The following is a 57,671-nucleotide window of genomic DNA, read 5'->3' as shown; positions in this document are numbered from 1 at the left end:
GTAGATTTTTCAGCTTCTTGGGCACTGTTCCTGGTGTTCGCCCTGAACACCACAGGAACTCATCTTGGATTAGCCTTAACGCATTAATAAAGCTTATTCTTAATGGTTCCATTTTATGAAAATCGGCCATTCTTTTCATTTCTAGACGAACGAGGTTATAAGAAATCAAAATCCCCCATAACTCTTGATATATTCCTTCTATTTTCAAGCTTCTAAGCACTGCTTGATTGTTAAGTTGACCTTGTTTTAATTCACCATAACCTTGTTCTATTTCCCATCGTTCCCAGTAAATTTCAACAATATCTTTCAATGGATAAGTCACAGGACACTCTAATGAAGTAATAAACCCTTTGATCTCTCCTTTCGGCTCAGGTATTAAAACTAAACGAGCTTGCCAGCTATCTCCGAGGTGAGGATATTTCTGTTTTGCATCAGGCGAAACTGGCATTTTAATCAGTTTATCGTAGTCTGAAAACTCTTCTAAAACGTCGTACCTAAATTTACTTTTTATTGGAGTTAACCAATGAGTATTTTTTCCTGCATTACGCCATGATTCAAAAAGTTCAGCGGACATAAAACCACGGTCAAAAAGAGTTAATGAATTATTTGGAGCGGAGCCAACTAATTGTTGTGCATAAGATATTTCACTATTGGTTATTGGTCCAAAAGCAGCATCTGAAATAAGGTGGGTGCGTGTAGACATGAGGGTAACAGCAAGAACTGAAGGAAATGTAGCCTTACCTGTCGCGTAGCCTAGCTTTTGGTTATCCTTAGTTTCAGGGGTTTTAAATTGAGTCCCGTCAACGCTCATGAGTTTAAGTCCACAAACTAAATCAGGCGATTCTTCTGTCTCCCATTTACTCGCAGTGGTATGAAATAGGTAACGTAATGGTTCATAACCAATACGCTGTCTAGCTTTTACGATACTACTTGTGGCCAAGGGAGGGAGCTCCCCTTTAGCATCAGGGAAGGCTAATTCTAATTTATCACAAACATCGCTAATGGAGCGGTTACGCATTAAGCCAATTCCAAGCACTAACCAAACAGCTTGTTCAGCAGGAAATCTGCGCTTTCTGATAGCGGCGCGACCAGTTTGGTTAACGGCTTCTGAAATCCACTCAATAGGAATATTTTTCCGAAATGAATCCATAGATTCAGGAAGGTGAAATTCTGCAGTTAATTGTAATTCACGAGAAAACTCAGACATAAAAAATCGGCCTTAAAATAAATTTAAGACCGATTATGAAGGCTGCAAAGGATCGTTCAAGTCCCTTAAACGATCGGCATTAGCCGATGGAGGCTGGTTTTTTTACACTACGATAGTTATCTACCGTATGTTTTTTTAATATAAGCTTCAAAATCATCACACATTTTTTGGTTGGACTCAGCATTGCTTGCTAATGTTGTAGGTCCATCAATAATCGTGATGTTGGCATGTAAAGGTGCAACGTCTGCTTGGGTTCGAGAGTTTAACTCTGCGATTTTATCTTGCTCTACTTTCCATGCATCTTGTGCCGATAAATTACATTCATCAGCTAAGTATTTCGCGTTAAATCCTTCCCCTGTTAATGCAATGATTGAATCATTGTGACTAACACTGTTGCCAGCATTCCAATAATGCTTAGTAAGCAATGGGCCGATCTCTGGGTTATCAGTTAAGTAGCCAAATTTCTTAGTGAAATAAGCGCGAGTTTGATATACCGCCATGTGTGCAAGTAAGTAACCATGATAAGCACAGGCCGCTTCATCTGACACTAAATGTGGTATTGCCATTAGTGGACGAGGGCTGCACGCTAGCCCTAAGATTTTCTTCTCTGAAGCACGAGCTAGTGCAGTGATGTTTTCTGGCGTGAGTTCTTCGTCACTTAATCGATATAACGCACGCTCAAAGTAAGGTACAACCAAAATACTGCGCTCTTGGTATGCTTTAAACGGTTGTTTGGAATCAATGATAGCCTTAATAATCTCATCAGGAACAGGAGTACCATTATCATCTAATGCGTATTGTTTTAACCAGTCAGCATCGGTTAATAAGCTGTCACAAAACATCGATTGAGTTTCAGCGTATGCCATTGATGTTGGAGCAAACTCTTGAGAAAAACACGGTGCGTTCATTTTTACATTTGAGAAGTGAGCCGCATGACCACCTTCGTGGAATAAGGTATTCATACCGTCATAACCACTACCAATTTGATCTGGCTTAGCGTTACTGGTGAAGTTAACTTTTGCTGCAATCCATTGGTTTTGATCGTAGAACGAAGGAATTGGACCATGACAGAATCCATTTGGATATTTACCTTTACGATCTAATAAATCCAATGTTAATTCTGCGCCTGAAAACTCAATATTCAAGCGGCCAAATGATTCAACCCAACGACGTAATGATTTAGAGAAAGGCACATATGGATCTAAGTCTCGCATAGCATCGCCAGCAAATGAGAAAACGAAGTTATGTGCAAGTAGTGCGTCTTTCCCTTTATCAGCAGCTAGTTGGTTTAAGCTTTGTTGATGACATTCATGGGTACGCTTTTCAAAGTCATCCAAAATGGTAAATAACTCATCAGCGCTCATTTTCTCTTTTTTCGTTACTGAATAATCAAAGAAAGTCTCAAATCCTTGAGAGCGAGCAAATTGGTTACGAAGTTTGATCAGTTCAATAAAACCATTTTGTAGTAGCCATTGTTCTAAATCGAGAAAGGCTTGGTGAGCAGAGTGACGTGTCGCTTGATTAGAGCTGGTACGAACAACAGATGCAAGAACAGGAAGAGAACCTTCAATGGTATCACCCGCTTCATTCACATAAGTCATGGCATGGTTTTGTTTTTTCTCAAACAAACCCGCTTCAAATTTTATCAGTTCTGATTTTAGCTTCTGTGCGGTTTCAGACTCGATAGCATGTGATTTAAATGTGGCTAACCAGCCTTGCAATCCAATCAGAGTTTGCTCTTTTTCCTCTGTATTTGTAATGGATTCAGCTTGTTTGATTTGTTGCTTTATGGCTGGAATTTGTGTGGCGTCACTTAAGAATTGCGTCCAAGCCGTTTCAGCTTCTGTTGAGCCGTTATGATCATCACTCAGCCCCATATAGGTATCCCAAAAGAAGTTTTCTTTGGTGCGATGAATAGATAAATAACGTTGGTTTAAGTCATTAAGATAAGCGGTAGCAGTCATTTTCTTCCCTTTAATGCAGACTTGTGAACTGTGATTATGGCATAAATTAAGTAAGGAGAAAGTCGGATAAATAAAAAGCTCAATTTGTAGTTAAAAAGACGCAGATTTAAAGACGAAAGCCCTAAGATGAATCATATCGGGCTTTGTCTTTATTGGATGTTTATACGTTTCGGAATTGAGCGACCAGAGATCCTTGAGAATCAATTGTCTCTGAGAGCGTATTGCACTCTTTCATGGTTTCATTTGCAATGTTGTGCGTATGTTCACAGACATTATTAATTGATTGAATGTTTGTATTCATGTCTTCGGATACTTTGACAATTTGCTCAATTGCAACGGATATTTGAGTGTTTTTTTCAGCAATAGCACTCACTTGCTCAAAGGATTCTTGTAACGTATGGCCTGATTTATTTGCTGAACCTACGCATACACTAGATAGTGATTTACCTTGTTCCATTGCTTCAACGGCATCTTGTGTACTTTGTTGTATCTGTTTGATCATATCTTGAATTTCTTTTGCTGAATCTTGACTTCGTTGAGCTAACGCTCTGACTTCATCAGCAACAACAGCAAACCCTCTGCCTTGTTCTCCGGCTCGTGCTGCTTCTATTGCGGCATTTAACGCTAATAGATTTGTTTGTTCTGCAATCGCTTGTATTACAGTTAACACTGAACCAATTTCGTTTCCGCGTGCTTCAAGCGTTGCAATAATATTGGAAGCATTGGTGAGCTGTGTTGAAAGCATCTGGATTGAATTTACAGTTTCTGTAACCGTTGTCATTCCCTCTGAAGTGACTTGATATGCTTCTTCTGTTGCTTGAGCTGTACTTAGAACATTTGCCGCAATATCGTTAACGGAAGCTGACATTTCTTGGATAGCATTAGCGACTTGATTGGTTTCTTGAGTTTGTTCGTTCAGGTTATTAACGGTATCTAGACAGTTAGAAGTTGATGATTTAGCTAGTGTTTCAATCTGCTCGTTAGAGTCTTGAATGCGCCCAATAATGGCATTAATTTCAGATTGACGCATTTTTAACGCAAGTTCTATTTCTGAAATATCATCCACATGATTCGTGTAAATTAACTCCATTAGTGGATTATCAAAGACCGCTTTTGCTTTAGTTGATAATTGCTCTAAACGACGAGTTAAAGAATAGACACTCAATAGCGAAAGTGTACTCAAAAGACTTAAGCCAAATAAAGGGGACCATTGATATGAAATAAGCGCCGCAACAATAAAACTAGGTATTAATGTTAAAGCGAAGCGTTGCCATAAACGAGTTCTTGGCAATGTTAATTTTAATGGTTTCTTACCTGATTTTAATGAAGCATATACTTTTTCAGCGTTAGAAATATGCTCTCGAGAAGGACTTAGTCTAACGGATTGATACTCTTTTATTTCACCATTTTGAAGAATCGGGGAGGCGAAAGCATCAACCCAATAGTAGTTTCCGTCTTTACATTTATTTTTAACTAGCCCCATCCATGATTTTTTGTTTTTTAGGTGAGACCACATATCTTTAAATGCCTCACTCGGCATATCTGGATGACGCACGATGTTATGGGGTTGTGAATTCAATTCATCTAACGTAAATCCAGCTACTTCACAAAACTCTTTACTTGCATAAGTAATATGACTTGATGGGGAGGTAATTGATAGCAAGTTATATTCTTTGGGAAATAGAACTTCTTTATAATTAGACGAATCTGTTTTCATGTCTTTGTCTCTTGTTGTCTCGATAAATTTCAGCAGTGAAATGTAAGCAAATATTACACCATACTGTATTTTTATTGAGGTTTTGTGACTGTTTTTTCTTGATACCTTCTATAACCTTGTCTTATTTATTATTTATGTTGTGAAATCAAATCTGATTCATTTCCGTTATGTGATGCTTTAGTGGTCTTATTTAAGGCGAGTTTTATTTTTTTGTTAAATAAAAGCTAGGTGAATCTGGTGGGTCATATTTTTGACAAGGAAAAATCAATAATTATTAAAAAAATATGTGAACGTATTAGTTGATATTTTTCTTTTAAAAATCAATAAATCACTTCATTTCTCATTAGACTTTTATTCACTATAACCTCTTGAACTCTCACTACGGTAACGATTGCTTATTTATATTTCGCTCAGTTTATGTGAAAATGCGCGCAAATTATGACTGCAACTTAACGCACTTTAGTAAGGATAGTTCCATGTCTCAGGACAATGCTCAACAAGTTGAAACAACATCAAATTTTGAAAAGAAATTGGATGGATTTTTTAAGATTTCACAACGTGGTAGTTCAGTTCGAACAGAAATGATCGCGGGTTTAACTACTTTTTTAGCGATGGTTTATTCGGTTATTGTTGTACCAAGCATGTTAGGAGCGGCAGGCTTTGATACTGGTGCAGTATTTGTTGCTACCTGTTTAGTTGCTGCATTTGGTTCACTATTAATGGGTTTATGGGTTAACTTACCAATGGCAATTGGTTGTGCTATCTCACTAACCGCGTTTACTGCATTCAGTTTAGTATTAGGTCAAGGTGTAAGTATTCCAGTTGCCCTTGGTGCTGTATTTATTATGGGTGCTTTGTTTACACTTATTACGGTAACAGGCGTGCGTCAGTGGATTTTAAATAACTTACCATCAGGTATTGCTCATGGTACTGGTATTGGTATCGGCCTTTTCTTACTGTTAATTGCAGCAGATGGCACGGGACTTATCGTAAAAAATGCACATGCGGGTCTGCCTATTATGCTAGGTGACATTACTTCGTTTTCTGTGATCATGTCAGTGCTTGGTCTTGCGGCTATCTTTGGTTTAGAAAAGAAACGTGTTCCTGGTGGCATTTTATTAGTGATTGTTGCTATCTCAATCATCGGTTTAATTTTTGATCCAAGCGTAACTTACAATGGGTTCTTTGCTTTGCCGAGTCTGGAAACTGCTGACGGTAGTTCATTGATCGGTTCTATGGATATCATGGGTGCTTTAACACCTGCGATTCTTCCTGTTGTGGTTGCTTTAGTTATGACGGCAGTGTTTGATGCGACAGGTACTATTCGAGCGTTAGCAGGCCAAGCTAATTTATTAGATAAAGACGGTAAAATCATTGATGGTGGTAAGGCATTAACAGCGGATTCTGCAAGCTCAATGGTTGCTGGTTTTGTTGGTGGTGCACCGGCTGCTGTTTATATTGAATCGGCGGCAGGTACTGCTGCTGGTGGTAAAACAGGCCTTACAGCAACTGTGGTTGGCGTATTATTTTTAGTTATGATTTTCTTATCGCCAGTAAGCTACTTAGTACCTACCTATGCAACGGCTCCTGCACTTATGTACGTTGGTTTATTAATGCTAAGTAATGTATCTAAACTGGATTTTGAAGATTCAGTTGATGCGTTATCTGGCCTTGTGTGTGCGGTATTCATTATTCTTTCTGCAAACATCGTAACAGGTATCATGATCGGCTTTACTACACTTGTTGTTGGCCGTGTTTTTGCTGGTGAGATTAAGAAACTGAATGTTGGTATTGTTTCTATCACGATTGCATTGATTATTTTCTATGTTGGCGGCTGGGCTATTTAAGTTGTCATAATCGATTGTTCAAAATTAAAAACGGATGGCATAGGCCATCCGTTTTTTTATGCGTGGAGTTGATTAAACTTACGGTTTTAGAGTATGGAATCCAGAGTAAATGCGAGTAAAGGTGGTAAACCAACAAGCGGCACCAAAAACATAGGCGATAATGGCAAAATGGGTTGGAAACAGACAAAATGCGATAAAACATGCAATGGTTTCTGTTCCTTCGGTTAAGCCGCTCATGTAATAAAGGGATTTGTGTTTATAAACTGGATTATCAATTCCTTGCTTACTTGCCATGATGGCAAAAGCTAAAAAACTGCTTCCTGTCCCAACAAACGAGAAAATTAAAAACGCACCCGCAATGGCATTTTGATCAGGATTAGCAAGAACAAATCCAAAAGGGATCAGAGAATAAAACAGAAAATCTAAACTGATATCAAGAAAGCCGCCCGCATCGGTGATGCCTTGTATTCGAGCTAATGCCCCATCTAATCCATCACAAATGCGATTCAAAGCAATAAATACTAGAGCCAACAAATATTGCTCTGCAATAAGAGCAGGGAAAGCTAAGCAACCTAAAACAAAGCCAAATAGCGTCGTTTGGTTGGCTGTAATTCCCAGTTTATTAATGAGCTTGGCACTTTGCGCTAAAGGCCAGCGAATCACTTTAATACTGAAACTATCAAGCATGAGTTACCTCCCAAGGCCAAGTAAGTACTCGACTTCCTTGTGGTACATCTTCTTTATCGTGTGTCACCATTAAAGCCGGAATATTGGCTTCTTTTAGCTGTTCAACCACCCAATCTCTAAATTGAATACGAAGGTCTTTATCTAATTTACTAAATGGTTCATCCAGAAGGGCCACTTTGGGTTTTGCAAGTAGCATACGAGTTAAACTGATGCGCGCTCGTTGACCACCAGAAATCTGAGCAGGAAAAGAGTTGGCAAGCTTGGTTAGCGAGATATGTTCTAATGCTTGCATTGCTTGTGTTTTACGATCATTGCCTTTGATTGCATTAGGCAGTGCAAACGCTAAGTTTTCCCAAACGGTGAGGTGAGGAAATAACAAGTCGTCTTGAAATAAGATCCCGACATTACGTTTGTGAGCAGGGAGCTTGGTTAAATCAGTACTGTCTAGAGTTAGATTTCCAGAATAAGAAAATTCATCAGACAGATGGCCAGCAATGACATCTAGCAAAGTTGATTTTCCACAGCCACTAGGCCCCATTAAGGTTAGGATTTCTCCTTTTTTTACTCTCATATTCAGAGAGGTAAATAGAGCTTCACCACCAGTTTTATGAATAGCGAGGTTTTCGAGATAAAGACACATTTGGTAATTAACCTTAAATAGAAAGACGGCGACATTTCATCGGCAAACGGCTGATCATAATCGCAAAGGTAAAGAAAAATAACGGTAGTAAAGCCTGCCAAATTGCGTATATCGCAGTCACTCTACGATCAAAACCGCTTGAAAGCGCAACCGCTTCAGTTGTAATCGTGCTAATTCGACCCGCGCCGAGCATTAATGTCGGAAGGTATTGCGCTAAACTCACGCTGATCCCAACCGCCCACGCAAAAACAATAGCAGGAAGTAAGATCGGCATTTTTACCTTCCACCACGCTTGAAATGGTGATTTTCCTAAGCTTAGAGCAACACGAGTAAGACCCGTATCAAAACTCTTCCAAGGACCATCGAGAGCTAAGTAAACAAATGGGAAAGCAAAGAAAACATGTGCCCAACACACCCAGAAGAAATAGGAATCGCTACTTAGATAAAGTGTCACCACTTGCAAGCCAAATAATATAGAAAGTTGAGGGATAAGCATTGGAATCGCAATGATATAGCCCGGAACTTGCCATTTGTATTTAATGCGGTATTCATGAGCTAACACCGCAAGCACTAGCGCAATAGAAGCGGTAATGATAGCAATGGAAAGACTCTGATTTATGGTGCTTAAAATGCTGTCCCATTCTAGTTGCCAAAATCGTTCACTATAACGACTTGGTAATAAATCTGGGAAGCGCCAACGTTGTGCAAAACTCCAGATAAGCATTAATGGCACCATTAACACTGTGAGTGAAATGATGAGTAAGAAAAGTGATTTACCAGGAAGAGAAATACCGCTACGGCCTGAATATTGCCAGCATCTAATGCCTTTTGTTATCGTCCATTCAACCAAGCGAGCAAAAGCGATTAATAGAGAAGCAATAGCGAAAAGTACAACAGCTCCAGCCGCTGCACGAGGCAGTAAACTCAAGTCAGGCTCGGTAAACCATTGCCAAACTAAAACCGCAAAAGTCGGTGGGTTGGTTGGCCCAATAATTAATGCGACATCAACAACAGATAAACTGTACGCAATAACCGCAAGCATAGGGAAACGCAATTTTGTTAACCATTGTGGAAACACGCATTTCCACCACATTTGTGCTTTGCTATAACCCAAAGAGGCACTGACTTTCTCAATTTGATCAATTTTGAGTTGAGTAAGAATTGAGATGCTCATTAGCAGTAAGAACGGCACTTCTTTTAATGCCAGCATCACAATTAAACCAAGTGCATGAGGGTCTTTGATTAAGAACGCGAGATCATTAATGTCTTGAGGTGAAGCATCGTAACCAAATAGGCTATGAAGAGCGCGAACTCCCATCCCTGTTGGTGCAAACAAAAAAGCAAAACCAATAGCAAAAGCGACATGGGGTGTAGCTAATAAAGGCGATAGTGATAACTCCACTTTTCGCCAAAATTTACTTCCCCATGTGGCTTGTAAAACAGCGAAGGTGATCAAACACGCTAAGTAGCTGCTTGCAATGGCTGAATATATTGTGAGCCCGATTGAGCGCCATACTCCCTCCCAAGAAAAGACCAATGCAAAACCATCCAAAGAGAAGTGATGCATACCAAGAGGTGGAATATAGCCCAGAGCAGACACTGCAACTCCCAGTAAACCGGGAAGTGTAGGCAGAATACAGACTGCAATAATAATAAGATATAGAGCTCGTAACATACTAATTTTACTTAAACTTAACTACCGAAGCGTTTTAACCATTCTTTTTCGATAGCCGCTTGCCAACTTGGGTGCGGTTCAGAAACAGATTTAAATTGTTGTGTATTCTTTGCGCTACCCGTTAGGTATTTGCTACTTAATACAGAGGGATCACCCCAGACATTCAAATCCCCTTTACGAGATTGTGCCTCTGGGCTTAATAAGAAATTAATGGCAACTTGTGCACCTGCACTTGCTTTTGCATTCCATGGAATGGCTAAAAAGTGAATGTTAGATAGTGCACCAGAATCCATGGCATAAGCTTTAGTCGTATTAGCTAAGTTACCATTGGCTTGTGCAGAATATACAGCGTTTGGATTGAAAGTAACGGCTAAATCAAGCTGTCCATCATCAAGTAGTTGAATGGTTTCTGATGTACCTGCAGGGAACTGCTTACCGCCACGCCAGGCCACTTTATGGAATTTTTCTAGGTAATCCCACAGTGGTGCGGTTACGGCATTAAAATCCGATTCAGAAACGGGTTTTTGCAGCGCAGGATTATTATCGGTTAGCTCAATCAACATAGATTTTAAGACGCTCGTCCCATGAAACTCTGGTGGGCGAGGGTAACTTAAGCTGTTTGGTTTTTTCTGTGCATAACTTAGCATTTCAGCAAATGAATGTGGTGGGTTCGTTAGGTTCTCAGAGTCATGAATAAATACCAGTTGACCCACTCCCCAAGGCGCTTCTAAACCATCGGTTGGCTCTGAAAAGTCTACATCGACTGGTAGCATTTTATCGACGTATTTCCAACTTGGTAAATCTTGAGTAAACGGACCAAACAATAATTGATTGTCCTTCATGGATTTGAAGTTTTCACCGTTAATCCAAACCATATCAACACTGCCATTGGTGTTTTTATCCGCTGCTTTTTCAGCGATAAGGCGTGGAATAGTTTCAGATATATCACTGACTTTTACGTGTTTTAAAGTCACTTGGTATTTTGATTGCAGTTCTTTATTTGCCCATTGAAGGTAATGGTTAATCTCTTGGCTACCGCCCCAAGCATGAAAATAAACCGTTTGTCCTTGAGCTTCTTTTTCAATTTGTGTCCAATCGGTGGCAAAAGAGGAGGTTGCAAAAAGTGAAGCCATGATCCCGATGGTGGTAAGTTGCTTATTCATAAAGTCATCCGTTGAGTATTTTATTGGTTATAGCAAGCGTACTGTTTATTACTCTTATTTATTATAAAAAGTGTGATAGCGGTAAGAGTTTTTTGTTGTATTGGTAGTAACAACAAAAGGACAGTAATATGTTCTTAACTATTATACCTCTGGTATTAATAATAGTTTCAAACAATTACCATCCTTTTTAATAACGTTTAGCAATACGTTGGATACCAATGTTCTAAGGTTATCGCTTTATTATTTTGCTAACTCTTCCATATTGATGCCTTTTTTCTTCGCAATGTATTTTGGAATAAGAGACATACCAAATAGGATCAGACCAGCAACTGCAAATTTAACTAATAACATTGCTGATACGCCGTTTGTTGCAATATCACCTGCCATGTAAGCAAAGATGAATGCGCCCGGTGCCATTGTTATTAAAGAAACTAAAGCGTAAGTACCTAAGTTTAAGCTCGTTAAACCATAAGCGTAGTTTTGTAAGCTAAATGGGAACACAGGAACTAAGCGAGTTAAGATTAAGAAGCTTGTACCGTTCTTTGCTACGCCATCATCAATTTTCTTAAAGATTGGGTTATCGCCAAACTTTTTCATGATGGTATTACGAAGTAAGAAACGAGCAACGATAAATGCTACAACTGCGCCTAATGTCGCTGAAAATAGCGCTAAAACGCCACCTTTGATAGGACCAAATACGATGCCTGCTACAATGGTGAATGCACTGCCTGGCAGTAAAAATACACAAGCAAACACAAATGCTGCGACAAATACTATGTAACCCCAAGCACCAAAGCCTGCGATCCACTCTTGAAGACTCTTGATATCGGTAATGATCTCAAGAATACCGGTTTGTTTTGCTGCAAATAATGCTACTGCAATCACCGCAATGATAAGTGCAATTTTTACGAATTTCATTTTACATCCCTTTAATTAGTCAACAGACATACATTTGATTAAGCCAGCTTTTGATTTATAGCGGTTGAACCATGATTTCACAGGACTTGCTAATACGTTGACTGGTGGTTCATCACCATTCATGATCACGGGACCGAACATTAAATCAAGGATATGCCAGGCTTTAGTACCTACGCCCATCATAGAGGCACGACATGCAGAGCAATACACTACAACGTGACCCGTTTTAAACTCTTCAACACGACGCTCAATAACACGTCTAGCAACATCAGGGTTTGCAGGAACCACCATGCCACCAAAGCCACAACAACGTGTGTTCTCTTTTGTGTATTCTGGTTCTGCAATTTGGTAACCAAGTTCAGTTAAGATCCAACGAATGCCTGCTTGAAGCTCACTTTCATAACGTGTAGAACAAGAGTCATGAATGGTGAATACCACATCGCTGTTTTTTGCTTTACCAATTAACTCAGCAGGAAGGCCGATTTGAGGTAGCAATTTCCATAGTGATACCGGTTTTTGATTACCACCCGATTTTTTAATGACGGCATAGCAGCTTTGACAAGCCACAATCACTTCTTGTGCATCAAGCTTATTGAAATCCGCTTGCAGTTGGCCGTAACGCTCTTTAAATAGCTCCGTTTGACCAATAGCCGACGTTGGTTTACCACAACACTTTTGTACTGCCCCCATATCTGGATACACTTCTTTTAGATATTTTGCGATGCTCGCAACGCCTTCTGGCGAGTAGGATGGCAGACTGCATCCTGGCATAAATACTTTATTACTCATTTTGAAGCCACCGTACGTTTAGCCATAGTGAAGAATTTAGAGAAGCCAAGCTTCTGGTGCATATTGATTGCTTTGTGTCCCGGAGTTACCGCCATTGGCATTAACAAAATCCACACGAGCACTTAGGAACATCTCTTTCATTGGATAGTCTTTAGGGCAAACAATCGTACATTGGTCACAGGCATTACATGAATAAGCCAATAGAGGGTCCATGGCTTTGTTATTGATGAAGTCACTAAATAAGGTTTTAGGGCAATCGCCAAAGTCATTCATCATCACACATTCATTCATGCACAACTTACATGTACATTGCAGACAGCGAGACGCTTCTTGCTTGATTTGTTCTTCAGAAAAACCAAGATCCACTTGTTTGAAATCCTGTTTACGTTCTTCTGCATCACGTAATTGACCGTGTAGGCGAGGCGTGTCAGTTGTACCTTTTGGAAGTGGAATATCAAGGCGAGAAGGGTAGTTATACTCTTTCTCAAAATCACGATTCTCAGTAAGAGGGCGTTTAGCGAATTGACGTTCAATACTAAGTGCCGCTTTATGACCGAGTGCCATTGCCTCAACAACAATGTTACCGCCACAGGCATCACCAGCAACGTAAACACCGTCAACAGAAGACGCTAAAGTGTGCTTATCAACCACGTAACGGCCGCCACGAGTTTGTTCCAGTGCACCATCAGTAATGTCTGCGACTACTTGCCCTGTGGCAAAAATAACGGTATCTACAGCAATCGTGCGGGTTTCATCCGAGTAACTTGGTGCAAAGTTGCCATTTTCATCAAAAATAGAAATGACTTTTTTAAGTACGATTCCAGTTACTTTTCCGTCTGTTTCTTCAATTGAAATCGGTCCCCAGCCAGCATTAAATAACACGCCTTCTTCTAGAGATTCATCAATTTCAATTTGGCTTGCAGGAAGTTTCGCCATTTCTTCTAATGAACATTGGTGTACTTCATCGGCACCGATGCGCCATGATGAGCGAGCACAGTCCATTGCAACGTCGCCGCCGCCAATGACCATGATTCGCTTACCTGCACGAGGGAAATCACGAGTTTCTGATACTTCTTTTAGATACTCAACTGCAGAAAATACACCTTGTGCTTTGTGACCTGGAAGCGGAATGATTGAACCAACATGAGCACCGTGAGCTAAAACAATAGCGTCATGAGAAAGACGAAGTTCATTGAAAGAGATGTCTTTACCTATCTCTACACCGAATTTCGTTTCAATGCCCAGCATATCTAAATAACCGTATTCAAAATCGATAACATCGCGTGGTAAACGGTATTCAGGAATACCTACACGCATCATGCCACCGTAAACATTCAGCTTTTCATAGATTGTCACTTGGTGACCACTGCGGCGAAGTTCAATTGCCGCTTGTGCACCAGCAGGACCTGCGCCAACGATAGCGATTTTTTTACCGCTGTCATTGGCAACAGTGAGATCCCAATTGCTTTGTTTATCCATTTTTTCGGCAACAAAGCGTTTGATCCCTGCAACACTGATTGGTTGGTTATACTCTGTATTACGACGACACGCTGCTTCACATGGATGAGCACAAATACGGCCAAGAGTTTGAGGTAAGAAAAGTTTTCCGCGGATCAGATCTAAGGCTTCTTGGTAGTTACCTTCACCCGCTAAGCGTACATATTGTTTCACATCCGTGTGCATTGGACATGCAGTTTGACATGCTGGGTCGGCATCACCCATGCAGCCATCTACGACCATTTGAGCGGTATCGTAGAGTTTTTGACTAAAAATTACATTGCTCATTTTTATTATGATTCCAATTTAAGATTGAATTAGATTTGGCCGTTGATAACGGTAACGTTCGGCTGTTTTTCTTCATAGTGAGCGTGGCTGTACTCAATCCATGAGCCGTCATAGTTGTAAACTTCCTCTGCACCAAGCACGTTTTGTAGAATCATGGTTGTATGTGCAGAGCGAACACCTGATTGACAGTAGGCAATGACTTTTTTGCCTTTAATAACGTCGCCGTATAGCGCTTGTAATTCTTCTGCTGATTTCAGTGTGGTGTCTTCGTTTACCGCTTTAGTCCAGTTAATGTGTACGCTCTTTGGAATCGTTCCTGGTCCAAATGCGCCACCAACTGTTGTTGTGCCATTAAATTCGTCGTTACCACGCGTATCAATGATTACCCACTCATCATTGTTTTGAGCTTCAATCACCATATCTAACGTAGCAAGAGCTGTGTGTTTATGTGCAGGTTGTGATGCTTGATAATCACTTTGAGCAATCGATGGATTTGCATTGCCCGTTGGTAAATCAGCACCAACCCAAGCATTTAAGCCGCCATCTAGGTAGCGAATATCGCTGTGGCCTAGTGCTTCAATTTGCCAAAATAGACGAGCTGCATCGTGGTGTGATGTTGCTGCATAAACAACGATAGTTGATTCAGGCGTTGCACCGTAAGAGCTTAGAATTTTTTCCATCTCTTCGGTTGTGTTACTCATACCATCGAACTCATAAGTGCCTTCTTTTGCCGAGTAACCATCACGCCACATGGTAAAAGAACCTTCGATAGGAGCGTCAGGTTTCATTGGATTTAATGCACCAATAACCACAACATTATCACCGTTATCCATCATCTCTTTTAGATCTTGAGCGGCGATAAAGTGCTCTGGATGAGCGTAGTGAGAGAATTTTTCAGTTAGGTGTTGTTCACTGATCTCAAAAGCGGGAGCAGAAAACATGGATTTATAAGTTGGGTACCCTATTGCGACCGCAGCGGCTAAAACGCCGATGGCAATTGTTGATTTTTTCATTGTGTATTTTCCAGTAAGTTTAAAGTTTTTATGTTTTGTTCATCGGTATAAACAAAACAGATTGAATTTTTGAACCTAAAACTGGAGGAAGTGGCCGCTAACTTTTTTATTTTAATTTGGTGTTAGAAGTGACACAAAAGGGTGTTATCCCACTTACCTCTAAGGTAGTAGTGAGATTTTGAGTTATTCATTAAATTGTCACTATTGTGGTAAACCACAATAATGCTAAGGACTTGATCTAAAGCAATAAAATTATTGTGAAAATCGATGATAACTGCATTCCTAAATGTGATGTATAAGGCCCTTTTCATTGACTGATAACTATTACCAAAAACGACTTTCATTTCTTCTATGTTGTTGTTTATTTGTCCTGCTTATTTGCCCTACGATTTGCTACGCAAATTCAGTAAAAATGAAGCAATATGATGTTGGTGTTTTGGCATTAAGAGGGCACTACCACTGTAATATTGCGTGGGAACCAACGATGAGGTGGCTGGAATCACAAATCCCAAACAGTAAGTTTGTATTGCACTCCTATAACTTTGATGGGTTAGAAAGTGCATTTCAAAATGGCGAATTGGATTTCTTATTAACCAGTCCAGGGCAAGCCACCACATTTGCAAGACGGTTGCCTATTAACTGGCTAGCGACTCAGAAGAAAGGGCATGAACTTCCTTTTAGTAAAGCCATTGCCTCTTCTGTGATTGTTAGGGCAGATTCGCCATATCATTCTTTACAAGATATAGAGCACGCCAAAATAGCTGCCGTATCAGAAAAAGCTTTCGGTGGTTTTATCGCTTTTCATTTTGAGATGGATAAATTGGGTTATTTTAATTCGTCTTTTTTTGATCGTATTCAATTCACTGGCCCACCAACGGACAATCTGATCCGTTCGGTAGAGAATGGAGAGTTAGATGTCGCGATAGCCCCGGCTTGTACACTGGAAGAAATGGTCGAAGAAGGATTTATTGATCGTTCTGATTTTCGTGTCTTAGGTCAGCAAGAGCACGATGGATTCACCTGTGCAGTCAGTACACCATTGTACCCAAATTGGACGTTTGCAAAGACGGATCGTGCTTCTAATGAAATTGGTAAGAAAGTCACGCAAGCCTTGTTGGCTATGCCTGCTAATGCCTTTGCCGCCGAATCGGCAAACAACGTAGGTTGGACGCTTCCTGAAAGCAGTTTAAATGTAGATAAGGTATATCAACATTTTGATATGCACCCATTGCAGAAGCCATGGACACAGCAAATGGAAGATTGGCTACATCGTAATCCCTATTTAGCGTTAATGTTGATTGCAGGCTTATTTGGTCTAAACATTTACCATGTGCTGCTTGAGTTGCGTTTTAAACGCAGTAAAAAGGTGTTACGTAAAACACTAGAAGATTTGCGAGAAAAAAGCACCATGCTTGAACATGCACAACGAATTTTGATTGTGGGGGAATTAGGGAGCAGTTTGGCGCATGAGATCAATCAGCCATTGTCGGCGATCAAAAACTATAGCCAAGGGGTAAAGCTACGTATTGAAAAAGGTAATAAGTCTGAAGATCTCCTGCCTGTTATGGAAAAGATCCAACAACAAGTGACGGTTGCCAGTGATATCATTCAGCGTTTAAGAGATCTTATCCATAAAAAACCGATAGAGAAGCGACGTTTTTGGTTAGGAACCCTAGTAAATGACACTTATCGCTTGATTGAACCTGATTTTCACAGAAGTAATATAACGATAGAGATTAACAGTAATGGTGAGCCTAATATGGTGTCCGCAGATTATACTGGGTTGCAGCAATTACTGCTCAATCTGTTAAATAACGCTAAAGACGCTTGCATTAAAATGGGTAAAATAACAGACCCTCTTGTTGTGAGAATTGAGTTAATTTATTTGCCTGATCAAGTGCGTATTATGATCATAGATAACGGAATTGGTATTGAAGACGAAACAACGCCGTTAGAACAAGCATTTTATACCACTAAAAAAGACGGTTTGGGATTGGGTTTAGCGATTTGTCGAGATGTGATTGAAAACCATGATGGAATGATGAAATACAGCTCAGTTAAACCAAGAGGTTGCTGTGTTGAAGTGATTTTGCCTTATCAAAAGGGATAAAAAAGGAAATGGATAAAGGATATACCGATTTAAGTGTTCCAAAAGTGTATGTGGTTGATGACGAACACTCAGTACGAGAATCATTGGTTTTCATGCTTGAAGGCTACGGCTTTTCTGTGTCTGAATTTAATAGTGGTCGAGCGTTTTTAGATTCTGTCGATGTGTCGGCTCCTGGTTGTGCGATTTTAGACAGTCGAATGCCTGATTTAAGAGGCCAAGACGTACATGAATTACTGAATCAGCAAAGTAGCCCTTTAAGTGTTATTTTCCTTACTGGACATGGTGATATACCCATGGCGGTGGATGCACTAAAGGCTGGAGCTGTGGATTTTTTTCAAAAACCAGTGGATGGTGAAGTGCTATTTACTGCTATTCAGAATGGATTAACGGCATCAGAAAAACGTTATAAAAGCCAAGATGTACATCGAGCTTATTTTACGTTAACAGCCAGAGAGCAAGAAGTACTAAAGTTGATTGTTCAAGGAATGAAGAATCAACAAATGGCTGATTCAATGTGTGTTTCTTTACGCACCATTGAGGTCCATCGTTCTAATCTAATGAAAAAACTGGGCGTAAATAGTGTGGTGGATTTGATCATGCGTTATGGAAATAGCATCAGTAATTAGCTAAACCAATAACAATGAATAACCAATTTTTGTTTCCGTTTATGTAATTAAGCTAAAATTATAATGATAAGTGCAAATACTCAGGAGTAAATTATGTTTGATTCAGCATCGATCATAATCGCAGGTTCGACAGGATTGATAGGCCACCATTTATTGAATTTCTCATTAAAAAATGAATCCGTTGATCGAGTTTATAGTTTATCTCGTCGACCACTTGATGAAACGAGTTCAAAACTAGTTCAAATGGTGAGCGATGATTTATCTATAGATAAGCAGCAGATAGAAGAAAGTGCTCCTGAAATTGGTTTTATTGCTTTAGGTACAACCATCAAAAAAGCAGGCAGTAAAGCTGCATTAAAAGCGATAGATACGGATCTTGTTATTTCTGTTGCTCAATCAATGCGAGAGGTTGGGGTTAAGCATATTTATGTTGTCTCTTGCATTGGCGCATCGTCTTCTGCTTTTTCGCATTATTTAAAGTGCAAAGGAGAGATGGAAGACAGCGTATCGCTGTTAGGATTCTCTAGTGTGACTTTTATGCAACCTGGACCATTGTCTGGTGATCGAAGTGAAACCCGAAAAGATGAAGTATTATTGCAAGGGATCATGAGTGCCATTAATCCAATAATGAAAGGCTTTTTATTAAATTATAAGCCGATAGAAGGTGAAATAGTTGCTCAATGTATGCTTGATTTAGCGTTAAGTATTCATCAGGTATCTGGTGTTCATCGTTATACTTCAAAAGCGATGTTTGAACGAAAAACATGACGTAAATTTTACAATGCAAAATACGTAGTCATGATACTAATCAAGAATAATAATATGTATTTATTGAGTGAGGGGTTGTGTTGCAGTTTGATTATAATTTATTGAATACGCTTGAGGTCCTGTTAGAAGAGCAAAGTGTTACCTCAGCAGCATCAAGACTACATTTAAGTCAGTCAGCAGTGAGTAAGCAATTAGCAAAGTTGCGTGAAGTGTTTGATGACCCACTGTTTGAACGTACGCCTTATGGATTACGAGCAACACCAAGAGCGAAGCAATTAGCCCCTGAACTGCGCCAAGTATTGCAACAGCTTGAGTTATTTACACGACCAAATAATTTTGAGCCAGAGAAGAGTAATCGAACGTTTGATATCCATATGGTAGAGCCTGCGTATTCTCTGACTTACCCTCATTTTATGCCAGCGTTGTTAAAGCAAGCGCCACAAGTTAATGTTCATGCGAAAACATGGCGACGTGATAGCTTAGATCAGCTTCTACGTTGTGAGATTGATTTAGCGATCAGTTGCTGGGAGTGGGACACTCGTTCAAAATGGCACGTGAACAATATACCTTCAGAGTTGAATTATATTGAGTTAGCGAGAGACCACTCAGTGTGTTTAGTTCGTGAAGACCATCCTCTATTTGATGAAGAATGGGGACTCGAAACCTTCTTAAAATACCGTCACTTACAAGTGGTTTTTGGTGGGATTGAGCAATGGCTTTTGGACGATATCTTAAACTTGCAGCATTTAAAAAGAGATATCGCAGTGAATTTAACGGATTTCCATTCAGCGATGGAGTTATGTGAGAACAGTGATTTGATTTTGTGTGCTCCTTCAAAGTACATAGACAATATGCTTAAAGGTTCACCATTAAAAAAATTACCAGCACCAATCTCAATGGAGCCGGGTTGTTATGTATTAATGTGGCATAAACACTTTGAATTTGATCATTCACATCGTTGGTTCAGAGAGTTAATTATTGATAAAGTGTCCAAGGAATATTTGGTCAAATAACCCCCATTATTTGTCTCGTCCTAAAATACGTTGACGATTTTTAATTGAAAGCTAAGTGCGTACGCACTTGGCTTTTTTGTGTACTTGATTTGGTGTACTCATTCCCAAGCTTAAATGTGGCCGCATTTCATTATAAATAAAAATAGATTCTTCAACTAAATGCCTTAACTCCTCTAAATCTTTACAGTCATACAAAAGAAACTCTTGTTTAAGTATCCCATTTATTCGCTCTGCTAATGCATTTTGATAGCAATCATAACCATCCGTCATTGATGGCTTAATATCATTTTTATTCAATTTTTCCTGATAAACCTTTGAACAATACTGTAATCCTCGGTCTGAATGATGAATCGTACTCCTTTGATATTGACGGCTATCTATCGCCATATCAAGAGCTTTGACTACATCAGTAGCTTTCATTTCATCACTTAATTCATATCCCATTATCTTTCGACTATAAGCATCTGTTACTAAAGATAAATAATGAATACCTTTTTGTGATTGAACGTAAGTGATATCACTAACAAAAACCTCTTCAGATGCTTGAGGTGTTACTTCTTTAAGTAAATTAGGATGTTTTTTCATCCAATGCTTACTATAGGTAGTTTTTGTATAACTTCGTTTAGGTTTTACTAATAAGCACTCATTTCTTAAATAGGAAAAAAAGTTATCTCTGCCTAACTTTATGCCATGAGTGATGAATTTGGGCTTAAGTAAAAAATATAATTTTTTACCTCCAATACGAGGCATATATCGACGAATTTCTTGCACCATATTTTTAACCGGTGAAAGTTCAACGGCACGTTTCAGAGCTCTACGTTCTTGTTGGTATATACATTGTCTTGTAATGCCAAGTAGCTGACTAGCTCGCTCTAAGCTGATCATTTTCTGCTTTTGAAGACTTCTTGCTCCTTGGCAATATACTTTTTTCTAAGGCCTGCACCATGTTCTGCGTCCATGATATTCACTACTTCATTAAGTAATAAATTACGCATTCTTTCATCATCAAGCTCTCGCTCTAAACGTTTAATTTTTTGTGCAGGCGATTCTTTCGCTTTCGGGGATTTAGGCATAATAATCTTAGGTGATTGAGACCAGTCCATCTTACCGTGTTTTCTTAACCAAGTAAGTACGGTAGATCGACCTTGAATGCCATAAATGTTTTGAGCTTGCTTATAGGTCATATCGCCTTTTTCTATAGCGGCAACAAGCTGCAATTTAAAGCCTAATGAATAATCGCGTTGAGTTCGCTTATTCTTTGTTTTTTCTTGATTTGTCATATAAAAGTCCTAAATGTGTAAACACATTTCAGGACGAGACAGGTTAATGAAACAAGGCTTCGATGAAAAACAAGCAATGAGACTGAAATGGTTATCTAAAGATATGAACGAACATGAACGCTACATGCAAGATTTTGATTTAATTTTTAAAGAGTTAGAAAGATGGGGGCCAGGTTCTGAAAGTGACACATTAAAAGCATTACAGAAACTACCTAATAAACCAACGACGCTACTTGAGATTGGTTGTGGGCAAGGTATTGCTACTGAGCTTTTTGCTCGACATACCGATGCAATGATTACCGCGGTTGATAACGAAGAGTTTGCACTCAAGCATTTAATGGAAAAAATGCAACAAAATGGTTTAGAAGAGAAGATCACAACGGTATGTGCCGATATGGCTAAAATGCCGTTTGATACAAAGAGTTTTGATCTTATTTGGTCTGAAGGTAGCGCTTATATAATGGGAGTGAAAAATGCCTTAAAAGCATGGAAACCATTATTAAGTGAAGATGGTGTTCTTGTGGTAAGCGATTTAGTTTGGAGTACGGATAAACCAAGTGAGAGTGCCTTGTCTTTCTGGAAAAAAGAATATCCAGATATGGTGTCAGTTTCAGATCGAATTAAGCATGCACAACAAGCGGGTTATGAGGTTATTGAGCATTTCTCTCTTAGTGATGCAGCATGGGAAGCGTATTATCACCCTTTAATTAAGCGATTAGATACATTAAAAGATACGTTAATAGATTCTCCTGTATTAATTGATTTTAAGAATGAAATAACCGCATTTAAACAGCGAAAAAATGAGTTCGATTATGAGATTTTTATACTAAGGTCTCGTTAAGAACAAAAATTACTGACCTGTTTATCAATTTACCGATTATGCTTTGAAAGATGATAAAACATATAAGGTTGTGGAATGGATTACTCTCAATATCATGTTGAACAAACTCAAGAAATTACGGATCTTGTTACTCGCACTTTTTCAAAATCAGAAGGGGTTGATGAAGGCACACTGATTGGTGCATTAATCAAAGATCTTTTTGCAACAACAGATCCTGATGATATGTTTATTTTTGTTGCGAAAGATAACGACAAAATTGTCGGAAGTATCTTTTTCACACGCTTAACATTTGAAATAGATACAACGGCATTTTTGCTTTGCCCTGTTGTTATTGATGCTGAATATCAAAAAAAAGGGGTTGGTCAGGCGCTTATTAATCATGCTCTTGAGGTTTTGAAACAAGAAGGTGTTGAGTTGGTATTTACTTATGGTGAGCCAAAGTTTTATGAAAGGGTTGGTTTTGAGGTCATAAGCGAAGAGCAATTTAAGTCTCCAATTCCATTGAGTTATTTGTATAGCTGGTTAGCTCAATCTTTAAATGATGAAGCATTAACTTATATTCCAGGGCGTTCAAAGTGTGTTGCTGCTCTTAATAATTTGCGACTCTGGTAACCGTTACTCATTGCTTCTTTAGCATTCGATAAAAAGGGATAATCGTACTTTGTAGTAAGTACAATTATCCCTTTTTGCGTATATTTATCCATTCTATTCACCTTTCCAGTATGAATGTTTAGACAGGACGTATTTGATTTGGCATTCTCATTATTATAATAACACTAAGGCATATTCGCCTTTAAAAGGATAATAATGAAAATAGGAATAATCGGCTTAGGTGACATTGCGCAAAAGGCGTATTTGCCCATCATTACTCAGCTTCCGGGTATCCAACCGCTTTTTTGTACACGAAACCCTGACACGCTCATACAATTATCGTCTAAATATCGTATAGAAGGGACTTGCCAAGATTATCATCAGCTTCTAAAAATGGGTGTGGATGCCGTGATGATCCATGCTGCAACTCAAGTTCATTTTGATATCGCTTCTTTTTTTCTGAAAAATGGTATCCCAACCTTTGTTGATAAACCTCTTGCTGATTCCGCACAAGAAGCGGAGTTGCTGTATACGATTGCAGAACAATATAACACCCCGCTTTACGTTGGATTTAACCGCCGACATATTCCATTGTATAACCAATTTGTACCAGAGCTTGCGAACGGAACGATAGGTAAATTGCGTTCATTACGTTGGGAAAAACATCGTCATGCTTTACCGGGTGATTTACGAACCTTTATCTTTGATGATTTCATACACCCATTGGATAGTGTGAATCTAAATGCTCAGTCCACCATTGATGATGTGTATGTTACTCATCAAATGCAGGGAGGACAGCTAGCAAGATTAGACATTCAATGGCAAGTTGATGAGACAATATTACATGCTTCAATGGATCGTCATTTTGGAGTGACAACAGAGCGAGTTTCTGTTGGTTATGAAAATCAATCTCTTGAGTTTTCATCGTTTGTTGAAGGACGACAATGGCTGGATAACACAGAGCAAAAGTTAGTATTGAAAGATTGGACACCAATGCTAACAAGTAAAGGGTTTGAAACTATGATTAAAGATTGGATTCGAGTGGTGGAAAAGGGCAAGTTATCAACCGCAACAGCGGATCGTAACCTTGCCAGTCACCAATTGGCTGAGGCTGTGTATCAGAAAATACACAACCAATTGAAATAATAACTACTTGAGTCTTCTTGATAGTTTTATATAAACAAATAAAGACAAAAATATGATCGCACCTCCAGTTAATTTCTGAGGTGCGACGACTTCATTAAGAATGCTAATACTAAGTAAAAGAGTCCAAATTGGCTCTAGTATCATGATGAGTGAAGCGGTTTCAATGTTGACTGAGAATTGCCCGAGTGTTTGTGCAAGGTATCGAATTGCTGTGGCAACAATGGTAGAAATCAAAAACCAAAAGATGGCGTGTTGAGTGATTTCAAATGGAGGATGAGAATTAAAAGAGGCATATAAGCATCCACTAATACCGACAATAAATAGCTGAACACAAATCGATAGCAATGGTGTTACTGAGCCAATAATGCGTTTATTAAGAACAAAATGCATCGAAAGCAGTAATGAAGAAAGCATAAAGCCAAGTTGACTTGCCTCCAATTTCCAGCCATTTCCTAAAGTAAGTAATATCATTCCAAGTACCGATATTGGTAGAGCAATCCAAAAGGCTTTATTGGGTTTATTGCGAAATAATATCCATGAAATTACAGGTGCGATGATCATCGCTAAACTCATGATGAATGCGCCTTCAGCAAGCGATGTGGTGATGGATACAGCGTATACCCAAACTTGCAGAGCAAAAGACAGCACTAAGCCTACGCCACTCAATGCTAATATTTGTTTGCCAGTTAATGTGCGAAATTGTTTGAAACAGAATGGAGCGAGCACAAAACTAGCCAGTAGAAATCGAGCACCGATAAAAATATCACCCGGTATGGTCATCACAACCATTTTTGATGCTCCCCAGCCGATAGCAGCCAGAATGGTGGCAATAATTAGGTAAATCATTCCGCGCATGATGTTATCTCTTGATAAAAATGACGATAATACCAGTGTTATCATCATTTATAAAAAATAACCCCACTCAAAAGAGCTAATGCCGATCGTTTAAGGGACTTGAACGATCCTTTGCAGCCTTCATAATCGGTCTTAAATTTATTTTAAGGCCGATTTTTTATGTCTGAGTTTTCTCGTGAATTACAATTAACTGCAGAATTTCACCTTCCTGAATCTATGGATTCATTTCGGAAAAATATTCCTATTGAGTGGATTTCAGAAGCCGTTAACCAAACTGGTCGCGCCGCTATCAGAAAGCGCAGATTTCCTGCTGAACAAGCTGTTTGGTTAGTGCTTGGAATTGGCTTAATGCGTAACCGCTCCATTAGCGATGTTTGTGATAAATTAGAATTAGCCTTCCCTGATGCTAAAGGGGAACTCCCTCCCTTGGCCACAAGTAGTATCGTAAAAGCTAGACAGCGTATTGGTTATGAACCATTACGTTACCTATTTCATACCACTGCAAGTAAATGGGAGACAGAAGAATCGCCTGATTTAGTTTGTGGACTTAAACTCATGAGCGTTGACGGGACTCAATTTAAAACCCCTGAAACTAAGGATAACCAAAAGCTAGGCTACGCGACAGGTAAGGCTACATTTCCTTCAGTTCTTGCTGTTACCCTCATGTCTACACGCACCCACCTTATTTCAGATGCTGCTTTTGGACCAATAACCAATAGTGAAATATCTTATGCACAACAATTAGTTGGCTCCGCTCCAAATAATTCATTAACTCTTTTTGACCGTGGTTTTATGTCCGCTGAACTTTTTGAATCATGGCGTAATGCAGGAAAAAATACTCATTGGTTAACTCCAATAAAAAGTAAATTTAGGTACGACGTTTTAGAAGAGTTTTCAGACTACGATAAACTGATTAAAATGCCAGTTTCGCCTGATGCAAAACAGAAATATCCTCACCTCGGAGATAGCTGGCAAGCTCGTTTAGTTTTAATACCTGAGCCGAAAGGAGAGATCAAAGGGTTTATTACTTCATTAGAGTGTCCTGTGACTTATCCATTGAAAGATATTGTTGAAATTTACTGGGAACGATGGGAAATAGAACAAGGTTATGGTGAATTAAAACAAGGTCAACTTAACAATCAAGCAGTGCTTAGAAGCTTGAAAATAGAAGGAATATATCAAGAGTTATGGGGGATTTTGATTTCTTATAACCTCGTTCGTCTAGAAATGAAAAGAATGGCCGATTTTCATAAAATGGAACCATTAAGAATAAGCTTTATTAATGCGTTAAGGCTAATCCAAGATGAGTTCCTGTGGTGTTCAGGGCGAACACCAGGAACAGTGCCCAAGAAGCTGAAAAATCTACGAGAAAGCGGAAAGCGTCTAATCCTGCCAAAGAAAAGAAAGCGAAAACCATTTCCGCGACAAGTGCTTTATAAAGCACCGCGCTACCCTTATAAAAAAAGAGCCACTAGCTGTTAAGCGAGCGGCATTAACTCAAAAGAGCAGGGTTATGTGTAGATTGTTCGCTTGTCTTAAATTAGTGAGCGGTTTGGTATTCTGGGTAATCAACAAGCCCTTGTTGTGCGCCACCAAATAGCGTATTTGGATCGTGCTCTGCTAATGGGTAATCGTTTTTAATACGACTAGGTAAATCAGGATTCGCAATAAATGGGCGACCAAATCCAACTAGATCTGCAAGGTTGTCTGTCAGTGCTTGCGCCGCTTTACCTGTATTATAACGACCAGCATAAATAATCGTGCCTTGATAAGCTTCACGAATTGCTGTTTTAAATTCCGCAGGCGTCTCAGGGGCATTATCCCAGTCCACTTCTGCAATGTGCATATAAACCACGTTGAGTTTGTTTAATAATGCCGCTGCTGCCGTGTAGGTTTCTACTGGTGTTTTATCAACAGTGCCATTTAGAGAAGTAAATGGAGCAAGGCGAACACCGACACGCTCGTGACCAATGGCTTCATTTACTGCTTCGACAACTTCGCCTAGAAAACGCAGACGATTTTCGATAGAGCCACCGTATTCATCGGTACGGTTGTTCGCTTCAGAGTCAATGAATTGGTTAATTAAATAACCATTAGCAGCATGAAGTTCAATACCATCAAAGCCTGCTTCAATCGCGTTTAATGCTGCTTGGCGATATTCTGCGATAACATCGTTAATATCTTGTTGAGTCATTTCACGAGGCTCAACAACATCAACAAAACCTGGAGCATCAGTACCGTTATCAATGAATACTTTTACGTTTTCTGCTTTAAGTGCAGAAGAAGAAATAGGTTGTTGACCACCAATGTTTTCAGGGTGAGTAACACGACCTACATGCCAAAGTTGAGCGAAAATAGTACCGCCTTTAGCGTGAACGGCATCAGTCACTTTTTTCCAACCACGGATCTGGTCTTGAGAATAAATTCCCGGAGTCCATGCGTAGCCTTGGCCCATCTCTGAGATTTGAGTGCCTTCCGCTATAATAAGGCCTGCACTTGCACGTTGAGCATAGTATTCAGCCATCATATCGTTCGCTACATTACCCGGTTGACTTGCACGAGAACGAGTCATAGGAGGCATAACGATACGGTTTTTTAGTGTCAGATTACCAAGTTGCATTGGCTGAAATAGTGCATTTTTCATCAATAAATCCTCTTATTTGCTTAATTGAATAAGCTCAATTTGATAACCATCCGGGTCCGTAATAAACGCAATATGCGTTGTACCGCCTTTTACTGGTCCTGCTTCACGAGTCACGTTACCACCTAATGCTTTGATATTATCGCAAGCCGCGTAAATATCTTGGACACCTAAAGCTAAATGACCAAACGCATTACCCATGTCGTAATTATCGGTATCCCAGTTATAGGTCAACTCGATACTTGTTCCGCCTTCTTCATAACCAACGAAAACGAGTGTGTAGCGATATTCACTGTTTTCGCTGTGATCGAGCACTTTCATCCCTAAAACTTTGGTATAAAATTCAATAGATTGTTTTAAGTCTGTCACTCTGATCATCGTATGTAGAAATTGCATGATTTCACCTTGCCAGTGCTGATAGTTGTCGTTTGTATGAGTTAACGATACGTAAAATGACCAAACTTAGGAAATTATGATTTTTTATTGATTTGATAATTTTCTGTTATTAAGTTCGGAAGGTTTTAATAACGAATACAAAAATGCCGCAGTATTATCTGCGGCATTTTCAAATTTAAAACGTATGGATTAAGCGCATTCTTTCTTTGGTTTTCTCTTCTTGTAAACCACACAGAAGTTGCCACGTTTGGTTCGGCATTTAGAACAACGCTCACAATCGACTTCGGCTCTGTTGCCTTCTTTCCAACGTTTGATTAGCTGAGGCTCTGCAAGTAAAGGACGCGATAAAGCGAAGTATTGGATATTCGTTTCTTCAGCAATCTTTTCAATGGCATTAATGTCGTTTAGACCACCAACGGTGATCACCGGAACGTTAACATCTTGGCTGAGCACATTACCATATTCATGGAAATAACCTTCTTCTTGAAGTGTATAGCCATCAAAAGATTCACCAACAAGTGTGCTTGCATTACCGTGAATGTTACCTGAAATGATGATCCCATCAACACCGATCTCTTCCAGTTTTTTACAGATGATTCGAGTCTCATCGAACGTTAAACCACCTTCAAAGAACTCAGACGCCGTCAGTTTTACTAGGATAGGGTAATCATCACCCACTTGTTTTCTGATCTCAGCGTAGATCTCTAGTAAGAAACGCATACGATTATCTAAGCTACCGCCGTATTCGTCTTCACGACGGTTGTAATAAGGACTTAAAAATTGGTTGATTAAATAAGTGTGAGCCGCATGGATTTCAACCCCATCAAAGCCAGATTCTTTTGCTCTTCGGCTTGCTTTGGCAAACGCATCAACAATGTAGTCGATTTCGTCTTTTGTCATCGCCTTGCCTTGTGTTTGTGTACCACGTTCACACACATCACTTGGAGCAAAAATAACGCGTTCGCCAACGTTATAAGTTGTTTTGGTGCCACCATAAGCAAGCTGCATAACAATTTTTGAATCATTTAGGTGTACAAGCTCAGTCAGCTTTTTGTACTCTTCAATGAAAGAATCGTTATACATACCCATCATGCCAGCGTTGGGTTTTTCTTCTTCAACAATGTTTGCATAGCCAGTAACAATTAAGCCAACTTCACCTTTAGCGAGCTCTTCGTAGATATCGTATAACTTGTCTGTCATATGGCCGTCTTCTGTTGCCATATTTTCCCACGTTGCACTTCTCATGAAGCGGTTTTTAAGTGTCATGCTGCCAATGCGGGTTTCGGTAAACAAAGTGCTCAAGTGTGTTCCTCTATTACTGGTTTTATTTTATGGGGCGATTTTAGCGTCAATATAAAGCAAAAAACTTAATCTGTATTAAGTTCATGTCATATCCGATTAAACAACAAACAAAATAGGGATAATTATTCTTACTTCTTCCCTATATTGCTGTTTTTATATGATTTTTTTTGGTCATTTATAGAACACTATTTTTGAAAACTTATGTTGCACGAGTTTCGCCGCAAACTTCTTGGTGTTTTTATCGATGCTGTGTATGTTTACCCAATATTAATGAATAAGTACCAATGAAAATGGGGTGCTCTTATTCTCTCTAGCAGTTGTGGGACAATAGATGAATACAATCAAACAACCTAAAGGGATATTCCATATTATTGCAATCCAAATGTGGGAATTCTTTAGTTACTACGGTATGCGCTCTTTATTAATTCTTTTCTTAACGGAAAAGTTATTAATGTCAGACCAACATGCCTACGCTTTGTATGGTGCGTATACATCGCTTGTGTATGTGACTCCTATTATTGGTGGTTATTTAGCAGATAAATATTTAGGTAACTACTGGTCGGTAATTTTAGGCAGCTTACTAATGGTGGGTGGGCACTTTGTATTGAGTTTTCCAAGTAGCGATCACACCACTTTGTATATTGCGCTTTCTTTAATTATCTGTGGTTACGGTTTCTTTAAAACTAACTCAAGTTGTTTGTTAGGTGAGCTATATCAAACCAAGGAACAAGAGCGTGGCCGTGAGGCGGGTTTCTCCATCTCTTATATTGGTGGCAATATTGGTTCGATGATTTCTCCGATTCTATGTGGTTTTGCTGCAATGAAATGGGGATGGCACGTGGGTTTCTCACTTGCAGGGATTGGGATGCTACTTGGCCTATGTATCTTCATGACAGGTCGTAAAAACTTTTCTCACGTAAGTAAACCAAATTTACCAGCACTTCAGAAAAAAAGTGCAGGCATTCCACATTGGTCATTGCTACTTGCTTCATTGGTTGTTGCTGCTGTTGGTTTGGTATTTGTGCTTAAAAACTTATGGGCAGGTTATATTCTATTAGTGATTTGCTTAATGTCTTTGGTGCACATCATCAACTTATACCGTAAGAGTGATGAAGAAGATCGTCAAAAGCTCAATTCCATCATGTATTTTATGTTGTTTGGTACGGTATTTTGGGCATTTGATCAACAAGGTGGTAGCTCAATTAGTCTATTCATTGAGCGTAATATAGATACCAATATTGGTGGTTTTATTATCCCGACGGCTTTTTTCCAATCCATTAACCCAATTGCTGTGATTGCAGGTGGTGCTGCGGTGGCGTGGCTATGGAAAATGTTAGATTCAAAAAGCATTTCAGTGAGAACACTAACAAAGCTGAATATCGGTCTTTTATTGCTTACTGCTGGCTTTAGTTTAATTACTTTGTCATCAAAATTAGCAATGGCAAGCGGTCAAACTACCTTTGTTTGGTTGTTGATTGGTCTACTGTGCATTGGGGTGGCAGAGCTGTTTATTGACCCTGTGGCATTAGCTGCGATTACACGTCTAAATCCACACGGTGCAACAGGAACGTTAGCAGGTATTTATATGCTTGCTGGTGGCTCGGTAGCAAATTATCTTGCTGCAGATATTGCTCAGTTCACATCGACGGGTACGGGTGAAAATGCAGGAACATTGGATTTAATTGTATCGGCAACGCAATATCACCATGTATTTCAAAGTATCCTTTTTGTAACAATTGGCGTGTTTGTTTTAGGTTTATTGGTGGACTTTAAACACCGTAAACAAGCAACTATTTAATTCCATTATAAATAACAGCAAGCTGCCATGGCTTGCTGTTCCTTACCTCTTTCCTCTTAATCATTCAAATTCCCCTTAACTTTTTAGAATTAATAAATGCCGAATTGCTGTGTTCCAATTTAGTTGTCATGATAATGTCAGTATAAAATGTTGCAAAATGTTTCTGTTAGTAACTTTGTGTAAATTGTTGATCATTAAGTGGTTATCTCTGTTTTTCAAAATTGATAATTTAGATTCCATTTATGGCTAGTGATAAGTAAATGTTAAAAACGTAAGTTGGTTGTGTAATGCGTAAAAATGCATAAAAAAAGAAGCAATCACAACACATACACAGGGATTAATTTATGTCTAACTTGAATGTATTCAAGCAGCCTAAGCAGTTTTATCTGATCTTTTCTATAGAGTTTTGGGAGCGTTTTGGCTTCTATGGCATGCAAGCAATTTTAGCGGTTTATCTGGTTAAAATTCTAGGAATGTCAGAGTCTGAATCATTTGTACTTTTCGGTGCTTTCTCAGCGCTTATTTTTGGTTCATCGCGGCTTTCCGGGGAAAGCCGCTTTTATCTTCATAAAGAAATAGTCCGTATCTCTGTAGCCATACCCCATTCTTTTGATTAACTTAATTTTGTTATTTATTCCTTCCAGTGTACATGTATTTAATCGATATAAAGACGAACTAACAATTCCGTGAAGGTATGGTTTTAACTTTCGTGCAAAACTGATTAGTGGTTTGATCCCACTCTCATTTACCTGTTGCCACCATACATCCCATAGTTCTATTGCCTGCGTTTCTGAGTCACAATACCAGAGCTCTTTTAATTGCTCTCCTAGCAAATGAGTCACCATTAAATCGTGGTTTACCGAAAGTATTTCATCTAAATAACTCTGTTGATTTACGTCTAGATTGTCTCTATTTTTCAAAAGGATCCAGCGTGAACGCTTAATCCAACGACGAGCTTTTTTGTCTTCTTTGAGTTGATTCGCTTGATCTACCCTAACCCTATCCATTACCTCTCGTCCATATTTGGCTACCACATGAAAAAGATCGTATACAATACGTGCATTAGGGCAATGAGCTTTCACTTCGAGATCGAAAGCTGTATTCATATCCATAGCCACTGCTTCGATATTTTCGGCATGCTTACCAAGCTCTTCAAAGAAAGGCCTGATATCAGTTCGGCTTCTACCTAAACCAATCCAAAGCACTTGATGTGTCTGCGCATCGGCAATCACTGTTGCATATCGATGTCCTTTAAATATGGCAAACTCATCCATCACTAGTTGGCGTAATTTATCCCATGGTATGTCAGGGATAACTCGTTTAAGTCGTTGTTTATCAATATTCTTTATCGTGTGCCAATGTACTCCAGTCAGTTCTGAAATATGTTTAATCGGCAGCAAAGGCAGCAGTTGTTCAATATATTCTATCAATCGATTAGTCAGGCGTGAGTATGGTTTAAGCCAAGATATTGCTTCCGTTTTTGTACCGCATAGCAAACATGTAATGCGCCTAGTCTGAATCAAAAGTTCAACTGGAGTTCCTAATATCATAGCGTCTTTAATAGTTCGCCACTGAGTATCGTGAGTAAATTCAGAGAGTCGCCCGCAAGAGCAGAATGCTGGGGAGTCAGGTTTTAAGGTTATAGAGATTAATGAATCAGTTTTATGAGACTTTACGATCTGAAAACCTTTCCAGAAGGATGATAAAAAAGTATTATTTGGCATGAAAACGGCAGTTTGTGAAAAGTTGTGTTTGGCGATGTAACTTTACCACTAACTGCCGTTTTTGTTTTCAATTCCCGCTAATCTGCGATGAACCAAAAAAAAGACATGATTCAATTTATACAAACAATAAAAGACGCTAATTTTCACTTCAATATTCCAGCAGCATGGGGAGAGGAGCTAACTAATATAAAAAGAACCTCTTTTCAAAATGCTAAGAAGGTATTTGAAAAATCATAAAACAAACACCTTTAGTCCTGTATCCCCAGTACTGTGCGATGAATTATACTGGCAAACCAACTTTAACACTTTCATAAATGCTCTATATAAAGAGAAAGCAAATGATTATGATATATCTACAAGTTGCTGAAACATTCGTAATATTAAAACTAATAAAATCAAATACGATGACAAATTAACCGTCGAGTCATAATGGGTCATCGCTAGCCTAATTTAGGGTAATTTTTATCGTTGTTATTGACTATAACTAGCCCAATAACCCTAAATACCAAGCACATAGGCTTTTGTCTATGTGCTTTTTTACAGCTGGAATACAACCTAATTCCCCATAATGCCTTTCAGCCATCGATTGTACGCTTTCTCATAGTTAATTAAGCGGTGTTCTCTTTCTTCCCCTTGGTAATTATTATAAATTACAGCAAGCTTATCACTCGATCTTTGCTTACTTCGTTGCGATGGACCTTCCCAATTTTCCCCATCAAACCATAATCCCATCCAATCGAATCCTTTTGATGTCCGGCCTATCACCGTTTTATCTGGATGTAACTCAAAATCCCATTGATTCGAAATGCAATGACGCACGCGTTTTATTGCTTTTCTCAATTTATGCCGTGTCGTACTTAAGATTAAAAAGTCGTCCATATAACGTTGATAATATATGCCTGCACAATGTCCTAGCAATTCATCAAGCTCATAAAAATGGGCAGCCGCTAAATAAGGACTGAGGCTGCTTGAGCGAGGAATTCCTTTATTTGATAAGGAAATATTCCCACCATCTTCTACATTGTACATTAAAAATTGCGTTAATATGTTTTGTATTTCAGGAGGAATGTTAAATGAATAAAGCCATTCTATCATTTTTAATTTCGGTATCGCTGCATAATAGCCTTTTATATCTGTGCGACATACAAAAGGCATGTTGAGCGCTTTGGAACGTATCGTATGCATACCTACCTTACGTGATGAGCTTGAGCGTTTGGTATGAGTAACAAAATCACTCACAGGCAAAAGGTTATAATGGAGTAACGTTTGTTGCACTAAGCGTATAACAAAGGCATCCGACGCGCTCCACATCACTCGGCTCTCCCCTAACTTTGTTTTATATACCAACATAGGGGATAATAAATAAGATTTAGAACGTAATTGTTGAAGGATTTTTGGTTGGTAATATGTTTTGTAATGAAAGATAAAGTGCCAAACATCAGCATTAGGTGGGTGGTGTTTTCTTGCCTTTTTTAACCAACGTAGTGCCGCTTCGCTGTTTTTGCAGGATAAAAGAAAATCTATTATTTCAGATGACATCGTACTTAATGATCGTGATTTGTAATTTTAAGAGAGGGCTGATAAAATATGGCCAGTATTTATCTTAAATACTGGCCATAGGCTTTATGAGCAATTCTCAGAAGAGATTATGGCGCTATTGACTACGGAAATACGCGGCAACGTACGTGGGACCGTTAACATTTTTCCAATGATTCGGGACGAACGATATATATTCGTTCAATTCTGCTGTCGGTTTGTAGCCAAGTGTAATATGGTCAACTCCCGCGTTTCTCAGGTGTAAACCTAGAGTTCCCATATTTTGTACGCCGTCAAGGGGATCCTTTTGAAATAAATCTTCGCCTTCTACTTTCAATTCTTTTGAGTAATGCATCGCACGCGCTACATTAGCAGTGTATGCCACACGTCCTTCTTGAATCAACTCGTCCACGTTGAACACCATAGGGTTGCATGCGCTGCTACTCTGACAACCTCTGTGTGCGTCCGACAACCATCCTGTAGGTGTGCCGTTCGGGCTTATTGTCGTAACCTTCCATCCATCTACTTTCATTCCAAAGTCTACACCATCCCAATCCGCGCTTTCGACAAACGTACCGTAGCTCAATCCGCCCGCCGTGCGAATCGTCGTACCTTTGTACTGCACATTCCATAATCCTCCCGCATCGATTTCGATGTACGCGTACGTTTCATTGTTTCGCGTCACTAGCTGTACTCCCTCGATTTCAGCTTCCTCTTGCAAGTCATTAGCATTTGTAGCCGTCTGCTTAGATACCGAGTCGCTGAATTCTACGTATTGCGCCTCTGTCCATGGGCTTCCGTCTGGGTTCGTAAATTGTTGCCATCCAGCCGCTGCAGCTGGGAGCGCAGAAATAGCCGCCAGGGCCAAAGTTGCTTTTCTCAATGTCTTAATCATATTATGTTTCCTCTTTATGATAGATTCTCGCCATAGCGATAAGGGGATCATACCGCCGAACTCGCCGTGCTGTACATGTACGTATGGAATTATCTGTCTTTAGAACGCTCTTGACTCCTCCCTCTTTATGTGTTATATGTCAAATTACTTACCTCTTCGCCGGCGTCCTTCTCACTCTTAAGAGCGAGGTGCTGACTAACGATGCCTTACAGATACGTAAGCGGGTATTTCTACCCACCTAGCTTTTAACTGGTTTGTTGCTATATGGCCGCAGATCACTGACGTCACTACCCGGTTCTCGTTGCGGTAACTCTGTCAGCACGTGCTTTAGATAAGTATAAGGTTCAATATTATTTGCTCGGCAAGTCAGCATAATACTAAACAAGACGGCACTGGCGTTGGCGCCACTTTGTGTGTCGCTGAACAACCACGCTTTTCGACCAACGGCCACTGGGCGGATCTCGCGCTCAACCCGATTGTTATCAATCGGGTATAACCCATTTTCTACATATCTTTTAAGATAGGGCCATTGGTTAAGCGCATAACTGACCGCTTTTCCCATCGGACTTTTAGGAAGTAGGCTTGCCGCCGCTTTGTCTAACCAAACATAGAAGGTGGTAAGTATTGGAACCGCCTCTTTTCGCCGGAGCTGACATCGTTCATCAGAAGATAAGTTTTTGCCTTTCTTCTCTACAGCGTACAACTTTTGGATATAGCTCAGTGCCTGCTTAGCCTGTCCCGTTTTTTTAGGACTCAGATCTAGTGCGTCTTTGAACTTACGTCTAGCATGAGCCCAGCAACCTAGATGCTGAACGTTATCCAACATTCGCCATGCTGAGTAACCATCTGTCATCATGCTCCCAGCATATTTGTCGAGGAACTGCTTGGGATAGTTATGTGCTCGTCCAGGTTGATACTCAAATAAAGTAACGGGCGTTAGACTGTGCTCTGGACTGGCATAGGCCCACAGATAAGACTTACTTTCAGCTTTCTTATTGGGCTCTTTTAGAACCTGAAGCGTCGTCTCATCACCATGGATAACCGGCTCTTTCAGTAAAGCTTGATGTAAGGATTGGTAAATGGGAGACAAGAGTTCAGATGTTTTTATCATCCAGTTCGCCAGTGTGGTACGCTGGATATCTAATCCCACTCGGGACAGCTCTTTTTCTATACGATAGAGCGGAAGACCATCTGCATATTTGCTTACAGCAACGGTTGCCAAGGTCCCTGTCGTGGCGATACTTCCTGGTAATGGTTGCTTAGGCATTGCTGCCGTCACCACTTTGCTGCCAGTGCCTTGTTGCTCACAGTGACGACAAGCGTATTTTTTACGCTCATGGCGAAGTACTTTGACTTGCTTAGGGATAATTTCAACCTGCTCTGACGTTTCCACGCCGATAGCATGCAGTGGACTTTGGCAGCAGCTGCAGACTTTTTCACTGTCCGCTAAATCATGCTCAATCACTTCACGAGGCAAATCTGGATTAATAGGCTTGCGCCCTCGCTTACGAGTGTAGGTGATGGTTTCGGTTTCGGGCTCATCATTGTCAACAGGGGCATCGTTAAGTTGCTCAGCCTCATTGAATAAGCAACCTTGTGCCGGGAACTTTTCACTCTGAGGAAGATAACGCTTAGCCTGAGCACGGCGAAATTGCTCCCACATATCCGCAATACGTGCTTCGTATTTTTGCGATGTGATCTCAACCAAGCTATCGCTGTACGCTTGGATTTCTGGGGTGATGCCCGTGGGCTTGCTGAGTTCCTTTTGCATACATTAAGTATAGTAGAAATATCAGCATATGCATGATTTATTAGTAAGCGCTTAACTAACCACACATATCAATATTAAGAATGCTTTGCCATAGTATCTTTTTAATCGGAGGTATTATGGATCAGCAAAGTAAGCGCGATCATTGGACTAATATTTTAGAGCAACAGAAAGAGAGTAACCTATCTATCAAGCAATTTTGTATTGATAATGAAATAAGCTACCAAACCTTTTATTACTGGTCAAAGAAGCTCAGCGAGTCAGAAGTCACAACAAAAATTCACCCCACTATCGTGACAGAGCCAACACAAGAGCAGTCGAATATTGTGGTGCTGACATTAAATAATGGCCTTCGTGCCGAGTTACCAGCAAATCTTAATTCCAAACAAATTAAACATTGGATTGATGCATTGCAATGATACAGTCAGAAAAGGTTTACCTCGTCGTTGGCGTCACCGACATGAGAAAATCCATTGATGGCTTATCACTCATTGTCGCCGAAACGCTGGAAATGGACCCATTCAGTGAAGCCTGGTTTATTTTTTGTAATCGCAATCGAGATAAACTCAAGATCTTGTTTTGGGATACCAATGGCTTTTGGCTTTATTATCGTCGCTTAGAAAAAGGAACCTTCAAATGGCCAACACCCAATATTGATGGTGCACTCCACATTAGCAGGCAACAACTCAACTGGCTTTTATCAGGTTCATCGCAGATTAGCGGGAATTGAAAACAAAAACGGCAGTTAGTGGTAAAGTTACATCGCCAAACACAACTTTTCACAAACTGCCGTTTTCATGCCAAATAATACTTTTTTATCATCCTTCTGGAAAGGTTTTCAGATCGTAAAGTCTCATAAAACTGATTCATTAATCTCTATAACCTTAAAACCTGACTCCCCAGCATTCTGCTCTTGCGGGCGACTCTCTGAATTTACTCACGATACTCAGTGGCGAACTATTAAAGACGCTATGATATTAGGAACTCCAGTTGAACTTTTGATTCAGACTAGGCGCATTACATGTTTGCTATGCGGTACAAAAACGGAAGCAATATCTTGGCTTAAACCATACTCACGCCTGACTAATCGATTGATAGAATATATTGAACAACTGCTGCCTTTGCTGCCGATTAAACATATTTCAGAACTGACTGGAGTACATTGGCACACGATAAAGAATATTGATAAACAACGACTTAAACGAGTTATCCCTGACATACCATGGGATAAATTACGCCAACTAGTGATGGATGAGTTTGCCATATTTAAAGGACATCGATATGCAACAGTGATTGCCGATGCGCAGACACATCAAGTGCTTTGGATTGGTTTAGGTAGAAGCCGAACTGATATCAGGCCTTTCTTTGAAGAGCTTGGTAAGCATGCCGAAAATATCGAAGCAGTGGCTATGGATATGAATACAGCTTTCGATCTCGAAGTGAAAGCTCATTGCCCTAATGCACGTATTGTATACGATCTTTTTCATGTGGTAGCCAAATATGGACGAGAGGTAATGGATAGGGTTAGGGTAGATCAAGCGAATCAACTCAAAGAAGACAAAAAAGCTCGTCGTTGGATTAAGCGTTCACGCTGGATCCTTTTGAAAAATAGAGACAATCTAGACGTAAATCAACAGAGTTATTTAGATGAAATACTTTCGGTAAACCACGATTTAATGGTGACTCATTTGCTAGGAGAGCAATTAAAAGAGCTCTGGTATTGTGACTCAGAAACGCAGGCAATAGAACTATGGGATGTATGGTGGCAACAGGTAAATGAGAGTGGGATCAAACCACTAATCAGTTTTGCACGAAAGTTAAAACCATACCTTCACGGAATTGTTAGTTCGTCTTTATATCGATTAAATACATGTACACTGGAAGGAATAAATAACAAAATTAAGTTAATCAAAAGAATGGGGTATGGCTACAGAGATACGGACTATTTCTTTATGAAGATAAAAGCGGCTTTCCCCGGAAAGCCGCGATGAACCTTAACTTTGCGCGAAAGCGTGGAGAGATAAAAGAGCAAGAAATAGAATCCAGAGTAAACCGTTTAAAGATTTACATGGATAAGCAGCGAGAGCTAAACAACATCGCATAACGCTTGATGATTAAGGAATTTTATAATTGCTTAATCATCAAGATATTTACTCGTTAATGATTAATCAAACCGAACCGCTACACCCACATAAAACGCATCATTATCATAAAACTCTTCATCAACGTCTTTGTATCCTGCTCTGAGAGTCACACGCTCAAAATCGTACCCTACCTCAGCCCCAAGGCTGTAGCTGTAATCAATATCCCACAATACCAATTCGAATAAGTAGTTGGTCAGATAATTGCGTAGAAAAAATTGATTAGAACAAGGCATAAATTAAAGTAACTAGTGGGCCTAATTGCAAAATTTATAACGCAGTTATCATCGATTTTAGCAAGCAAGGATGAGCAAATATTTGTTTGGATTGGTATCTTAATGCATGCCGACAATTGGCGCTAGGTAGAATTGTTGCTTACGAAAAGCCGGCTTAATGTTGATACCAAATGAATGAACATCTTGGTTCCATTGCGTGAAATCTACATCATAGCCAAAATCTAGCTCTTGGTTAACAGGGAAATAAAAGCCAGACTGTAAAGAATAAGCGCTAGAGTTTGAGAGGGCATCAGCACCAAAATACACCTGTGGTTTTGCGAAACAAACACCAGAGAACAGAGCTAATAATAAAGCGTACTTTTTCATTTAATACATATCATTCATTTGGGGAATGCTTAATTCTAGCACGATATAAATGTAAGAAGCACCCTGCGGACAACCTGTTTTATTTCGCGAATTGGTGTGTCACTCATTCTTCGCAACACACCAATGGCTCAACCAAGCCACAAAACGCTTCGCTGTGTCTTGTCCCTACGGGTCACAATCAGGGCTATTTATTAATGCTAATAGCTGCTGCTTCAAGACTTTCACTTAATTCATTTTCTTTATGATAAGTGGCCAATAAGTTATGAGTTGCTCGCGTCATTCCTACATATAATCGACGAATATCTTCTGATCTATTATCGCTTTTTTTAGGAATATTGGATGAGTTTAAAATTACTACTGTTTTAAATTCCAATCCCTTACTGCTAGGAATGGGAAGAACGTTAACGACATCATTGATTGGATTATATTGTTTTTTATGCTCAGAAGTAGCGAGTAATATATGAGGTATACCTCTAGTTTTTAGTGCTTCAGCAACTTTTTTGCCAATATGTTTACAAGGATAAATTATGGCGATATCGCTCCATGCATATCCATTTTGTTTCCAATGAACTAAACATTTAATTGCATATTCAACTTCTTGATCCATCGTTGAGAATTTTTTAACAACAGGATGAGAGCCTGTAATACCAGCAGATTCAGGATGAATTAATGGAATTTCTTTAGTATCCGAATTATCAAAATATTGTTTAGCAAACTGATAAGAGAAAGATAGTATTTCTCTGGTATTACGATAGTTTAAACGTAATACTGTAGTTCTTCCTTGGGCTTGAATTCCAACACTTGCTAAACTAAAGTCTAAATTGCTTTTTTTCTTGTAGATAGATTGAGCATCGTCATATAGTAATAATAACGAATTTGTTTCAGGATCAATCATTTGAGTAATTAATGTTAGCCATTCTGCTTCAAAATCATGTCCTTCATCAATCAATAGTGCTCCATACTGCCCTTTTGGTATATTTCCTTTTTCAACACCCTCTATGACAGTTTCAACTTGTCTTTCCCAATAAGGGGCTTCACCCTTTTGAATATCTAAATTGTAAGTTTTAATTTGTTGTCCACACCAATCATGAAAATGATAGACCTGAACTTGTCCTGCAATACCTTTATCATTGATAAAACTACGGAGCCTTGCCGCTAATGTGATATTGAAGCAGAGTACTAAAATTGGTTTTTTTAATTGCTCAGCTAGATGTAAGCAACGATAACCTAAGATCAACGTTTTTCCGGAACCAGCTACGCCATGAATGACTCGATGTCCATCACCTAAGCTTCTAGCTAACTGCTCCTGTTGAATATCCATGATTTTAATTATTTCAGGAATGTGATCATTTGGATTTATTAATTCGTTCGTATCTTCTAGAGGTAGCAGAGTTTGTTGTTCTGATGTTGAAATACGAATTTCTGGAAATAGATGCCATCGAATTCTATCAATTTGTGGTAATGATAATTGGTTTCCAAATTTATAATTAAACATATTCCAGAGTTTTGTTTGAAACTTTTCAGGATCTATTGTACTTACCATTTCATCTTTACAAATGACTAAGTGATGTGGAAGTACCGAGTCTTGAGCGTCTAAAGGAATAGCTCGATCTAACTGAATGCGAGTAATATTGGTTAATACAACGCCATACCCATAAGGAAGGCATAAGTTACCTTTATATTTCCCATCTTGATTTACAAGTAAGTTATCTCGTTTTAGTTTATCTATGACTTGATAACTACACTGACGTACTTGCTCAATAGGATTACTTGTTGTTTCAATGCCTTTTGATGTTAGTAATTCGACACGAGACGCATCTATATTTCTGATAGTATCAAGTTTCCAATCTTTTACTTCAAGAAATAGTAAGCCACGTGCGGGATGTAAGATAATGAAATCAGGGTAACGTCGTTGGCGTCCAACAGGGATGTCATACCAACATATGTAATCATCCTCTAATAAGTTTTCAACACGTTGCGCGAAACGTTTTTCTCCCGCTGTCATTTTAGATAAACAGGTATTTAATGTTGGTATTAATTCAGCCATTTATTTGTACTACTAAGGCAATAATTTTGCAATTATAAGCTTTTGTCCTATTTTAAATCGTGACCTATAACAAAATTATATAACGATTTGATAAATATGGGTTTATTTAGTTTAGATTAACTTATTTGTTAAAGATTAAACTATGGAATACATTAATGGTATTTTTATAAAATCGAAATACTAAAAATGTCACTTATATCTCGTTTTTTATCATGCATCTAGATAAGATACTGATTATTAAAGTTTGATTTGTATTTTTTAGGATGAAGTATGTCTGTTGAGTATTATGTAGACAAGTTCCGTAACTTAAACATGAATAGTAATAAAGGGAGAAAGAGCCCACATAAAGTATGCATGTTACTTTCTGTTATGGACTTAATACAAGCGGGCTATATTTATAAAAATAGATTTCAACTTGATGCTACGTTAAAAGAACGTTTTACTCATTTCTTTAATGAGCGTAGGCATGAACAAGACAGAGATACTCCCGAGAATCCTTTTTTTCATCTTAAAAGTGAAGGCTTCTGGCATTTAGCTTATCAAGATGGTATTGATGCTTCTCTTGTTAAAGGATACTCAGCTAAAGCTATTAATTATGCTTATTTGGATGATGAGCTATTTGATTACTTAAAAAGTGTAATTGTTGTTAATGACTTAAAAGATGCATTAGTTGAAAATTTATCTGATTTAACTGACCTTTACACTCAATGGTTGATTGATGTTGGGAAGTCAGAAAAAACTGCTAAAAATTACTCTCAAGCGATTAGAGGTTCTATTTCAAATTGGATGATACAAGAGAATATTTTGGAAGAACCATTAACAAAAGTGAAGTCTTTTCGTGAGTTTTGTCGATTATCTGAAACTGCTCGCTCTCTTGAGAAGTTTAAGAAGTTTAATGCAAACGGAAATCATATGTATAGCGCTGCATTAAATTCATATCAACGCTTTTTAGCAGATTTATCGCAAGTTGATGTAAAAGCGGATATTCAAGAAATTTTTGAGGATAACAAACTTACCCAAACGGAAAAAACCATTATGGTTAATACTCGTATGGGACAAGGGACATTTAGAAAACAACTAATAGAAATGTGGAAAGGGTGCTCTGTTACTGGGTATAAGAACACTCAGATGCTTGTTGCTTCTCATATAAAGCCATGGCGTGAAGCTAATAATACAGAACGTTTAGATAAATATAATGGGCTACTGTTACTTGCTAATTTAGATAAAGCATTCGATCTTGGTTTTATCTCTTTTCAAAACTCTGGAAAATTAATGATATCGAGCCAATTGGAGGCTCCAGAGGTATTAGGGCTTAGAGATGATATGATCTTTAATGTTCATCGTGAGCATAAAAAGTATTTAGATCATCATCGTAAAATTCTATTCAAAGGTTTTTAGTTTTATAAGAATTGCATTTAACCACTTTTCATTGGCACGATTAGGGCGTAAATCTTCAGTTATCCATGTTTTTCTAATTGATAATTGAGACTGTTTAAGTAGGTCATTAAGTAAGGTTTCATTTAGATTTGTGAAACTACGACCATTACGCTCTACTTCACCATCACCGTATTTGAATGAACAATAAAAAAGCCCTTCTTGCTTTAAGAAATGAGCTAAATGATGAAATGTTTTTTCTAATTCATTCATTGGGACATGAAGTAAAGATGCACACGCCCAAATAGCATCTTGGCTGGCTTTTCTTGTATTAAAATCCAAAAAAGTAGAGTGTAAGATTGGATGCTGAGTGTATTGTTGGGCAAGAGTGATTAATTCTTCACTAGCATCGAAAGCCGTAACACGATAGTTTTTATTTAAGAAATATAAAGTATCTCGTCCTGAACCACACCCAGCATCAATGATTTTAGCGTGTGTAGGTAGGTAAGGAAGGAGTTCTTTGTAGAGAGATTCTACATTTACCTCAACTGTACCACTAAAAAAAGTAAGCGCATTTTCGTTATAATAATTAGTCATAGCTTTTATTGTAAAAAATAAGTTAGCACTAATTTATCATTATATGTCCCATCATTTCAGCCTTTTCTTACTGATCGTCACCGGTGTTTTTATCGTTAGTCTTAATTCGCCATTGACGCATTCACGCGTGGGAATGGCGTGCCTATCTATATCGCCTTTTAAGGTGTGAGCCAAATCTTCCATAAAGTGATTGCAGTGAAAGTGCCAAGAGTGGCTCCAGTTACCTATGGCTTTGCTTTCTTCTGGCTCAGTAAGCAGTTTCCAGTGCTCTCCGCAATGCACGTTAACAAGGTTTGATGGTGCATCGTTAGGTAATCCAACACGTCCACAACGAGGGAATAACCCAGCACGTTTAATATTAGAGATTTTTAATGCGCTATCATAAGGGCTTTGGTAGTTGGTAATTCGGCTTGATTGAGCAAACATAGGGGCAGATTTATTATCACATTGAGTTAATGACTTCTGTGCAATATCTCCACCAATAAAGCAGATTTGAGTCACGTTCCAGTGAATTCGCTGCAAAGTTCGATTTTTACTTGCTTGATAAAATGCCTCTCTAATCACATAAGCCCCTGTTGAATGGCCTAGTAAATGAATATCGATGTCGCACTGGTTTTCTTTCTCATGCAATTGGTTTATTGCTAATGGGGTTATGCCTCCTGTTACCAGTTGAATCGCACTTTTGTAGGCGTCCATTCTGTCTTCTAAGTAATTTAATGTGTAGTTCGCACAAGGCCAATCAAAACTCACAACCGTTCCTGTGTATCCATGTTGTTTTAGCTGTTTCTCAAGCAGTTTATGGCGTGAAACGATTTCTTCTTGGGTGTTGTTGTAGCCATGAGCAAAAAACAGAATATTACCAGTTTTATATTGGGCTAGGGGATGGTTGTCAGTGTGGCGTCCTGTTGTGGCTTGATTGGTTAATGCGGTTACCCATGCCTCTTGTGGTAGTTGATGTTGGTTTAAATCAGGGCTGGTTGCTTCATCTGGCAGCATTAGATAATGAGCTTCACCCGGTTCATTGGTGTGCTTTTCATTTGGAAAAAATCCGATGCGCTTGCGAGTGCTTAATATGAAGATCATTTCATGTCCCTGAGATGCATTAATCGTAAGCCATAAGGATAGGATGAATGAATAATTTGAGAAGGAAAAAGATACTGAGTTGCGGATGAGAGCTAAGTGATTATGTAAAGATATGTACAGATGTATCGATTTTAAGACTCTTACTGATACTTGTATTTATTATTATATATATCAATAGGTTAATTTTATTCTCAGTTTGTGAATCTGGTGCATATGTTTGTATTGAATAGTTTCATTTTGTCATAAAAAAAGCTCATAATAGATTTATAAAAATAAAAGAGTAGTACAACTCAAAACGCTCACAAAAATAAAAATGCAAATATATGCATTGTGAGGCTAGGCGACATTGGCTTACATAACACAGGGTAACAGTATGTTCTATATAAGTGATCAAAGTTCATTTATGACGTTTATGGAAATTTTAATCTCGATTCTTATCGTCGTGATAATTCCAATGGCTTTTCATACGTTGGGGATCTTAAGAAGAAAAGAGTAATCCAATTTCCGTTATCATGGGGTAGAATGCATTTTTCGAATGCGTTGTTGGATGCCCCATGGTTAATTACTCTCTTATTGATGTTCCTTTTAATCTAAGACATACATGCTGGTTTTGTGGCGAGCCTTCGTATGATCTTCTCTCTTTTCCTAGTTCTTCACGTCAAGTTCATCATATATTCCATCAACCAATTGAACTACCAGCATGTAAAGAGTGTTTGTCTTTTTCATCCTCTGGTGTGTCTGAATCTATTTGGTCTTATCGAGATAAAGTAAAACACGCATTAATGAATAAATACGCCAAGCATTTGGGTATTGGTTTGCAATGGACAAAAGAAGAGCTTGAAGAGGCTGAGTTTCATGGCGCAGTACTTGAAGGTTTTGGAAAAAGTGCATGGCAAATGTATGAAATAGCAAAAGCACGAGTTGATTATGTCGGTTGGGAGCTGTGTGTTGATGGATCTCCACTAGAAGGAGATGAGAGTTATGGGTTTGAGTTTAACGGTGTGCGTTATTTAAGTGTTCAAGCGTGTATTGATCACCATGTAAAAGCCTTGTCACTGGATAAATTATTATTAGAGACGATCGTTGAACTTGTTGGATCTGAGCGATTTGCTTATGGATTACGTATTGCTGAGTTAAATCGTGATATCAGTAATAAAGAGCGAAATGCCATTATTGATGAGATCCAAAAACAAGAGCAAGACAGAGTCGATATTCTAGAAGAGTCTCAACTTGAGAATAATGATGTTGCTCTTCCATTAGTTTCTATTGTTATGCCTGAAGCCACAGTTCAACCTGAGGCGATAGAGTGGGCGATTGAACATCAATGTGCAGATTTAGAAACCTTGATGCATATGGAAGATGCTTTTTTTGATGCGTTTGAACATTTAGGTGGGCCAACGGCTTTTGCATTATTTGATGGATTGCAATGGTATTTAACGGCAAGACAAGATCCTAAATGGCGTGAAGAAAAGGATCCGAATGATGAGTTTTGGAAAAAGTTAGAATGTAATTAAAGTGTTGGCTCTTTTCTCACTCTTTTTGAATATACTGCTATTATTAATATGAGCTTATTCAAAATAAAAGGAGGTTCATATGTCAGTAAATGAATATAATCATGCTTTGGGTGAGTTATTAATGCTTTCTGGGCATTTGAATTATAGAAATTTTTCCGTAGAAGAAGCAAAGGCATTTAATAAATTATTTGATGTTATTGAAGAGTATGAAAGAAAAAATGGAATTCCTAGTAGGTATCACCAAGATGTACAGAAGTAATGCTTTTTAGTTACGGCACAATAAGTGCCGTAATTTTTTATATAATGAGATAGATAATTAAAACCGTGAATTATCTCCAGAAAATGGCAGCGAAACCGGTTAAGACAACAACACAAACAAGATTTAAGTAAATACCTACACGCATCATCTCAGATTGTTTAATATGACCAGAGCCGAAGACAATGGCATTAGGTGGTGTCGCAACTGGCAGCATGAAGGCACAAGAAGCGGAGATTGCTATCATGGCTGAAAGTACAACAGGTGAAATACCAAGAGCTTCTGCCACACTTGCAAATACTGGGATAAGCAGAGCGGCACTTGCCGTGTTACTTGCAAACTCAGTTAAGAACACCACAAAAGCTGCAACGGTTAATATGGTAAATAATATGCCTGCTTGAGCAAGAATATCGCTCAGGCTATGCGCTAGGAAGGTACTGGTTCCTGTTGCTTTTAGGATGTTACTTAAACAGATACCACCACCAAATAACAGTAATACACCCCAGTCTGTGGTTTTTTCAATGTCTTTCCATTGCACCACTCGTGCAAATCCAACCAGAATGATCGCCATTAATGCTACCAGAGTATCGAATTTTGAGAATCCACCTAGCATGGCATTAATTGGTTTACTGAAAACCCATAAGGTAACCGTAAGAGCAAAAATCATTAAAGTAACGACTTTACCTTTATCCCATGCAATAGGTTCTCGGTTTAACTCAAAGACTTCATTTAAGTTTGGTTTTAGCATGAAGTACAAAAGTGCAACTGTGGTTGGTAGTAAAACCAAAGTTACAGGTACACCAAAGGCCATCCATTCTGTAAAACTTAAACCAACTTCTGCAGCGGCAATGGCATTTGGTGGACTACCAACGATGGTTGAGATCCCGCCAATGCTGGCACAGTAAGCTATACCAAGTAAAACGAACACATAGGTGTTGTGGCCTGATTTTGAGTTTACTTTGTTTAATACCCCTAAAACGAGAGGAAGCATCATGGCGGTGGTAGCGGTGTTACTTATCCACATTGATAGCCCTGCTGTTACCCCAAATAGCATGTAAATAGCGGTACTCATTTTACCATTTGCTAAAACCAATACTTTATCTGCAATGGCTTTGTCTAGCTCTTGTCTGTGAAGTGCAGCAGCCAGAGCAAAACCACCAAGAAAGAGGAAAATGATCGGGTTTGCAAAGTTACTGAGTGCTTTTCCGGTATCAAAAATACCAAAACCAATGGCGAGCATAGGAACTAAAAGCGCAGTGATACTAACGTGCATGGCTTCGGTGAGCCATAAAATAGCCACAAACGTTAAGATACTTAACCCAAGCACAACGTCTCTTTCAAATGGAAGGAAGTTATACAGTAAAGCAAAAAGAACGATATCAGCGAGGATGATAAGGCTATTTTTATTTAAGAACCATTCCCTGGTATTTGTGGGTAACGGTAGGTTTTCATTTTTGAGCATGACGAACTCCATTCTAACGATGAATTTTCAGACCAACTTTCTATCAAGATTGTTTTGATATCTTTTGTATTGTTACAGAATATTAACCGTAGTAAATGGAAGGTTATGAGGAGTGTCGTTTTGATCGTTTATATAATGTTGTAACTCTATTTAAGATCACGTTTTAAACAGAAATTGCACTTTAATTGTTACTCTTGTGTTAACTGTTATTTATTTGGAAGAAGAAATTTAAAAGGGAATTGAAATGATAGGGCGTGTTGATTTTTTTCTTTTTTTATAATGAGTTAGTATTTAATTTTTGGTGTTGATGTAATGTGAGGTAAGTATGAACAGGCTTACTATCTTAAGTAAGCCTGAGTATGAATCATTAATTTATTGTTGCGGTGGAGTGCCTTCTGCGTTTGAGACTACGGCATCGATTTGAATGAGAGCATTCAAAGGAATATCAGATACACCAATAACGGTTCTTGCTGGAAGTTCACTATTAAAAAATGAGGTGTAGATTTTATTTACCGTGGTTATATCAGAGATATCTTTAAGTTGAATGTTCACTTTTACAATATCGTCCATTTCATGGTTAATGCTTTCTACAATGGCTTTAATATTGTTTAAACATTGTTCTGTTTGTTCTGTAATCGTATTTACTTCAACCTTATTAGATTGAGGATTGATCGGCAGTTGTACCGAGATATGGTTGTAATGCGAGAAAGCAACGGTTTGTGTTGATAATGCATTGAGTGGAGCATTATTTGTGTTATTTGCTTTAATAACAATGCCATGGCGATCTTCAATGGCTTGTGGTGGCGTACCATCACCATGTGATACGACAACATCTATTTGAACTAGAGCTCCCATTGGCAGATCGGCGGCAATAATCGTTGTTCTTGCCGGAACGTAGGCATGTGTTCTTGCGATGGCTGAATCGGGGAAGAACGTAGTATACGCTTTGTTTATCGCATCAATATCTGAGGCATTTTTGTGGAAAATATTCACTTTAACGATGTCATCAAAAGGTACATCAATGCTTTCTAAAATTGCTTTTATATTTTTTAAACATTGAGTGGTTTGTTCTGTTACATCGCCTATGATTAATTGATTGGTTACTGGGTCGATAGGCAGTTGCGCTGAAATATTGTTGTAGTGAGAAAAAGCAACGGTTTGTGTCGACACTTCGTTCGTTGGGGCATTGTTTGTATTTCTTGCCATTTTGAGCAGTGCACACGGTGCTTGTGGGTACGTCCCTTCACCGTTTGAGATAAGTGCATCCATCTGTACTAATGCGTTATCCATTGGTAAATCAGCGACAGCAACAACGGTTCGAGTAGGAAATTCGTTTTGGAAGAAATCAGCATAAATGCTATCTATAGCGTTAGTATCTTCGATATTTTTTACAAAAACAGTAATTTTAATGATGTCTTCTTTTACGTGATCAATGCTTTTTACAATCGATTCAATATTTTTTAAACACTGCAATGCTTGTTCTTTTACTTCATTAGAGATCAACTTACCTGTCTTTGGCTCTATAGGTAATTGAGCCGAAATATTATTGTAATGAGAGAAGGCGACAGATTGTGTTGATTCTGCATTAATTGGGGCATTTTCAGTGTTTCTTGATAATTTAATTATACGATTACTCATGTGATATTTCCTTTGTGAAATTAATTATGTGAGTTGGTGGGTAATCTCAATTAAAAAAGAGCGTAATGTAAAAATATGACCAATATAAGGCTGTGAGGTGATTTATTGCTGATTATGAATATATCTACATATATAAGTGATTTATATCTGAAGTTAAATTCATTTATGTTTATATGGGATTGAATTATCGGTTTATTTAATGGTTGCTTTGTGGTTGTTGCTTTTTTATCTTATTTATTAGTGACTTATGTGGTTTCTTTGTTTTCTTATTTTATTTTAAATCTATTAAATGAAATTAATTTTTAGTTCTAGTAGTTTAGGTCTAAATTAATTTATGCTACTTTTCTGGTGAATATAATGTTGAAAGTGAAATCTATCGTAATAGATATTTATTTCTACTTCCCATTAATATGTTAGCATCTAAAAATAACGCCACCTCATAATGAAGTGGCGTTGCTATTTATTATATTATGAATGTTACATTTGTTCTGTAAATGTACGGCTAATTACGTCTTGTTGTTGCTCACGAGTCAGTGAGTTAAAACGCACCGCATAACCTGATACTCGAATGGTTAATTGTGGGTATTTTTCTGGGTGTTCAACAGCATCTAGCAATGTATCACGGTTTAATACGTTAACATTTAGATGTTGGCCACCTTCAATTCCCTCATTTACGCTTGCGGCTTCGTGGTGGAAGTAACCATCCATAAGGGCTGCAAGGTTTTGTTTTTGTGCATCTTCATCTTTACCAAGCGCATTTGGCACAATAGAGAAAGTATAAGAAATACCATCTTTAGCATAAGCAAATGGCAGTTTTGATACGGATGTTAGCGACGCTACTGCTCCATTCTCATCTCGACCATGCATTGGGTTTGCACCCGGACCAAAAGGCATACCTGCACGACGGCCATCCGGTGTGTTACCTGTTTTCTTACCGTATACAACGTTTGATGTAATAGTAAGAATCGATTGTGTTGGAATAGCTTCACGGTACATGCTCATTTTCTGAATTTTTTTCATGAAGCGTTCAACAAGGTCACAAGCAATGTCATCAACACGGTTATCGTTATTACCAAATTTAGGGTAATCACCTTCAATGTTGAAATCGATAGCCACACCATCTTCATCACGAACAGGCGTTACTTTAGCGAATTTAATGGCAGCCAGTGAGTCAGCAACAACCGATAAACCTGCAATACCACATGCCATTGTTCGGCGAACATCACGATCCATTAATGCCATTAATGATGCTTCGTAACTGTAACGGTCGTGCGAATAGTGAATGATATTTAAAGCCGTCACATATTGTGTTGCTAACCAATCTAGCATTGAATCAAAGTGTGGCATTAGGCTATCAAAATCAAGGACTTCGTCGCTTACTTTGTCTACTTGTGGGCCAACTTGTGCTTTTGATTTTTCATCAATACCACCATTGATGGTGTAAAGCAGTGCTTTTGCTAGGTTGGCACGAGCTCCAAAGAATTGCATGTGTTTACCAACGACTTGTGGGCTTACACAACAGGCAATAGCATAGTCATCATTATCAAAATCAGGACGCATTAAGTCGTCGTTTTCGTATTGTACTGATGAGGTATCAATAGATACTTTTGCTGCGTATTTCTTAAAGGCAATCGGCAGTTGCTCTGACCAAAGGATTGTCATGTTTGGCTCTGGTGCTGGGCCCATTGTGTGCAATGTGTGTAGATAGCGGAATGTTGTTTTAGTCACTAACGTACGACCATCAACGCCCATACCAGCCATGGCTTCTGTTGCCCAGATTGGGTCGCCAGAGAAAAGTGAATCGTACTCTGGTGTACGTAAGAAACGTACCATACGTAACTTCATTATGAAGTGGTCAATCATCTCTTGTGCTTGTTCTTCGGTAATTAAGCCGTTGGCAATATCACGTTCAACATAAACATCAAGGAAGGTTGATGTACGGCCTAATGACATTGCAGCACCGTTTTGAGATTTAACCGCAGCAAGGTAACCAAAATAAGTAAATTGAATGGCTTCTTGGGCAGTTTTCGCCGGTAAAGACATATCAATACCGTATTTTAGACCCATTTGACGAATGTCTTCTAACGCTTGAACTTGGTCTGCTAACTCTTCACGAAGTCGCATGGTTTTTTCAAGATCTTGGCCTTGTTCAAGGAAAGCTTGAGTTGAGTTGTATTGCTCTTTTTTATCGGCTTTTAAGAAATCAATACCGTAAAGCGCTAAACGACGATAGTCACCAATGATACGACCACGGCCATAAGCATCAGGAAGACCCGTGATGATGCCTGATTTACGACATGCAAGGATCTCTTTAGTGTAAAGATCAAAACATGCTTTATTATGTGTTTTGCGGTATTCGGTGAATATCTTCTCAACGTTTTTATCTAACTCACGACCATACACTTCACATGAGTTTTTCACCATGCGAATACCGCCGTTAGCGATAATAGAGCGTTTTAGTGGTTTGTCTGTTTGTAGACCAACGATTGTTTCGAGATTTTTATTGATGTAACCAGCGTCATGGGAAATGATGGTTGAAGGTAGGTCGGTATCAAAATCAACAGGAGCGTGAGTTCGGCTCTCTTGTTTGATGCCTTCTAATACGCTATTCCATAATGTAGTGGTTGATTCTGTTGCTTCTACAAGAAAGGATTCATCTCCTTCATACGGAGTGTAGTTTGTTTGAATAAAATCACGAGTGTTTACGCTCGTTTGCCATTCGCCATTAGTAAAGCCACGCCATGCTTCTATCATACCAGTTGTTGGAATAGTCATAATGCTTACCTATCTTTAATTATTTGTTTTTCAATCAGTTTGTAGAGTCGTATTTTTGAATTTGGATGTTCAATAATGCGTAATCACAAACTGTTTTCCTTTAGAACGATACTATTCCTATCAACTGTATGAGTAAAATGAATGCTTTTCATTTTTTAAATGTATTTTATGCATATATTAAGTTTTTAATATTCTTTGTCGTTAGTCTAGTGAGTTAAATTTTGTATTTTCACTGTTGATTAATTGTTTGAATGCATTTGTTTTGCGAATGTTTTTTATTGGGGGTATTTGCTTGGCATCTGGAATCTGATATCTATATTTATTTCTTTATTTACAATAAGTTACAAAAAATAATAATGTGTGATTTGAATTCCATTTTAATGCAGTAAAAATCGTTTTTATAAATTCTTTCCATTACATTTCAGCGCCTGCCCAATCATGTCAAATTATCAAAATAGGCGACCAAACTTATTGAAAGACTGTGCAGAACAAAAAAACATAATAATAACTGTATTAAAGGTAAAGTAATGAACAAAAGCTTAACGAAAACGCTGATTGCGTTATCTATGATGGCGGTAAGCTCAGGCGTATCGGCACATGGTTATGTATCTGAAACTAATGATGGTATTGCTGGCTCTCGTGCTGCATTGTGTAAATTCCCAACGTCAGATACTCAAGAAAAAAACCGTGATTGTGGTTCTGTTCAATGGGAACCACAAAGTGTTGAAGGCCCTGAAGGTTTCCCTGAGAAAGGTCCTGCAGATGGTCAAATCGCAGGTGCTGGTCTGGTTCAGTTTTCAGAATTAAACGAACAAACAGCGGATCGTTGGGTTAAACGTCCAATTACTGCTGGTGCACAAACGTTTGAATGGACGTTTACAGCAAACCACGTAACAAGAACGTGGAAGTACTACATGACAAAACAGAACTGGAATCCAAATGCGGTATTAACACGTGATTCATTTGATCTGACTCCGTTCTGTGAACTTGAATACAACATGGAAAAACCGCCTCTATACCCAAATACGTTCTCACACGAATGTATTGTTCCTGAGCGTGAAGGCTACCAAGTTATTCTTGCTGTTTGGGATGTGGGTGATACTGCAGCTGCATTCTATAACGTAATTGACGTTAAGTTTGACGGTAATGGTGGCGTGGTTGATCCAACTTGGTCTCAAGGTGGTCAAATTAACCCAACTCGTGATTTAAACGTGGGTGACCGTGTATTTACTCGTGTGTTTGATGCATCTGGCGAAAATGCATCTCTTTCTACTGAATTAGTGATTGAGAATGAAACGCAAGGTCAAGCGAATAACTGGACACATGCGTTAGCAACAAAGATCAATAAAGAGCAGCAAAATATTGGTGCTGGTCAACTAAATGATAAGGGTGAATTTTCACCTCAATACGGTCCTAACCCTGTTTACTTGAAAGCGGGAAGTGGTCTAAAGAGCGTTGAAATTGGCTATCAATTAGAAACGGTTGAACCTGTTTATCATCTAGATATTGAAGGTTTGGCGTCTGAGTACACAATTGGTGATTCAGCGACAGAATTAGATTTAAGTCTATATGCTGCTGCGGGTGACATGAATGTTGAGCTAACGGTTTATAACCACGGTAAAGAAGCGCTAGCAAACACGAATGTAACGCTAAAAGATGGCGAAGCAAAATCAGTAGTAATGGCACTATCTAAGTCTGAGAAAGGTCATCACATGTTGGTTTCTCGTATCAAAAACATGGATGGTGAGTTAATCAAACAAGATATGTCTGATTTCCACTTAGTTGAAGAAGCGGTAACGCCTCCACCATCAGGTGATTTTGACTTTGTATTCCCAGAAGGTGTGAAGGGCTATCAAGCAGGTACGAAAGTATTAGCAGAAGATGGTTACATTTACCAATGTAAAGAATTCCCATACTCTGGTTACTGTGTGCAATGGACTGAAACAGCAACTAACTTTGCACCAGGTGTTGGCTCTGATTGGTCTATGGCTTGGGATAAAGTAAACTAATATTGTTTATTAGATTATAGCGATAAAAAATAATATGAGAGCCTTCAATATATAATATGAAGGCTCTTTTTATTTATAAGCTAAATACTATTTATGTGTTTTATCTTATCTATAGATTAAATTGCTTGATCATCCATTGAGAAAGTAAATTTAGCTTCATCATCCCAAGTTGCTGGCAAGTCTAATTTAACCACTGGTTTTATTAAACCATACATATTATAGAAATCTTGTTGGTAAGATCTCGCTTCATTTAATCCTTCTTGACCCGTTATATCAATATAAAAGAAAGCTTGAACTGGAGTTTGACGGCCTAAGCTTTTATCCCATGTTTTAATGCGGATCTCATTTTGCTTGTTATGAGTTTGCCCACTCACATCACGCATCGCTTGTAGTCCTTGATAAAAGTTAGATGCAACAAACTCAGTAGCATTAGGGTAATAATATTGAATGTTAAAACCACATTGATGATGATCGCGGTTATCACCATTACTTGATGTTGAATTGTAGTGGTTTACCCATTGGCCTTCAGTATAAATACCTTGTGCATTACACTCACCACTGTTTGATTGGTATGAAGTGTGGGCTCCACAACCAGCATCATCACGTCGGTTTGTATCTGCATCTACAGGGAAAAAGCAAAGATATTCAAGATCTAAGGCACTACCAACTAACTCAAACGTTGGGTAAATAGTAAAACCACTTTTGTATCCATAAGCTAGGCGTGAGAACTTAGCATCAGTACGAAGGTATGAGAAAGAAACACCGCCACTCTTCTCTGATGATGGGCTTGGCTCCCATACGTGATAATTACCCGGTTGTGTACCTCGTAATGTGACTCCACTACATAGATAAGAAGAACGATGTGAAGCGCCGCAATTGGCTCTTGTATCGTAATAATTTTCCATTAGGTTCTTAACCACTTTATTTCCCAACTCAGGTGTGACAACGGAATAACCTGGCGGCTTTGTTGGTGGTTGTGGAGGTGGTGGCTTAGCAAAAGCGAAGGCATTGGCACTGCTTATTATTATAAAAAACGTTAATACCAACTTAAACATAATTCATTCCTTTTTTTAATTGTTTATCATTAAAATAATATTGATTATTTTTAATAATCGAAATAAATTCTAAGTTGTTATTTGAATATAAACTACGGCATAAAAATTACTACATTTAGTTTTTTTGACCTAGTCTGCGAAGAATGTAAATTAAAAAATAAAATAAATTCATTAGAATAAATTAAATAAAGTTTATCGCATTAAAATATTACTTTACTGAATATAGAATTAATTAAATTGAGTAATGAATCAGGGTTATTGATTGAGTAGAAGTAAAAGAGAGGTACAATAGTCTTATGATTATGGCGTTGAATATTACATAAAATGAATAAATTAAAGTACCTTCAGGGCTACCCTGAACATATTTTGGCGCAAGTAGCCCCAATGATTGAGAATGGAAAGTTAGCTGAGTGGGTAAAAAATAAGTACCCAACTATGCATGATATTACGTCAGAAAAAGCGTTGTTCGAGTACACTCAAGCATTGAAAAACAAATACATAAAGAAGTCATCGCCATTAAGTAAAGTGGTATATGACTCAAAAATCCATGTCGTCAATAATGCATTAGGTCTACATACCTTTGTTTCTCGTATTCATGGCAATAAATTGAAAGCAAAAAATGAAATTCGTATTTCAAGTGTGTTTCGAAAAGCGCCAGAACCCTTATTGCGTATGCTCGTAGTGCATGAATTAGCTCATATTAAAGAGAAAGAGCACAATAAGGCGTTTTATGCTCTTTGTTGTCATATGGAACCTGAGTATCACCAGTTAGAATTTGATGCGCGTTTGTATCTAACGTATTTAGAAACGGTGTGATTTTTTAATCTCTAAACTTGAAATTGATATTTAGCGAGGATCGATCCCGTTATCTTTGCGCTCGGTTTCACATTCATAAGAAGCCATTTCAAATTCTCTGCAAATCCATGGACGGTTTTCATAGATGGTGCACATCAAGGTGTCGCGATCCACGGCGGCACACCAGCCATCATCTAATCTTTTCATTATTTCACCACCCCATTGATCTTTTTCAATGAGTTCTTTTGGTACACCCGTATCTGTGATGAGCATTACTTCTAAGCGGCAACAGCATGCACGACAATTAGAACAGGTAATGGTAGAGGGACTATGTGTGTCAGAAGGCAGCTCTATGATATCAATGCTCACTAGCGTTCCTATTAATGCGTTTTTTGTCAGTATGTACGCAGGGTACGCTACTTTTTAGAAAGACTCGATAATTTATTTAAAAAATAGAATGCGCTGAGATGCTAAGTCGTGATCTGGGTCAATGAGGCTTTGCGTAGGGTAGAACCTTAAATGTAGTTCAATTGACAATATTAGTGATAGTCTTTTTTTGAAAAAAAATCACAAATATTACTCAGCTCACATTCTCGAATGAATAGGTTTAACATCATTAATCTCCTTTGCTAAACATACACCTGAAAGGTATGGATTTAGGAGGTTATTATTATGTCTATTAATTCAATTGATCACGGTGAAATCACCGACATGAAAGGCAAGTACGAAGTAAGTGATGAAGTGGTAACAAACATTACGGAGTGTCAGAAAAAAGCAGCGGCGCGTCGTCGTATTGAAGCGATGCGTGAGATTAGAGAAAGCGGACTTACGCTTGAAGAAGCAAAAGAATTAGGTCTTATCCATTAGTTTTTGATTTCTACCTTCATACCTTTAGATACTTATAGATGCGCCAGAACCGGCGCATTCTTGTTTTTAACAACCGCTCGTTTCAAGTTTACTGCTTGATACAGAATTAGATTGATTAGCTTGATTGTACATAAAGTAACAATCCGCGTTTTTAATGTTCTCAGCTGAATCTGCAAATCCGATATACAGTTGCTGTTGGCCATCCACTTCTTGAATTGAAACAAGTAGATTATCTTCAGGTTTTATTAATCTAATTATTGAATTGCTATCAAGTGGGTCATCACTTGCAATTTGGTTAGCATGCTCAACAGAAGTTTTAATGTTACTTAATACTCTTTGTTTTGCTTTACTTTCAATGTTTGAGAAGAAAGGTTTGGCTGCAAAACCCAGTGCACCTAAAATCATGACTGCAACGATCAACTCTTTTGGGTGGAATTTTTTATTACTTTTCATTTTGAGTTACTCACTGAACCATACACTTCATGGTGTGCCGCTTTGACTATTTAACGGACTATTTTCACGAAGGAGCTTTAAAACAAGCTCTCATTTCTAAATGGTATTTCATAGAAACAAAAGCGAATCGATCTATTCTATAGTAATAATTGATAATTAACACATTAGCAATGTAGCACTTTTGAGAAAAATGGGCGCAATGTCAAATTAATACTGAGAACCTATACCAGAGTTAGATCTTGGCTCAATATGATGCTTTAAATTCATCGGTTAACGATATGAATTGTGAGTGGTTATTGTGAATGGTT

At 38.6% G+C, this 57,671-nt stretch carries 48 protein-coding genes and 2 pseudogenes (1 of these 50 only partly in view); 20 read left to right on the top strand and 30 right to left on the bottom strand.

Annotated features, from left to right (window positions below):
• From AVFI_RS14190 to AVFI_RS14180, 3 genes are all read right to left on the bottom strand, one after another.
• Window positions 1-1,207, bottom strand: the 5' portion of a protein-coding gene (locus AVFI_RS14190; protein ID WP_199414946.1) for an IS4 family transposase. Its footprint begins 116 nt before the window's first position; the window shows 1,207 of its 1,323 coding nt (coding positions 1-1,207); its start codon is at window positions 1,205-1,207; its stop codon lies off the left edge, out of view.
• A gap of 116 nt (window positions 1,208-1,323) precedes the next feature.
• Window positions 1,324-3,171 (bottom strand): M3 family metallopeptidase, encoded by a 1,848-nt coding sequence (locus AVFI_RS14185; RefSeq protein ID WP_188863900.1) that lies wholly within the window; start codon window positions 3,169-3,171, stop codon window positions 1,324-1,326.
• A 160-nt stretch (window positions 3,172-3,331) separates the two neighbouring features.
• Window positions 3,332-4,888 carry a methyl-accepting chemotaxis protein gene (locus tag AVFI_RS14180; protein WP_054776208.1) on the bottom strand — a complete coding sequence of 519 codons (1,557 nt, stop codon included), beginning with the start codon at window positions 4,886-4,888 and terminating at the stop codon, window positions 3,332-3,334.
• Between the two features lie 476 nt (window positions 4,889-5,364).
• On the opposite strand from AVFI_RS14180, the gene AVFI_RS14175 reads away from it, so the two are divergent.
• Complete coding sequence (locus tag AVFI_RS14175; RefSeq protein ID WP_065640946.1) at window positions 5,365-6,735, top strand: NCS2 family permease; 1,371 nt, start codon at window positions 5,365-5,367, stop codon at window positions 6,733-6,735.
• Between the two features lie 78 nt (window positions 6,736-6,813).
• Here AVFI_RS14175 and AVFI_RS14170 read toward each other — a convergent pair whose 3' ends face one another.
• The 8 genes and pseudogenes from AVFI_RS14170 to AVFI_RS14135 all read right to left on the bottom strand — a co-directional run bounded on the left by AVFI_RS14170 (window position 6,814) and on the right by AVFI_RS14135 (window position 15,405).
• Entirely contained in the window at window positions 6,814-7,422 is a 609-nt protein-coding gene (locus AVFI_RS14170) for a CDP-alcohol phosphatidyltransferase family protein (protein ID WP_065640945.1), read from the bottom strand.
• Window positions 7,415-8,062 (bottom strand): ATP-binding cassette domain-containing protein, encoded by a 648-nt coding sequence (locus tag AVFI_RS14165; protein WP_054776210.1) that lies wholly within the window; start codon window positions 8,060-8,062, stop codon window positions 7,415-7,417. The genes AVFI_RS14170 and AVFI_RS14165 overlap by 8 nt, the downstream gene beginning before the upstream one ends.
• A gap of 13 nt (window positions 8,063-8,075) precedes the next feature.
• Window positions 8,076-9,737, bottom strand: coding sequence for an ABC transporter permease (locus AVFI_RS14160; RefSeq protein WP_017019890.1), 1,662 nt, complete (start codon window positions 9,735-9,737; stop codon window positions 8,076-8,078).
• 17 nt (window positions 9,738-9,754) lie between these two features.
• On the bottom strand, window positions 9,755-10,900 hold the full coding sequence (locus tag AVFI_RS14155) for an ABC transporter substrate-binding protein (protein ID WP_054776211.1): 1,146 nt from the start codon (window positions 10,898-10,900) through the stop codon (window positions 9,755-9,757).
• 240 nt (window positions 10,901-11,140) lie between these two features.
• Window positions 11,141-11,818: a TVP38/TMEM64 family protein gene (locus AVFI_RS14150; protein WP_188863899.1), complete on the bottom strand. Its 678-nt coding sequence runs from the start codon at window positions 11,816-11,818 to the stop codon at window positions 11,141-11,143.
• Window positions 11,819-11,833: 15 nt separating this feature from the next.
• On the bottom strand, window positions 11,834-12,607 hold the full coding sequence (locus tag AVFI_RS14145; RefSeq protein ID WP_017019888.1) for a (Fe-S)-binding protein: 774 nt from the start codon (window positions 12,605-12,607) through the stop codon (window positions 11,834-11,836).
• Window positions 12,604-14,392: pseudogene (locus AVFI_RS14140) on the bottom strand (FAD-dependent oxidoreductase). Before AVFI_RS14140 ends, AVFI_RS14145 begins: the two are co-directional and overlap by 4 nt.
• Window positions 14,393-14,421: 29 nt before the next feature.
• A complete protein-coding gene (locus tag AVFI_RS14135) occupies window positions 14,422-15,405 on the bottom strand; it encodes a sulfurtransferase (RefSeq protein WP_188863898.1) in 984 nt (327 codons plus the stop codon).
• Between the two features lie 412 nt (window positions 15,406-15,817).
• Here AVFI_RS14135 and AVFI_RS14130 point away from each other — a divergent pair, with 412 nt between their 5' ends.
• The 4 genes from AVFI_RS14130 (at window position 15,818) to AVFI_RS14115 (ending at window position 19,922) form a co-directional block, all read left to right on the top strand.
• On the top strand, window positions 15,818-17,515 hold the full coding sequence (locus tag AVFI_RS14130) for a sensor histidine kinase (protein ID WP_188863897.1): 1,698 nt from the start codon (window positions 15,818-15,820) through the stop codon (window positions 17,513-17,515).
• Window positions 17,516-17,523: 8 nt separating this feature from the next.
• Window positions 17,524-18,141, top strand: a complete 618-nt coding sequence (locus AVFI_RS14125) for a response regulator transcription factor (protein WP_054776212.1) — start codon at window positions 17,524-17,526, stop codon at window positions 18,139-18,141.
• A 93-nt stretch (window positions 18,142-18,234) separates the two neighbouring features.
• Window positions 18,235-18,909: an NAD-dependent epimerase/dehydratase family protein gene (locus AVFI_RS14120; RefSeq protein WP_054776213.1), complete on the top strand. Its 675-nt coding sequence runs from the start codon at window positions 18,235-18,237 to the stop codon at window positions 18,907-18,909.
• Between the two features lie 77 nt (window positions 18,910-18,986).
• On the top strand, window positions 18,987-19,922 hold the full coding sequence (locus AVFI_RS14115; RefSeq protein ID WP_005421882.1) for a LysR family transcriptional regulator: 936 nt from the start codon (window positions 18,987-18,989) through the stop codon (window positions 19,920-19,922).
• Window positions 19,923-19,973: 51 nt separating this feature from the next.
• Here AVFI_RS14115 and AVFI_RS14110 read toward each other — a convergent pair.
• Window positions 19,974-21,202, bottom strand: a protein-coding gene (locus tag AVFI_RS14110) for an IS3 family transposase (protein ID WP_408580437.1) whose coding sequence is annotated in 2 segments (ribosomal slippage) — window positions 19,974-20,839 and window positions 20,839-21,202 — 1,230 coding nt in all. Because the reading frame shifts where the segments join, the coding sequence is not laid out codon by codon here.
• A gap of 13 nt (window positions 21,203-21,215) precedes the next feature.
• Here AVFI_RS14110 and AVFI_RS14105 point away from each other — a divergent pair.
• The 3 genes from AVFI_RS14105 to AVFI_RS14095 all read left to right on the top strand — a co-directional run bounded on the left by AVFI_RS14105 (window position 21,216) and on the right by AVFI_RS14095 (window position 23,780).
• A complete protein-coding gene (locus tag AVFI_RS14105; RefSeq protein WP_252653962.1) occupies window positions 21,216-22,043 on the top strand; it encodes an SAM-dependent methyltransferase in 828 nt (275 codons plus the stop codon).
• Between the two features lie 75 nt (window positions 22,044-22,118).
• A complete protein-coding gene (locus AVFI_RS14100) occupies window positions 22,119-22,655 on the top strand; it encodes a GNAT family N-acetyltransferase (protein WP_012535339.1) in 537 nt (178 codons plus the stop codon).
• A gap of 195 nt (window positions 22,656-22,850) precedes the next feature.
• On the top strand, window positions 22,851-23,780 hold the full coding sequence (locus AVFI_RS14095; RefSeq protein WP_188863997.1) for a Gfo/Idh/MocA family protein: 930 nt from the start codon (window positions 22,851-22,853) through the stop codon (window positions 23,778-23,780).
• Window positions 23,781-23,783: 3 nt separating this feature from the next.
• Here the strand turns inward: AVFI_RS14095 and AVFI_RS14090 are convergent, their stop codons facing one another.
• Window positions 23,784-24,635: a DMT family transporter gene (locus AVFI_RS14090; protein WP_012535189.1), complete on the bottom strand. Its 852-nt coding sequence runs from the start codon at window positions 24,633-24,635 to the stop codon at window positions 23,784-23,786.
• Window positions 24,636-24,794: 159 nt separating this feature from the next.
• On the opposite strand from AVFI_RS14090, the gene AVFI_RS14085 reads away from it, so the two are divergent.
• Entirely contained in the window at window positions 24,795-26,117 is a 1,323-nt protein-coding gene (locus AVFI_RS14085) for an IS4 family transposase (RefSeq protein ID WP_199414946.1), read from the top strand.
• A 58-nt stretch (window positions 26,118-26,175) separates the two neighbouring features.
• On the opposite strand, the gene AVFI_RS14080 is transcribed toward AVFI_RS14085, so the two are convergent.
• The 3 genes from AVFI_RS14080 to AVFI_RS14070 form a co-directional block, all read right to left on the bottom strand.
• Entirely contained in the window at window positions 26,176-27,279 is a 1,104-nt protein-coding gene (locus AVFI_RS14080; RefSeq protein ID WP_188863974.1) for an alkene reductase, read from the bottom strand.
• Between the two features lie 12 nt (window positions 27,280-27,291).
• Window positions 27,292-27,672 carry a lactoylglutathione lyase gene (gene gloA / locus AVFI_RS14075; protein ID WP_054776294.1) on the bottom strand — a complete coding sequence of 127 codons (381 nt, stop codon included), beginning with the start codon at window positions 27,670-27,672 and terminating at the stop codon, window positions 27,292-27,294.
• Window positions 27,673-27,861: 189 nt separating this feature from the next.
• Window positions 27,862-28,974, bottom strand: coding sequence for an NADH:flavin oxidoreductase (locus AVFI_RS14070; protein ID WP_054776295.1), 1,113 nt, complete (start codon window positions 28,972-28,974; stop codon window positions 27,862-27,864).
• A gap of 331 nt (window positions 28,975-29,305) precedes the next feature.
• Here AVFI_RS14070 and AVFI_RS14065 point away from each other — a divergent pair, with 331 nt between their 5' ends.
• On the top strand, window positions 29,306-30,772 hold the full coding sequence (locus tag AVFI_RS14065) for a peptide MFS transporter (protein WP_005421925.1): 1,467 nt from the start codon (window positions 29,306-29,308) through the stop codon (window positions 30,770-30,772).
• A gap of 344 nt (window positions 30,773-31,116) precedes the next feature.
• Window positions 31,117-31,320 (top strand): annotated as a pseudogene (tppB, locus tag AVFI_RS14060) (dipeptide/tripeptide permease); the annotation flags it as partial.
• Here the strand turns inward: tppB and AVFI_RS14055 are convergent.
• From AVFI_RS14055 to tnpC, 4 genes are all read right to left on the bottom strand, one after another.
• The gene (locus AVFI_RS14055) at window positions 31,303-32,496 is read right to left on the bottom strand and encodes an ISL3 family transposase (RefSeq protein WP_199414938.1); all 1,194 of its coding nucleotides are present in this window, start codon (window positions 32,494-32,496) and stop codon (window positions 31,303-31,305) included. The pseudogene tppB and the gene AVFI_RS14055 overlap by 18 nt on opposite strands.
• Before the next feature lie 555 nt (window positions 32,497-33,051).
• Window positions 33,052-34,035 carry a reverse transcriptase domain-containing protein gene (locus AVFI_RS14050; protein ID WP_188863978.1) on the bottom strand — a complete coding sequence of 328 codons (984 nt, stop codon included), beginning with the start codon at window positions 34,033-34,035 and terminating at the stop codon, window positions 33,052-33,054.
• A 115-nt stretch (window positions 34,036-34,150) separates the two neighbouring features.
• The gene (locus tag AVFI_RS14045; protein ID WP_054776297.1) at window positions 34,151-34,927 is read right to left on the bottom strand and encodes a hypothetical protein; all 777 of its coding nucleotides are present in this window, start codon (window positions 34,925-34,927) and stop codon (window positions 34,151-34,153) included.
• Window positions 34,928-35,165: 238 nt separating this feature from the next.
• Window positions 35,166-36,698, bottom strand: coding sequence for an IS66 family transposase (gene tnpC, locus AVFI_RS14040; RefSeq protein ID WP_188863977.1), 1,533 nt, complete (start codon window positions 36,696-36,698; stop codon window positions 35,166-35,168).
• A gap of 116 nt (window positions 36,699-36,814) precedes the next feature.
• On the opposite strand from tnpC, the gene tnpA reads away from it, so the two are divergent.
• The 3 genes from tnpA to AVFI_RS14025 all read left to right on the top strand — a co-directional run bounded on the left by tnpA (window position 36,815) and on the right by AVFI_RS14025 (window position 38,686).
• A complete protein-coding gene (gene tnpA / locus AVFI_RS14035) occupies window positions 36,815-37,114 on the top strand; it encodes an IS66 family insertion sequence element accessory protein TnpA (protein WP_188863976.1) in 300 nt (99 codons plus the stop codon).
• On the top strand, window positions 37,111-37,425 hold the full coding sequence (tnpB, locus tag AVFI_RS14030) for an IS66 family insertion sequence element accessory protein TnpB (RefSeq protein WP_188863975.1): 315 nt from the start codon (window positions 37,111-37,113) through the stop codon (window positions 37,423-37,425). The genes tnpA and tnpB overlap by 4 nt, the downstream gene beginning before the upstream one ends.
• A gap of 67 nt (window positions 37,426-37,492) precedes the next feature.
• Window positions 37,493-38,686 carry an ISL3 family transposase gene (locus AVFI_RS14025; protein ID WP_199414938.1) on the top strand — a complete coding sequence of 398 codons (1,194 nt, stop codon included), beginning with the start codon at window positions 37,493-37,495 and terminating at the stop codon, window positions 38,684-38,686.
• A 485-nt stretch (window positions 38,687-39,171) separates the two neighbouring features.
• Here AVFI_RS14025 and AVFI_RS14020 read toward each other — a convergent pair whose 3' ends face one another.
• A complete protein-coding gene (locus AVFI_RS14020; RefSeq protein WP_017019326.1) occupies window positions 39,172-39,438 on the bottom strand; it encodes a hypothetical protein in 267 nt (88 codons plus the stop codon).
• A 184-nt stretch (window positions 39,439-39,622) separates the two neighbouring features.
• Window positions 39,623-41,485 carry a DEAD/DEAH box helicase gene (locus AVFI_RS14015; protein ID WP_065598131.1) on the bottom strand — a complete coding sequence of 621 codons (1,863 nt, stop codon included), beginning with the start codon at window positions 41,483-41,485 and terminating at the stop codon, window positions 39,623-39,625.
• Between the two features lie 270 nt (window positions 41,486-41,755).
• On the opposite strand from AVFI_RS14015, the gene AVFI_RS14010 reads away from it, so the two are divergent.
• On the top strand, window positions 41,756-42,883 hold the full coding sequence (locus tag AVFI_RS14010) for an HNH endonuclease (protein WP_063649217.1): 1,128 nt from the start codon (window positions 41,756-41,758) through the stop codon (window positions 42,881-42,883).
• Here the strand turns inward: AVFI_RS14010 and AVFI_RS14005 are convergent.
• Together AVFI_RS14005 and AVFI_RS14000 are read right to left on the bottom strand one after the other, a co-directional pair.
• Window positions 42,866-43,456 carry a class I SAM-dependent methyltransferase gene (locus AVFI_RS14005; RefSeq protein WP_065598129.1) on the bottom strand — a complete coding sequence of 197 codons (591 nt, stop codon included), beginning with the start codon at window positions 43,454-43,456 and terminating at the stop codon, window positions 42,866-42,868. The two genes, AVFI_RS14010 and AVFI_RS14005, sit on opposite strands and share 18 nt — an antisense overlap.
• Window positions 43,457-43,507: 51 nt before the next feature.
• Window positions 43,508-44,539: an alpha/beta hydrolase gene (locus tag AVFI_RS14000; protein ID WP_188863857.1), complete on the bottom strand. Its 1,032-nt coding sequence runs from the start codon at window positions 44,537-44,539 to the stop codon at window positions 43,508-43,510.
• A 554-nt stretch (window positions 44,540-45,093) separates the two neighbouring features.
• On the opposite strand from AVFI_RS14000, the gene AVFI_RS13995 reads away from it, so the two are divergent.
• Window positions 45,094-46,053 carry a hypothetical protein gene (locus tag AVFI_RS13995; protein ID WP_054776095.1) on the top strand — a complete coding sequence of 320 codons (960 nt, stop codon included), beginning with the start codon at window positions 45,094-45,096 and terminating at the stop codon, window positions 46,051-46,053.
• 79 nt (window positions 46,054-46,132) lie between these two features.
• Window positions 46,133-46,312 (top strand): hypothetical protein, encoded by a 180-nt coding sequence (locus AVFI_RS13990; RefSeq protein ID WP_188863856.1) that lies wholly within the window; start codon window positions 46,133-46,135, stop codon window positions 46,310-46,312.
• 70 nt (window positions 46,313-46,382) lie between these two features.
• Here the strand turns inward: AVFI_RS13990 and AVFI_RS13985 are convergent, their stop codons facing one another.
• The 3 genes from AVFI_RS13985 to pflB all read right to left on the bottom strand — a co-directional run bounded on the left by AVFI_RS13985 (window position 46,383) and on the right by pflB (window position 52,184).
• The gene (locus AVFI_RS13985) at window positions 46,383-47,771 is read right to left on the bottom strand and encodes an SLC13 family permease (protein WP_054776094.1); all 1,389 of its coding nucleotides are present in this window, start codon (window positions 47,769-47,771) and stop codon (window positions 46,383-46,385) included.
• A gap of 372 nt (window positions 47,772-48,143) precedes the next feature.
• A complete protein-coding gene (locus AVFI_RS13980; protein WP_065624481.1) occupies window positions 48,144-49,409 on the bottom strand; it encodes a RidA family protein in 1,266 nt (421 codons plus the stop codon).
• 477 nt (window positions 49,410-49,886) lie between these two features.
• Window positions 49,887-52,184 carry a formate C-acetyltransferase gene (pflB, locus tag AVFI_RS13975; RefSeq protein WP_065624480.1) on the bottom strand — a complete coding sequence of 766 codons (2,298 nt, stop codon included), beginning with the start codon at window positions 52,182-52,184 and terminating at the stop codon, window positions 49,887-49,889.
• A gap of 527 nt (window positions 52,185-52,711) precedes the next feature.
• Between pflB and gbpA the strand changes: the two genes are divergently transcribed.
• Window positions 52,712-54,193 (top strand): N-acetylglucosamine-binding protein GbpA, encoded by a 1,482-nt coding sequence (gbpA, locus tag AVFI_RS13970; RefSeq protein WP_054776096.1) that lies wholly within the window; start codon window positions 52,712-52,714, stop codon window positions 54,191-54,193.
• A 116-nt stretch (window positions 54,194-54,309) separates the two neighbouring features.
• On the opposite strand, the gene AVFI_RS13965 is transcribed toward gbpA, so the two are convergent.
• The gene (locus AVFI_RS13965; RefSeq protein ID WP_065598123.1) at window positions 54,310-55,248 is read right to left on the bottom strand and encodes a halovibrin HvnB; all 939 of its coding nucleotides are present in this window, start codon (window positions 55,246-55,248) and stop codon (window positions 54,310-54,312) included.
• A gap of 324 nt (window positions 55,249-55,572) precedes the next feature.
• On the opposite strand from AVFI_RS13965, the gene AVFI_RS13960 reads away from it, so the two are divergent.
• Window positions 55,573-56,064: a M48 metallopeptidase family protein gene (locus AVFI_RS13960; protein ID WP_188863855.1), complete on the top strand. Its 492-nt coding sequence runs from the start codon at window positions 55,573-55,575 to the stop codon at window positions 56,062-56,064.
• Between the two features lie 30 nt (window positions 56,065-56,094).
• On the opposite strand, the gene AVFI_RS13955 is transcribed toward AVFI_RS13960, so the two are convergent.
• Window positions 56,095-56,412, bottom strand: coding sequence for a YkgJ family cysteine cluster protein (locus AVFI_RS13955; protein ID WP_017019336.1), 318 nt, complete (start codon window positions 56,410-56,412; stop codon window positions 56,095-56,097).
• Between the two features lie 303 nt (window positions 56,413-56,715).
• On the opposite strand from AVFI_RS13955, the gene AVFI_RS13950 reads away from it, so the two are divergent.
• Complete coding sequence (locus tag AVFI_RS13950; protein WP_005421961.1) at window positions 56,716-56,910, top strand: PA3496 family putative envelope integrity protein; 195 nt, start codon at window positions 56,716-56,718, stop codon at window positions 56,908-56,910.
• 66 nt (window positions 56,911-56,976) lie between these two features.
• On the opposite strand, the gene AVFI_RS13945 is transcribed toward AVFI_RS13950, so the two are convergent.
• A complete protein-coding gene (locus tag AVFI_RS13945) occupies window positions 56,977-57,363 on the bottom strand; it encodes a hypothetical protein (protein ID WP_054776092.1) in 387 nt (128 codons plus the stop codon).
• Window positions 57,364-57,671: the final 308 nt, after the last annotated feature.

Source organism: Aliivibrio fischeri ATCC 7744 = JCM 18803 = DSM 507, from assembly GCF_023983475.1.
Lineage (GTDB): Bacteria > Pseudomonadota > Gammaproteobacteria > Enterobacterales > Vibrionaceae > Aliivibrio > Aliivibrio fischeri.
The sequence above is the reverse complement of the archived record's forward strand: the minus strand, read 5'-3'. Positions and strand labels throughout refer to the sequence as shown.

What these genes read in the sequence shown, in the direction of transcription:
- AVFI_RS14185 (WP_188863900.1), bottom strand. Translation starts at nt 3,171, where the DNA reads ATGACTGCTACCGCTTATCTTAATGACTTAAACCAACGTTATTTATCT.
- AVFI_RS14180 (WP_054776208.1), bottom strand. Translation starts at nt 4,888, where the DNA reads ATGAAAACAGATTCGTCTAATTATAAAGAAGTTCTATTTCCCAAAGAA.
- AVFI_RS14175 (WP_065640946.1), top strand. Translation starts at nt 5,365, where the DNA reads ATGTCTCAGGACAATGCTCAACAAGTTGAAACAACATCAAATTTTGAA.
- AVFI_RS14170 (WP_065640945.1), bottom strand. Translation starts at nt 7,422, where the DNA reads ATGCTTGATAGTTTCAGTATTAAAGTGATTCGCTGGCCTTTAGCGCAA.
- AVFI_RS14165 (WP_054776210.1), bottom strand. Translation starts at nt 8,062, where the DNA reads ATGTGTCTTTATCTCGAAAACCTCGCTATTCATAAAACTGGTGGTGAA.
- AVFI_RS14160 (WP_017019890.1), bottom strand. Translation starts at nt 9,737, where the DNA reads ATGTTACGAGCTCTATATCTTATTATTATTGCAGTCTGTATTCTGCCT.
- AVFI_RS14155 (WP_054776211.1), bottom strand. Translation starts at nt 10,900, where the DNA reads ATGAATAAGCAACTTACCACCATCGGGATCATGGCTTCACTTTTTGCA.
- AVFI_RS14150 (WP_188863899.1), bottom strand. Translation starts at nt 11,818, where the DNA reads ATGAAATTCGTAAAAATTGCACTTATCATTGCGGTGATTGCAGTAGCA.
- AVFI_RS14145 (WP_017019888.1), bottom strand. Translation starts at nt 12,607, where the DNA reads ATGAGTAATAAAGTATTTATGCCAGGATGCAGTCTGCCATCCTACTCG.
- AVFI_RS14135 (WP_188863898.1), bottom strand. Translation starts at nt 15,405, where the DNA reads ATGAAAAAATCAACAATTGCCATCGGCGTTTTAGCCGCTGCGGTCGCA.
- AVFI_RS14130 (WP_188863897.1), top strand. Translation starts at nt 15,818, where the DNA reads ATGAAGCAATATGATGTTGGTGTTTTGGCATTAAGAGGGCACTACCAC.
- AVFI_RS14125 (WP_054776212.1), top strand. Translation starts at nt 17,524, where the DNA reads ATGGATAAAGGATATACCGATTTAAGTGTTCCAAAAGTGTATGTGGTT.
- AVFI_RS14120 (WP_054776213.1), top strand. Translation starts at nt 18,235, where the DNA reads ATGTTTGATTCAGCATCGATCATAATCGCAGGTTCGACAGGATTGATA.
- AVFI_RS14105 (WP_252653962.1), top strand. Translation starts at nt 21,216, where the DNA reads ATGTGTAAACACATTTCAGGACGAGACAGGTTAATGAAACAAGGCTTC.
- AVFI_RS14100 (WP_012535339.1), top strand. Translation starts at nt 22,119, where the DNA reads ATGGATTACTCTCAATATCATGTTGAACAAACTCAAGAAATTACGGAT.
- AVFI_RS14095 (WP_188863997.1), top strand. Translation starts at nt 22,851, where the DNA reads ATGAAAATAGGAATAATCGGCTTAGGTGACATTGCGCAAAAGGCGTAT.
- AVFI_RS14090 (WP_012535189.1), bottom strand. Translation starts at nt 24,635, where the DNA reads ATGCGCGGAATGATTTACCTAATTATTGCCACCATTCTGGCTGCTATC.
- AVFI_RS14085 (WP_199414946.1), top strand. Translation starts at nt 24,795, where the DNA reads ATGTCTGAGTTTTCTCGTGAATTACAATTAACTGCAGAATTTCACCTT.
- AVFI_RS14080 (WP_188863974.1), bottom strand. Translation starts at nt 27,279, where the DNA reads ATGAAAAATGCACTATTTCAGCCAATGCAACTTGGTAATCTGACACTA.
- gloA (WP_054776294.1), bottom strand. Translation starts at nt 27,672, where the DNA reads ATGCAATTTCTACATACGATGATCAGAGTGACAGACTTAAAACAATCT.
- AVFI_RS14065 (WP_005421925.1), top strand. Translation starts at nt 29,306, where the DNA reads ATGAATACAATCAAACAACCTAAAGGGATATTCCATATTATTGCAATC.
- AVFI_RS14055 (WP_199414938.1), bottom strand. Translation starts at nt 32,496, where the DNA reads ATGCCAAATAATACTTTTTTATCATCCTTCTGGAAAGGTTTTCAGATC.
- AVFI_RS14050 (WP_188863978.1), bottom strand. Translation starts at nt 34,035, where the DNA reads ATGTCATCTGAAATAATAGATTTTCTTTTATCCTGCAAAAACAGCGAA.
- AVFI_RS14045 (WP_054776297.1), bottom strand. Translation starts at nt 34,927, where the DNA reads ATGATTAAGACATTGAGAAAAGCAACTTTGGCCCTGGCGGCTATTTCT.
- tnpC (WP_188863977.1), bottom strand. Translation starts at nt 36,698, where the DNA reads ATGCAAAAGGAACTCAGCAAGCCCACGGGCATCACCCCAGAAATCCAA.
- tnpA (WP_188863976.1), top strand. Translation starts at nt 36,815, where the DNA reads ATGGATCAGCAAAGTAAGCGCGATCATTGGACTAATATTTTAGAGCAA.
- tnpB (WP_188863975.1), top strand. Translation starts at nt 37,111, where the DNA reads ATGATACAGTCAGAAAAGGTTTACCTCGTCGTTGGCGTCACCGACATG.
- AVFI_RS14025 (WP_199414938.1), top strand. Translation starts at nt 37,493, where the DNA reads ATGCCAAATAATACTTTTTTATCATCCTTCTGGAAAGGTTTTCAGATC.
- AVFI_RS14020 (WP_017019326.1), bottom strand. Translation starts at nt 39,438, where the DNA reads ATGAAAAAGTACGCTTTATTATTAGCTCTGTTCTCTGGTGTTTGTTTC.
- AVFI_RS14015 (WP_065598131.1), bottom strand. Translation starts at nt 41,485, where the DNA reads ATGGCTGAATTAATACCAACATTAAATACCTGTTTATCTAAAATGACA.
- AVFI_RS14010 (WP_063649217.1), top strand. Translation starts at nt 41,756, where the DNA reads ATGTCTGTTGAGTATTATGTAGACAAGTTCCGTAACTTAAACATGAAT.
- AVFI_RS14005 (WP_065598129.1), bottom strand. Translation starts at nt 43,456, where the DNA reads ATGACTAATTATTATAACGAAAATGCGCTTACTTTTTTTAGTGGTACA.
- AVFI_RS14000 (WP_188863857.1), bottom strand. Translation starts at nt 44,539, where the DNA reads ATGATCTTCATATTAAGCACTCGCAAGCGCATCGGATTTTTTCCAAAT.
- AVFI_RS13995 (WP_054776095.1), top strand. Translation starts at nt 45,094, where the DNA reads ATGGTTAATTACTCTCTTATTGATGTTCCTTTTAATCTAAGACATACA.
- AVFI_RS13990 (WP_188863856.1), top strand. Translation starts at nt 46,133, where the DNA reads ATGTCAGTAAATGAATATAATCATGCTTTGGGTGAGTTATTAATGCTT.
- AVFI_RS13985 (WP_054776094.1), bottom strand. Translation starts at nt 47,771, where the DNA reads ATGCTCAAAAATGAAAACCTACCGTTACCCACAAATACCAGGGAATGG.
- AVFI_RS13980 (WP_065624481.1), bottom strand. Translation starts at nt 49,409, where the DNA reads ATGAGTAATCGTATAATTAAATTATCAAGAAACACTGAAAATGCCCCA.
- pflB (WP_065624480.1), bottom strand. Translation starts at nt 52,184, where the DNA reads ATGACTATTCCAACAACTGGTATGATAGAAGCATGGCGTGGCTTTACT.
- gbpA (WP_054776096.1), top strand. Translation starts at nt 52,712, where the DNA reads ATGAACAAAAGCTTAACGAAAACGCTGATTGCGTTATCTATGATGGCG.
- AVFI_RS13965 (WP_065598123.1), bottom strand. Translation starts at nt 55,248, where the DNA reads ATGTTTAAGTTGGTATTAACGTTTTTTATAATAATAAGCAGTGCCAAT.
- AVFI_RS13960 (WP_188863855.1), top strand. Translation starts at nt 55,573, where the DNA reads ATGAATAAATTAAAGTACCTTCAGGGCTACCCTGAACATATTTTGGCG.
- AVFI_RS13950 (WP_005421961.1), top strand. Translation starts at nt 56,716, where the DNA reads ATGTCTATTAATTCAATTGATCACGGTGAAATCACCGACATGAAAGGC.
- AVFI_RS13945 (WP_054776092.1), bottom strand. Translation starts at nt 57,363, where the DNA reads ATGAAAAGTAATAAAAAATTCCACCCAAAAGAGTTGATCGTTGCAGTC.